General features: G+C 66.7%; 51 protein-coding genes and 1 pseudogene (1 of these 52 cut by a window edge). 31 read left to right on the plus strand and 21 right to left on the minus strand.

Features of this window, described 5'->3' with window-relative positions; all coding sequences use genetic code 11:
• The first annotated feature begins 482 nt into the window (after window positions 1-482).
• A complete protein-coding gene (locus V9K91_RS18075) occupies window positions 483-887 on the plus strand; it encodes a transposase (RefSeq protein WP_336443479.1) in 405 nt (134 codons plus the stop codon).
• Between the two features lie 61 nt (window positions 888-948).
• On the opposite strand, the gene V9K91_RS18080 is transcribed toward V9K91_RS18075, so the two are convergent.
• Both V9K91_RS18080 and V9K91_RS18085 read right to left on the minus strand, forming a co-directional pair.
• A complete protein-coding gene (locus V9K91_RS18080; protein ID WP_336443480.1) occupies window positions 949-2,679 on the minus strand; it encodes a M28 family metallopeptidase in 1,731 nt (576 codons plus the stop codon).
• 52 nt (window positions 2,680-2,731) lie between these two features.
• A complete protein-coding gene (locus V9K91_RS18085; protein ID WP_217538208.1) occupies window positions 2,732-3,394 on the minus strand; it encodes a hypothetical protein in 663 nt (220 codons plus the stop codon).
• Window positions 3,395-3,598: 204 nt separating this feature from the next.
• Here V9K91_RS18085 and V9K91_RS18090 point away from each other — a divergent pair, with 204 nt between their 5' ends.
• A complete protein-coding gene (locus tag V9K91_RS18090) occupies window positions 3,599-4,816 on the plus strand; it encodes a peptidoglycan DD-metalloendopeptidase family protein (RefSeq protein ID WP_237334340.1) in 1,218 nt (405 codons plus the stop codon).
• 96 nt (window positions 4,817-4,912) lie between these two features.
• Window positions 4,913-6,319 (plus strand): S41 family peptidase, encoded by a 1,407-nt coding sequence (locus V9K91_RS18095; protein WP_336443481.1) that lies wholly within the window; start codon window positions 4,913-4,915, stop codon window positions 6,317-6,319.
• A 179-nt stretch (window positions 6,320-6,498) separates the two neighbouring features.
• On the opposite strand, the gene V9K91_RS18100 is transcribed toward V9K91_RS18095, so the two are convergent.
• Complete coding sequence (locus V9K91_RS18100) at window positions 6,499-7,191, minus strand: rhomboid family intramembrane serine protease (RefSeq protein ID WP_068848738.1); 693 nt, start codon at window positions 7,189-7,191, stop codon at window positions 6,499-6,501.
• A 230-nt stretch (window positions 7,192-7,421) separates the two neighbouring features.
• Here V9K91_RS18100 and V9K91_RS18105 point away from each other — a divergent pair, with 230 nt between their 5' ends.
• Entirely contained in the window at window positions 7,422-8,765 is a 1,344-nt protein-coding gene (locus V9K91_RS18105) for an outer membrane protein transport protein (protein WP_249833623.1), read from the plus strand.
• A gap of 194 nt (window positions 8,766-8,959) precedes the next feature.
• Here V9K91_RS18105 and V9K91_RS18110 read toward each other — a convergent pair whose 3' ends face one another.
• Complete coding sequence (locus V9K91_RS18110) at window positions 8,960-9,691, minus strand: ThuA domain-containing protein (protein ID WP_307107586.1); 732 nt, start codon at window positions 9,689-9,691, stop codon at window positions 8,960-8,962.
• Window positions 9,692-9,795: 104 nt separating this feature from the next.
• On the opposite strand from V9K91_RS18110, the gene V9K91_RS18115 reads away from it, so the two are divergent.
• Window positions 9,796-10,443, plus strand: coding sequence for a hypothetical protein (locus tag V9K91_RS18115; protein WP_336443482.1), 648 nt, complete (start codon window positions 9,796-9,798; stop codon window positions 10,441-10,443).
• A 69-nt stretch (window positions 10,444-10,512) separates the two neighbouring features.
• On the opposite strand, the gene putA is transcribed toward V9K91_RS18115, so the two are convergent.
• A complete protein-coding gene (gene putA / locus V9K91_RS18120) occupies window positions 10,513-13,737 on the minus strand; it encodes a bifunctional proline dehydrogenase/L-glutamate gamma-semialdehyde dehydrogenase PutA (RefSeq protein WP_336443483.1) in 3,225 nt (1,074 codons plus the stop codon).
• Window positions 13,738-14,179: 442 nt separating this feature from the next.
• Between putA and coxB the strand changes: the two genes are divergently transcribed.
• The 5 genes from coxB to V9K91_RS18145 are packed head-to-tail and all read left to right on the plus strand — an operon-like array spanning window position 14,180 to window position 18,405.
• On the plus strand, window positions 14,180-15,121 hold the full coding sequence (coxB, locus tag V9K91_RS18125) for a cytochrome c oxidase subunit II (protein WP_217538214.1): 942 nt from the start codon (window positions 14,180-14,182) through the stop codon (window positions 15,119-15,121).
• A 59-nt stretch (window positions 15,122-15,180) separates the two neighbouring features.
• Window positions 15,181-16,791 (plus strand): cytochrome c oxidase subunit I, encoded by a 1,611-nt coding sequence (gene ctaD, locus V9K91_RS18130; protein WP_068848748.1) that lies wholly within the window; start codon window positions 15,181-15,183, stop codon window positions 16,789-16,791.
• Window positions 16,792-16,799: 8 nt separating this feature from the next.
• Window positions 16,800-16,928 carry a hypothetical protein gene (locus V9K91_RS18135; RefSeq protein ID WP_256947664.1) on the plus strand — a complete coding sequence of 43 codons (129 nt, stop codon included), beginning with the start codon at window positions 16,800-16,802 and terminating at the stop codon, window positions 16,926-16,928.
• Window positions 16,925-17,506 carry a cytochrome c oxidase assembly protein gene (locus V9K91_RS18140; RefSeq protein ID WP_068848749.1) on the plus strand — a complete coding sequence of 194 codons (582 nt, stop codon included), beginning with the start codon at window positions 16,925-16,927 and terminating at the stop codon, window positions 17,504-17,506. The genes V9K91_RS18135 and V9K91_RS18140 overlap by 4 nt, the downstream gene beginning before the upstream one ends.
• 20 nt (window positions 17,507-17,526) lie before the next feature.
• Window positions 17,527-18,405 (plus strand): cytochrome c oxidase subunit 3, encoded by an 879-nt coding sequence (locus V9K91_RS18145; protein WP_068848751.1) that lies wholly within the window; start codon window positions 17,527-17,529, stop codon window positions 18,403-18,405.
• A gap of 12 nt (window positions 18,406-18,417) precedes the next feature.
• Here V9K91_RS18145 and V9K91_RS18150 read toward each other — a convergent pair whose 3' ends face one another.
• Window positions 18,418-18,636, minus strand: coding sequence for a twin transmembrane helix small protein (locus tag V9K91_RS18150; protein ID WP_068848753.1), 219 nt, complete (start codon window positions 18,634-18,636; stop codon window positions 18,418-18,420).
• A gap of 57 nt (window positions 18,637-18,693) precedes the next feature.
• Between V9K91_RS18150 and V9K91_RS18155 the strand changes: the two genes are divergently transcribed.
• From V9K91_RS18155 to V9K91_RS18175, 5 genes are all read left to right on the plus strand, one after another.
• Window positions 18,694-19,425 (plus strand): SURF1 family protein, encoded by a 732-nt coding sequence (locus V9K91_RS18155; RefSeq protein ID WP_336443484.1) that lies wholly within the window; start codon window positions 18,694-18,696, stop codon window positions 19,423-19,425.
• A 13-nt stretch (window positions 19,426-19,438) separates the two neighbouring features.
• The gene (locus tag V9K91_RS18160) at window positions 19,439-20,014 is read left to right on the plus strand and encodes a hypothetical protein (protein WP_093532971.1); all 576 of its coding nucleotides are present in this window, start codon (window positions 19,439-19,441) and stop codon (window positions 20,012-20,014) included.
• A gap of 10 nt (window positions 20,015-20,024) precedes the next feature.
• On the plus strand, window positions 20,025-21,221 hold the full coding sequence (locus V9K91_RS18165; protein ID WP_093532972.1) for a COX15/CtaA family protein: 1,197 nt from the start codon (window positions 20,025-20,027) through the stop codon (window positions 21,219-21,221).
• A complete protein-coding gene (gene cyoE / locus V9K91_RS18170) occupies window positions 21,218-22,105 on the plus strand; it encodes a heme o synthase (RefSeq protein ID WP_210132159.1) in 888 nt (295 codons plus the stop codon). The genes V9K91_RS18165 and cyoE overlap by 4 nt, the downstream gene beginning before the upstream one ends.
• 72 nt (window positions 22,106-22,177) lie before the next feature.
• Window positions 22,178-23,002 (plus strand): calcium-binding protein, encoded by an 825-nt coding sequence (locus V9K91_RS18175; protein WP_336443485.1) that lies wholly within the window; start codon window positions 22,178-22,180, stop codon window positions 23,000-23,002.
• Between the two features lie 227 nt (window positions 23,003-23,229).
• On the opposite strand, the gene V9K91_RS18180 is transcribed toward V9K91_RS18175, so the two are convergent.
• The 6 genes from V9K91_RS18180 to rpsU form a co-directional block, all read right to left on the minus strand.
• Window positions 23,230-24,222, minus strand: coding sequence for a bile acid:sodium symporter family protein (locus V9K91_RS18180; RefSeq protein WP_249833633.1), 993 nt, complete (start codon window positions 24,220-24,222; stop codon window positions 23,230-23,232).
• Window positions 24,223-24,274: 52 nt separating this feature from the next.
• Entirely contained in the window at window positions 24,275-24,862 is a 588-nt protein-coding gene (locus tag V9K91_RS18185) for a sulfur transferase domain-containing protein (RefSeq protein WP_336443486.1), read from the minus strand.
• Between the two features lie 24 nt (window positions 24,863-24,886).
• Window positions 24,887-26,611, minus strand: a complete 1,725-nt coding sequence (gene dnaG / locus V9K91_RS18190; protein ID WP_336443487.1) for a DNA primase — start codon at window positions 26,609-26,611, stop codon at window positions 24,887-24,889.
• Between the two features lie 64 nt (window positions 26,612-26,675).
• A complete protein-coding gene (locus tag V9K91_RS18195; RefSeq protein ID WP_336443488.1) occupies window positions 26,676-27,626 on the minus strand; it encodes a YihY/virulence factor BrkB family protein in 951 nt (316 codons plus the stop codon).
• Between the two features lie 179 nt (window positions 27,627-27,805).
• Window positions 27,806-28,252 (minus strand): GatB/YqeY domain-containing protein, encoded by a 447-nt coding sequence (locus V9K91_RS18200; RefSeq protein WP_093532977.1) that lies wholly within the window; start codon window positions 28,250-28,252, stop codon window positions 27,806-27,808.
• 115 nt (window positions 28,253-28,367) lie between these two features.
• Entirely contained in the window at window positions 28,368-28,583 is a 216-nt protein-coding gene (rpsU, locus tag V9K91_RS18205; protein ID WP_002808376.1) for a 30S ribosomal protein S21, read from the minus strand.
• Window positions 28,584-28,750: 167 nt separating this feature from the next.
• Here rpsU and tsaD point away from each other — a divergent pair, with 167 nt between their 5' ends.
• Window positions 28,751-29,776: a tRNA (adenosine(37)-N6)-threonylcarbamoyltransferase complex transferase subunit TsaD gene (gene tsaD / locus V9K91_RS18210; protein ID WP_249833636.1), complete on the plus strand. Its 1,026-nt coding sequence runs from the start codon at window positions 28,751-28,753 to the stop codon at window positions 29,774-29,776.
• Here tsaD and V9K91_RS18215 read toward each other — a convergent pair.
• A pseudogene (locus V9K91_RS18215) lies at window positions 29,772-29,993 on the minus strand (hypothetical protein); the annotation flags it as partial. The gene tsaD and the pseudogene V9K91_RS18215 overlap by 5 nt on opposite strands.
• Window positions 29,994-30,398: 405 nt before the next feature.
• On the opposite strand from V9K91_RS18215, the gene folB reads away from it, so the two are divergent.
• From folB to V9K91_RS18235, 4 genes are all read left to right on the plus strand, one after another.
• Entirely contained in the window at window positions 30,399-30,752 is a 354-nt protein-coding gene (gene folB, locus V9K91_RS18220; RefSeq protein ID WP_093532979.1) for a dihydroneopterin aldolase, read from the plus strand.
• A 133-nt stretch (window positions 30,753-30,885) separates the two neighbouring features.
• Window positions 30,886-32,160, plus strand: a complete 1,275-nt coding sequence (locus V9K91_RS18225; RefSeq protein ID WP_336443489.1) for a mechanosensitive ion channel domain-containing protein — start codon at window positions 30,886-30,888, stop codon at window positions 32,158-32,160.
• A gap of 82 nt (window positions 32,161-32,242) precedes the next feature.
• A complete protein-coding gene (bglX, locus tag V9K91_RS18230) occupies window positions 32,243-34,417 on the plus strand; it encodes a beta-glucosidase BglX (protein ID WP_095364460.1) in 2,175 nt (724 codons plus the stop codon).
• A 128-nt stretch (window positions 34,418-34,545) separates the two neighbouring features.
• Window positions 34,546-35,169 carry a hypothetical protein gene (locus V9K91_RS18235; protein ID WP_095364459.1) on the plus strand — a complete coding sequence of 208 codons (624 nt, stop codon included), beginning with the start codon at window positions 34,546-34,548 and terminating at the stop codon, window positions 35,167-35,169.
• 226 nt (window positions 35,170-35,395) lie between these two features.
• Here the strand turns inward: V9K91_RS18235 and V9K91_RS18240 are convergent, their stop codons facing one another.
• Entirely contained in the window at window positions 35,396-36,559 is a 1,164-nt protein-coding gene (locus tag V9K91_RS18240) for a PQQ-dependent sugar dehydrogenase (RefSeq protein WP_095364458.1), read from the minus strand.
• Window positions 36,560-36,701: 142 nt separating this feature from the next.
• Here V9K91_RS18240 and yiaA point away from each other — a divergent pair, with 142 nt between their 5' ends.
• Window positions 36,702-37,133, plus strand: a complete 432-nt coding sequence (yiaA, locus tag V9K91_RS18245; RefSeq protein ID WP_068848781.1) for an inner membrane protein YiaA — start codon at window positions 36,702-36,704, stop codon at window positions 37,131-37,133.
• A 23-nt stretch (window positions 37,134-37,156) separates the two neighbouring features.
• On the opposite strand, the gene V9K91_RS18250 is transcribed toward yiaA, so the two are convergent.
• The 6 genes from V9K91_RS18250 to V9K91_RS18275 form a co-directional block, all read right to left on the minus strand.
• Window positions 37,157-37,519: a hypothetical protein gene (locus V9K91_RS18250; RefSeq protein WP_068848783.1), complete on the minus strand. Its 363-nt coding sequence runs from the start codon at window positions 37,517-37,519 to the stop codon at window positions 37,157-37,159.
• Window positions 37,520-37,614: 95 nt separating this feature from the next.
• Entirely contained in the window at window positions 37,615-38,910 is a 1,296-nt protein-coding gene (locus tag V9K91_RS18255) for an amino acid permease (protein WP_068848785.1), read from the minus strand.
• Window positions 38,907-39,701 (minus strand): L,D-transpeptidase family protein, encoded by a 795-nt coding sequence (locus tag V9K91_RS18260; RefSeq protein WP_068848787.1) that lies wholly within the window; start codon window positions 39,699-39,701, stop codon window positions 38,907-38,909. The genes V9K91_RS18255 and V9K91_RS18260 overlap by 4 nt, the downstream gene beginning before the upstream one ends.
• A 17-nt stretch (window positions 39,702-39,718) precedes the next feature.
• Window positions 39,719-40,567, minus strand: a complete 849-nt coding sequence (locus V9K91_RS18265) for a MurR/RpiR family transcriptional regulator (protein WP_068848789.1) — start codon at window positions 40,565-40,567, stop codon at window positions 39,719-39,721.
• Between the two features lie 28 nt (window positions 40,568-40,595).
• The gene (locus V9K91_RS18270) at window positions 40,596-41,702 is read right to left on the minus strand and encodes a dipeptide epimerase (RefSeq protein ID WP_068848791.1); all 1,107 of its coding nucleotides are present in this window, start codon (window positions 41,700-41,702) and stop codon (window positions 40,596-40,598) included.
• Window positions 41,702-43,144, minus strand: coding sequence for an SH3 domain-containing protein (locus V9K91_RS18275; RefSeq protein WP_336443490.1), 1,443 nt, complete (start codon window positions 43,142-43,144; stop codon window positions 41,702-41,704). The genes V9K91_RS18270 and V9K91_RS18275 overlap by 1 nt, the downstream gene beginning before the upstream one ends.
• Before the next feature lie 201 nt (window positions 43,145-43,345).
• Between V9K91_RS18275 and V9K91_RS18280 the strand changes: the two genes are divergently transcribed.
• The 9 genes from V9K91_RS18280 to V9K91_RS18320 all read left to right on the plus strand — a co-directional run bounded on the left by V9K91_RS18280 (window position 43,346) and on the right by V9K91_RS18320 (window position 54,010).
• Window positions 43,346-44,761: a transglutaminase domain-containing protein gene (locus V9K91_RS18280; protein ID WP_336443580.1), complete on the plus strand. Its 1,416-nt coding sequence runs from the start codon at window positions 43,346-43,348 to the stop codon at window positions 44,759-44,761.
• 61 nt (window positions 44,762-44,822) lie between these two features.
• Window positions 44,823-47,822, plus strand: coding sequence for a TonB-dependent receptor (locus V9K91_RS18285; protein WP_336443491.1), 3,000 nt, complete (start codon window positions 44,823-44,825; stop codon window positions 47,820-47,822).
• 4 nt (window positions 47,823-47,826) lie between these two features.
• Window positions 47,827-49,377 (plus strand): serine hydrolase domain-containing protein, encoded by a 1,551-nt coding sequence (locus V9K91_RS18290; RefSeq protein WP_336443492.1) that lies wholly within the window; start codon window positions 47,827-47,829, stop codon window positions 49,375-49,377.
• Complete coding sequence (locus V9K91_RS18295; RefSeq protein ID WP_336443493.1) at window positions 49,331-50,062, plus strand: M15 family metallopeptidase; 732 nt, start codon at window positions 49,331-49,333, stop codon at window positions 50,060-50,062. Before V9K91_RS18290 ends, V9K91_RS18295 begins: the two co-directional genes overlap by 47 nt.
• Window positions 50,063-50,121: 59 nt before the next feature.
• Window positions 50,122-50,499: a hypothetical protein gene (locus V9K91_RS18300; protein ID WP_336443494.1), complete on the plus strand. Its 378-nt coding sequence runs from the start codon at window positions 50,122-50,124 to the stop codon at window positions 50,497-50,499.
• Between the two features lie 219 nt (window positions 50,500-50,718).
• Window positions 50,719-51,135 (plus strand): calcium-binding protein, encoded by a 417-nt coding sequence (locus V9K91_RS18305; protein ID WP_095364451.1) that lies wholly within the window; start codon window positions 50,719-50,721, stop codon window positions 51,133-51,135.
• Between the two features lie 95 nt (window positions 51,136-51,230).
• Complete coding sequence (locus V9K91_RS18310) at window positions 51,231-51,980, plus strand: HAD family hydrolase (RefSeq protein WP_093532992.1); 750 nt, start codon at window positions 51,231-51,233, stop codon at window positions 51,978-51,980.
• A gap of 4 nt (window positions 51,981-51,984) precedes the next feature.
• Window positions 51,985-52,539, plus strand: a complete 555-nt coding sequence (locus V9K91_RS18315; protein ID WP_336443495.1) for a hypothetical protein — start codon at window positions 51,985-51,987, stop codon at window positions 52,537-52,539.
• Window positions 52,540-52,645: 106 nt separating this feature from the next.
• Entirely contained in the window at window positions 52,646-54,010 is a 1,365-nt protein-coding gene (locus V9K91_RS18320) for a VOC family protein (protein WP_336443496.1), read from the plus strand.
• 219 nt (window positions 54,011-54,229) lie between these two features.
• Here V9K91_RS18320 and V9K91_RS18325 read toward each other — a convergent pair whose 3' ends face one another.
• On the minus strand, window positions 54,230-55,744 hold the full coding sequence (locus V9K91_RS18325; RefSeq protein WP_336443497.1) for an acetyl-CoA hydrolase/transferase family protein: 1,515 nt from the start codon (window positions 55,742-55,744) through the stop codon (window positions 54,230-54,232).
• A gap of 560 nt (window positions 55,745-56,304) precedes the next feature.
• Between V9K91_RS18325 and glnE the strand changes: the two genes are divergently transcribed.
• On the plus strand, window positions 56,305-56,707 hold the beginning of the coding sequence (gene glnE / locus V9K91_RS18330; RefSeq protein WP_336443498.1) for a bifunctional [glutamate--ammonia ligase]-adenylyl-L-tyrosine phosphorylase/[glutamate--ammonia-ligase] adenylyltransferase. 2,432 nt of this gene lie beyond the right edge of the window; only the first 403 of its 2,835 coding nucleotides appear in the window; its start codon is at window positions 56,305-56,307; its stop codon lies beyond the right edge, outside the window.

Consider the following 56,707-nt stretch of genomic DNA (forward strand, 5'->3'; position numbering starts at 1 on the left):
GGAAGTGAAACGCAGCTGCGCCGATGGTAGTGTGGCTCAAGCCATGCGAGAGTAGGTCATCGCCAGGGTTTACACCCAAAAACCCCGCTGCTCACGCAGCGGGGTTTTTTCTTTGCGTCAAAGCGTGCCGACCAACGGTTGGCACCTACCGTGTTGGGATGATCGATGTGTGCCGACCAACGGTCGGCACCCACCGCGACGGGCCGGGCGGCGGTAGGGTCGATTCCCAACCGACTGCCGATAACGGTGATCGGCACGGTGACGCATGGACCCGAATCGAAACGCGTTGCCTGCGTTCATGGTCATGCCCCAATGCGGTAATCACCACCTCGGCGGTCGATTGGGATGCGACCCTACCGGGGTCTCCTGACGACTTGATTGCGACTTCCCGGATACCACCGGCCATGGGGAAATACCACTCTTTGGCCATGCCCAGTCCACGCCTCCTCATCGGCCGCCGCTCCCTTCAGGGCGCGTACTACATGCTCACCACCGTAGTGGCCGGCCGCGAATCGATCTTTGTCGATGACGCCACCGTCGAATGCGTGGTCGAGGCACTTCGCTGCTCCGATCGCGAGCATCGCTCACGTACGCTTGCCTGGGTGGTCATGCCCGACCATGTTCATTGGTTGATGCAGCTCGGCAACGGGAACATCAGCCGCTGCGTGCAGGCCTTCAAATCCCGCTCCTCTCGTGCAGTCAATCTGCATCGAGGCAGCGAGGGCTCGTTGTGGCAACGGGGCTTCTACGATCACTGCATCCGCTCAGACGAATCTTTACTCACACAGGCCAACTACCTGATCGAGAACCCGGTTCGTTCGGGACTCGCTACAAAGGCAGGCGAGTACCCGCATTGCTGGACGCGGTGGCCCTCCGCTACCGAGTGACCCCAAAAAAGAAGCGGCGCCAAAGGCGCCGCTTCCTTTCAACCAGCGATGTGGGCCAGGCTTACTTCGCAGCCGGAGCCGCCGCAGCCGCCTCGGTCTTGCCCTTCATCATCTCGTCGCGGGCTGCCTTGAACGGGTTGCCCTCGTACCAGTTCGGCCACTGGCCGCCCACTGCGATGGCCTTGCCCACGCCGTGCAGCAGCTCCAGGTCTTCCACGGTGCCGTCCAGCTTCCAGGTACTGGCGTCGTACTCGTCCTTGGGGCCGTGGTACCGGTCGCGGCCATACGCCTCAGCCGCCTTGCGGCCTGCGTCCACGCCGCCGTCAAGCAGGTCTTCGCCCCCGTCGGCATACAGCGCCGGCACGCCGGCCTTGGCGAAGTTGAAGTGGTCCGAACGGAAGTAGAAGCCGCTCTGCACCGAGGTTTCGCCGTGCAGCGTGCGACCCTTCTCCGCCGCCAGCGGCTTGAGGATGTCCTCCAGCTGCGAGCTGCCGAAGCCGGTCACGGTCAGGTCCTTGGCCTTGCCGGCCACCGACATTGCGTCGATGTTGATCACGCCGGCAATCTTGTCCAGCGGGAAGGTCGGGTGGTTCACGTAGTACTTCGACCCCAACAGACCCGATTCTTCCAGCGTCACCGCCAGGAACACCACCGAACGCTCCGGCGCGGGCTGCTCATGCGCCATCGCGTCCGCGATCTCCAGGATGCCCGCTACGCCCGTGGCGTTGTCGATGGCACCGTTGTAGATGTTGTCGCCCTGCTCGCCTTCATGCTTGCCCAGGTGGTCCCAGTGCGCCATGTACAGCACGGCCTCGTCGGCATGCTTGGTGCCCGGCAGCACGCCGACCACGTTGCGCGACTTCTTTTCAGCGATGGTGCTCTTCAGGTCCAGCGAGATCTTCGCCTTCAGCGGCACCGGCTTGAAGCCGCGCTTGTTGGCATCCTTGTAGGCCTGGTCCAGGTCCAGCCCGGCATCGGCGAACAGCTGGCGCGCCGCTTCGGCACTCAGCCAGCCCTGCGCCGGCAGGCGGGGTTCGGGATCATCCTTGGCCGGCAGGTCGTACTGTGGGCCGGCCCACGAGTTCTTGACCACGTCCCAACCGTACGAAGCACCGGCGGTGTCATGCACGATCAGCGCCGCGGCAGCGCCCTTGCGGGCGGCTTCTTCGAACTTGTAGGTCCAGCGCCCGTAGTAGGTCATGCGCTTGCCATCGAACAGCTTCTCGTCATTGACGTGGAAGCCCGGGTCGTTGACGAACATCACTACCGTCTTGCCCTTCCAGTCCTGGCCGGCGTAGTCGTTCCACTTCTGCTCCGGCGCATCCACGCCGTAGCCGACGAAGACCAGGTCGCTGCCGTCGATCTTCACTTCCTTCTGGCCACTGCGGGTGCCGATCACCATGTCGGTGCCGAACTTCAGGTCGCGCTGCTTGCCGGCCTGGTCCAGCTTCAGCGCGGTGCTCTCATCGGCGGTGGTTTCGGTCATCGCCACCTCCTGGAACCAGCTGTCGCCGTTGCCCGGCTGCAGGCCGATGCGCTGCATCTGGTCGCGGATGTACTCCACCGTGCGGTCTTCGCCGGTGCTGCCCGGCGCGCGGCCTTCGAACTCGTCCGACGACAGGGTCTTGACCAGCTCGCCGAAGTCGCCGGCGTTGATCTCGGCCGAGAAGGCGTGGCCGGCGGCGGCCGGAGCGGTATCAGCAGCCGGCGCGGCCGCCGGTGCAGTGGTCTCGCCCTTGCACGCGGTCAGCGCGGCGGTGGCGGCCAGGCACAACAGAAGTTTGCGGGACATCATCGATTCCTGGAGACAAAGGGCCGGTGCGCGGGCACCGGATGGAAGAGTATCAATCGTTCGGCGCGGCGTCGGTGTCGAACGGCACGGGCTGGGCGCCCTCGACCGGACCGATGTGCGCGCTGCGATGCACGTACAGGGTGACCTCGCGCTCGAAGTGCAGCGGGCCGTTGACCGCCGCATTCGGGCCGATGATCACGCGCGGCTTGCGTCCGGCGCGCAGCGACAGGCTGAAGCTGGGCTTGTTGACGTGGATGCCGCCCTCGACCACCGAACCGATGCCGACGGTGATGTCGCCGTTGACCGTCTCGATGCCCTGGGACAGCCGCGTCTCCACCAGACCGATGCCGCCGTTGACGGTTTCCACGCCACCGTCGATGCGGGTGCCACGGTCGACAAAGATGCTGCCGTTGACGGTTTCGACATCGCCATCGACCACGACGCGCTGCCCGATCTTGATGCCGCCGTTGACTGTCGAGATGCCACGGGTGCGGGCGCGATCATCCACCTGGATGCCGCCGTTGACGGTCTGGATGTCGCCGGCCTCGGCGCCGCCCTCGACGGTGATTCCACCATTGACGGTGTCCAGGTCGCCGTAGGTCTGGCCGGCGCTGGCGGTGATGCTGCCATTGACCTTGCTGATGCCATCGCTGGCGAAGGCGGGCGCGCAGGGCAGCACCAGGGCAATCAGCAGCGGTAGCGGGAAACGTTTCATGGGTGCCTCGTCCGGGTATGCGGCTGGCAGGCCGCCTTCAGGAATGTCACCATGCAGCGCTGCAATCCGCATCTGCCTGAAGTCACTGGAAAGCCCTTGCGCCCCAACGTCTTTTCCTCACGCGGGAATAACAATCCGACCGCTGGGCACGGCCGTAGCTCGCGTTGGCCGGTGGCGCTGTCGGCGCTGGCATTGATCCTGGCGATGATCGGCGCTGCACCGCTGGCCGCGCAGAACCCGAAGGACGCCGAGCGCAAGCTGCAGAAGCTGCGCACCGAGCTGAAGGGTGTCGCCCAGGAACGACGCACGCTGGAAGGCCAGCGCGGGCAGGCCTCGCGCCAGTTGCGCGAGGCCGACGAGAAGGTCGCCCGCACCGGCCGCGTGCTGGCCGAGACTGAAACCGCGCTGCAGCGCGAAACTCGCGCCCTGCAGGAGGCGCAGCAGCGCCGCAGCGAACTGCAGGCGGGCCTGCAGCAGCAGCGCCAGGAGCTGGCCTCGCTGCTGCGCGCCGCCTACCGTATTGGCAACAACGCACCGTTGAAGCTGCTGCTGTCGCAGGACCGGGTGGCCGATGCCAACCGCACGCTGGCCTACCACCGTTACCTGCAGCGCGAACGCGCGCGGCGCATCGGCGCGCTGACCGCCGACCTGACCGAACTGGAATCGCTGGAGGCGCAGATCGCCGAACGCCGCCAGGCGCTGGAAGGCACCCGCCAGCAGCAGAAACAACAGGCCGCCAGCCTGGCTGCGGACCGCCGCACGCGCGCCGAGACGGTGGCCAGCCTGGACGAACGCTACAAGGACCGCAGCGAACGCGAAAAAGCGCTGGGCCAGGATGCCAAGGCGCTGGAAACCCTGCTGGCCAACCTGCGCGCCGCCGCCGCGCGCGCCGAAGCCGAGCGGCGTGCCGCGGCGCGCCGCGCTGCCGCCGAGAAGGCAGCTGCTGAAAAAGCCGAACGCGCTGCCGCCGCCAGTGGCACCAAGCCGCCGCCGCGCCCGGGCAAGACCCCGCCAGCCGTCGCCTCGGCGCCGGCGCCCAAGGTGGGCGGGCTGGGCTGGCCGCTGTCGGGCAACCTGCTGGCGCGTTACGGCGGCAAGCTGCCGGACGGGCGCACCAGCAGTGGTGTGCTGATCAGCGCGCCTGCCGGCAGCACCGTTACCGCCGTCGCCGATGGCACCGTGGTGTTCTCCGACTGGATGACCGGCTACGGCATGATCCTGATCGTGGATCACGGCAATGGCTACATGAGCCTCTACGCGCACAACGACACGCTGCTGCGCGATGCCGGCGGCACGGTGAAGAAGGGCGATGCCGTGGCCAAGGTCGGCAACTCGGGCGGGCAGGGCGTTACCGCGCTGTATTTTGAATTGCGGCGTAACGGGCAGCCGGTGGATCCGTCGTCGTGGCTGCAGCGCCGGTAGCCCCGTTCAACGGGAATTTACCGTGCCTTCGCGCATAATCGGGCCACGCATCATCGGTGCGTGTGGTCCCGTCCCCCGCTCAACCTGGAGTGCTTCATGCGCGTAGCCCGTTCCGCCACCCTGCTGCTGGCCCTGGTGCCGGCGCTGTCATGGGCGCAGCAGACCGCCCAGGTTCCGGAACGCGGCGGCGATGCAGCCTCCACCGAAGAGGCGGTGACCTCGCGCGTGCCGCTGGATGAAATCCGCCGTTACGTCGCCGTCTACAACGCGGTACGTGCCGCGTATGTCGAGCCGGTGGACGACAAGAAGCTGATGCAGTCCGCCATCCGCGGCCTGCTGCTGGACCTGGACCCGCACAGCACCTACTTCGACAAGGAAGATGCCGAAGCCTTCGACGAACAGGCCGAAGGTGCCTATGAAGGCATCGGCGTGGAGCTGCAGCAGCAGCCCGACAACAGCAGCCTCAAAGTCATCTCGCCGATCGACGACACCCCGGCGGCCAAGGCCGGCATCCTGGCCGGCGACCTGATCATCGCCATCGACGGCAAGCCGATCAGCGCGATCGAAGCCACCGAGCCGCTGCGTGGCAAGGCCGGCAGCAAGGTGATCCTCACCATCCTGCGCGAGGGCAAAGCCAAGCCGTTCGACGTGCCGATCACCCGCGAAACCATCCGCGTCACCAGCGTGCGCAGCCGCATGCTGGAACCCGGCTATGGCTACGTGCGCCTGAGCACCTTCCAGGCCGATACCGGTGCCGATTTCCAGAAGCACGTGGGCCAGCTGCAGCAGCAGGCCGGCGGCAAGCTCAAGGGGCTGGTGCTGGACCTGCGCAGCAACCCCGGTGGCCTGCTCACTGCGGCAGTGCAGGTCGCCGACGACCTGCTGGAAAAGGGCAACATCGTCAGCACCCGTGGCCGCATCGCGATCAGCGACGCGCGCTTCGATGCCACGCCCGGCGACCTGCTCAAGGGTGCGCCGGTGGTGGTGTTGGCCGATGCCGGTTCGGCCAGCGCCTCGGAAGTGCTGGCCGGCGCACTGCGCGACAACGGCCGTGCCCGCGTGATCGGCAGCCGCACCTTCGGCAAGGGCTCGGTGCAGACCGTGCTGCCGCTGGACAACGGCGATTCGGTCAAGCTGACCACCGCGCGCTATTACACCCCAAGCGGCAAATCGATCCAGGCCACCGGTATCGTGCCCGACGTGGTGCTGGTGCCGGAGAAGAAGCCAGGCGAAGACGACGACCTGCCGGCCAGCCTGTCCGATTACAGCGAAGCGACGTTGCCGGGCCACCTGCGCGGTGACGAAGAAGGCGGCGAAGGCTACCAGGCCGGCGACGTACTGCCCGGCGACGGCCCGATCAACGACGCACTGGCCGAGCTGAAGCAGCCCGGTTCGGTGGCTGCAAAGCAGAAGGCCGACGCGGCGAAGAAGCCGGCGCCCAAGCTGGAAGCAAAGCCGAAGCCGGAAGCAAAGCCGAAGCCGGAACCTGCACCCACGCCGTGACGGGTGCACCCGCTGGTAGAGTCGGTTCCCAAACGACTGCCGATAACGGTGCAACGCCCGGTAACGCATTGCGTTGAACGGCGTAACAGCCGGATCCGCCGATGTTCATGCCGACATCGAACGCGGCGGGTACCACGGCGGTCGATTGGGATGCGACCCTACCAGCCTGCGGCGCACGCTTAAAACCCGTGCCGCTTCCGCAACCGCCGCGCGATCGCCGCGCGCACGTACACCCCATACACCAGCCCGAACACGAACCCGGCAATGTGTGCCCACCAGGCCACCATGCCGAAGGTCGGGCCGATGTAAGCGAACACCACCTGCAGCCCCGCCCACACCCCGATCAGCAGGTAGGCCGGCGCCCGCACGAATTCCAGGAACAGCCCCAGCGGGATCACCACCCCCAGCCGCGCGCCCGGGAACAGGGCCAGGTACGCCCCGATCAGCGCCGACACCGCGCCACTGGCGCCGATGATGATCTGGTCCGGGCTGCCCATCGTGTAGATCGCGGTGAGGTTGGAGATCGCCCCGCCCACCAGGAACAGCAGGATCAGCCGCCACGGCCCCAGCACCCGTTCGGCGGGCAGCCCGAAGATCAGCAGGAACACCAGGTTGCCCAGCAGGTGCGACCAGTCCGCGTGCAGGAACAGCGCGGTGAACAGCCGCAGCACGCTGCCGTCCTCGAAGGTCGCCCACCAGTCCAGCGGCCGGGTCAGCCCGGTGGACAGCGCGCCCCAGTCCATCCACAGGCTGCGCCGGGCATCGCCCGGCCGCGAGATCGACCACAAGAATGCGGCCCACAGCGTCGCGAACAGCAGGGGCGTCGCCCAGCGGACGGCGGACTTCTTGCGGGAGGGGAGCGAGACGAACATGCGTGGGCGCTAGCCTAGCGCGGCGACGCGCCTGAAGGAGCGAAGACGCGTTCAGCCTGAATAGCCGGAAAGGGTGATCGCGTTATTGTTTCATTAACTGGTCTGGGTATACTCGCATACGGCGTCGTATGTCGGGAGGGGAATCCGGCGCGTTGTGTCAAGTCCTTCGGGGCCTGGGACAGCGCAGGCGCGCGTTGCCAAACCACACGCATTTCCGGAGAGAACAAAAGATGCATACCGCTTCCACCCTCGCTCGCGTCACCGCCCTCGCTGTCGGCATCGCCGGTGTCCTGGCCGTTGGCCACGTCAACGCCGCCGCCTTCCAGCTGAAGGAAAACAGCGCCAAGGGCCTCGGCCGCGCCTTCGCTGGTTCGGGCAGCGCCCAGGGCGACGCCTCGATCATCGCCGTCAACCCGGCCGGCATGCGCCAGCTGGAAGGCATGCAGATCCAGGGCGACCTGAGCGCCATCAGCTTCAAGGCCGAATACGAAGGCACCGGCCGCAAGCCGACCGGCCAGCCGCAGACCGGCGGTGACGGCGGCGACGCCGGCATGATCGCGCCGGTTCCGGCCGCGTACTTCCACATGCCGATCGGCGAACAGGCCCACTTCGGCGTGTCGCTGACCGCTCCGTTCGGCTTCAAGACCGACTACGACAACGGCTGGGTGGGTCGCTACAGCGGCCTGAAGACCGACCTGAAGGCGATCGACCTCGGCTTTGCCGCCTCGTACGACGTCAACCCGTACGTGTCCTTCGGCGCGTCGGTGTTCGTTGAGCACCTGACCATCGAACTGAGCAACAACATCGACTTCGGCACCGCGCTGGCCCAGTCCCGCGTGCCGGGCTTCGCCCCGGGCAGCGCCGATGGCAAGCTGACCGTCGAAGGCGACAACAACGCCGTGGGTTGGACCATCGGCGGTCTGTTCAGCCCGGACGAGAACACCCACATCGGCATCAGCTACCGTTCCAAGGTCGAGCACAAGATCACCGGCGGTGATGCCACCTTCGACGTGCCGGCCAACGCTGCTGCCGTGCTGGCCGTGGCCCAGCCGGGCCGCTTCGTGAGCACCTCGGGCAAGGCCACCCTGACCCTGCCGGCGTCGGCCACCCTGAGCGTGACCCACAACGTCAACGACCGCTGGACCGTGATGGGTGATGTCACCCGCACTGCCTGGTCGACCGCGTTCGACCAGGTCACCATCGACTACGCTTCGGCGCAGCCGGACTCGGTGCTGGAATTCGGCTACCGCGACACGACCTTCGTCTCGCTGGGTACCGACTTCAAGCTGAGCGACACCGTCACCCTGCGTGGCGGCGTGGCGTACGACCAGACCCCGACCACCGACGCGCACCGCGACGTCCGCGTGCCGGACACCAGCCGCAAGTGGCTGTCGCTGGGCGTGGGCTGGACCCCGTCGGCGAACACCGAATACAACTTCGGTTACACCCACCTGTTCACCAGCGACCCGAACCTGATCGTGCCGGCCACCACCAACAACCAGGGCAACTCGCTGACCGGCAAGTACAAGGTCCGCGGCGACGTGCTGGCTGCATCGTTCAACTACAAGTTCTGATCCACGGCGTTCGCGCCGCGTAACAGACGGAAGGCCCCGCGCAAGCGGGGCCTTCTGCGTTGTGGGTCGGCAACCGGATGCGAAACCGGATGCGGACGCGGATGCGAAACCACACCGGTAGAGCCGACTGTTAGTCGGCTGCTCTACGCGCGGTCTACGGCGTCATGCGAACGGCAGCCGACTGACAGTCGGCTCTACCCGCACGCGGGCGAACGCCCTGCGGCGTACAACAGGCCCTGCCGCAGGTGCGCCAGGAAATCGCGGTTGCGGTACAGGCCGGTGTCATGCCCCAGGCCGGTGTACCAGCTGCGCCCGCCATCGAACCGGTGGCACCACGCAATGGGGTGGTCGGCACCCATCGTGCCGCCCTGGTACATGCGCTCGTCCACCGTGGCGGTCACCTGCACGGCCCCACGCGGGTTGCTGCGGAAGTTGTACAGCTCGTCGCGTACCGGCCACGAGGTGCCCTGCGGCTTGCCCTCGCGCTCCGGCTGCACGCGGCTGAACTGCAGGCCTTCGGGGTGGTTCTTGAAGTACGCGCCCACCAGCTGCCCATACCAGGGCCAGTCGTACTCGGTGTCGGCGGCCGAATGCACGCCCATGAACCCGCCACCCGCGCGGATGAAGGTCTCCATCGCCTGCTGCTGGGTGGCATCGAGCACATCGCCGGTGGTGTTGGCGAACACCACCACCCGGTAGCGGGCCAGGTTGGCGTCGTTGAAATCGGCCGCGTTTTCGCTCTGGTCCACTGCCATCCGCTCGCGCTCGGCCAGCAGGCGCAGCGTGCTCACGGCAGTGGGAATGGAATCGTGGCGGAACTTGGCGGTACTGGTGAACACCAGCACGCGCTCGTTGGCCGCCGCCATGGCCGCCGGAACGGTGGACAGGAACATCGCCAACAGCAACGGCAGGACATTTGGGCGCATGGCCGGATCATGCCACAGCCCCGTACAATCCCGGTCCGCGTGCAGCCGGCCGGATGCCGCCTGCGGCGCAGGAACCGCTTCACGATCCATGACAAGGAAACCATATGTCGCCCGTTCTGCTTCGTTCCACCCTGGCCTTCGCCCTCTCCGCGCTGGCCGCGCCGGCTTTCGCCGCCGCCGATTTCGCCACCTGCTTCACCCTCACCCCGGGCCTGCGCTTCTCCACCGGCGATGAAACCCTGACCATCGAGAAGGCGGAGTTCGCCGGCCAGCAGGCCATCCGCGTGCAGAGCGCCGGTGGTGGCGTCGGTACGGCCGCCTATTACGATGCCAGCGGCCGCCAGCTGCTGGGCCAGGACCGCTACGGCATCTCCGCCTGGGGTGGCGACGCCTCCCGGCCGGTGATGACCGATACCTTCAAGCCCGCGCCGACCTTCCCGCAGACCGCCAGGCCGGGCGAGCGCTTCGTGGTCAACGGCAGCGGCGAACGCACCCACCACGTGGAAGAAACGGTGGAGCCGGTGGAGTACGACGGCTTCAACGACTACACCTTCGTCGGCTTCGAAGACGTGGAGGCCACGGTCGACGACCAGCCGCGCACCTTCAAGGACACCTGCCACGTCAGCGCGACCTTTGAAGACAACCGCATGGAAGCCTGGTACGCACCGGGGTTCGGCCGCATCAAATTCGAGCGCTACATGGGCGAAGAACTGCTCATGCGCGATGAAATCGAGGCCATCCACGCCGAGTGACGGCGTCGGCATCACCCACAAAAAACCCCGCTTTCGCGGGGTTTTTCGTTCAAACCATCACCACGTCGATCAATCGCCCAACGTCAGCAGCGACGCATTGCCACCGGCCGCGGTGGTGTTCACGGTGACGGTCTTCTCGGTGGCAAAACGCAGCAGGTAGTGCGGGCCGCCGGCCTTCGGGCCGGTGCCCGACAGGCCCTGGCCGCCGAACGGCTGCACGCCCACCACCGCACCGATCTGGTTGCGGTTGACGTACACGTTGCCCACGTTCACCCGCGAGGAAATGCGGTCCACGGTTTCGTCGATGCGCGAATGCACGCCCAGGGTGAGGCCGTAGCCGGTGGCGTTGATCTGGTCGATCACCGCATCGAGCTGGTCGCCCTTCCAGCGGATCACGTGCAGCACCGGCCCGAAGATTTCCTTGTGCAGCTGGTCCAGGTTCTTCAGCTCATACGCACGCGGCGCGAAGAAGGTGCCGTGCGCGGCCGCTTCGCTGAGCTCGGCAGCGGCGATCAGGCGCGCTTCCTTCTCCATGCGCACCGCATGTTCCTGCAGGATCTGCAGCGCATCGGCATCGATCACCGGGCCGACGTCGGTCGACAGCAGGCCCGGGTCGCCGATCTTCAGCTCGGCCATCGCACCGGCCAGCATGGTCATCACCTTGTCGGCGATGTCGTCCTGCACGAACAGCACGCGCGCAGCCGAGCAGCGCTGGCCGGCCGAGGTGAACGCCGAACCGATCGCATCCTTGACCAGCTGTTCCGGCAGCGCCGAGGAGTCGGCGATGAAGGCGTTCTGGCCGCCGGTTTCGGCGATCAGCACGCCGATTGCAGCATCACGGGCCGCCATCGCACGGTTGATCGCGCGCGCGGTATCGGTCGAACCGGTGAAGGCCACGCCGGCCACGCGCGGGTCGGCGGTGAGCGCGGCACCCACGGTGGCGCCGTCGCCGGGCAGGAACTGCACCACGCCTTCGGGCACGCCGGCGTCCAGCAGCAGCTTCACCGCGTAGTAGCCGATCAGGTTGGTCTGTTCGGCCGGCTTGGCGATCACGCTGTTGCCGGCGGCCAGCGCGGCGCTGACCTGGCCCAGGAAGATCGCCAGCGGGAAGTTCCACGGGCTGATGCACACGAACACGCCGCGGCCATGCAGCTGCAGTTCGTTGGATTCACCGGTCGGGCTGGGCAGCTTCTCGGCATGGCCGAACTGCTCGCGCGCCTGCTTGGCGTAGTAACGCAGGAAGTCCACCGCTTCGCGCACTTCGGCGATGCCGTCGGGCAGGCTCTTGCCGGCTTCCTTGACGCACAGCGCCATGAATTCCGGCAGGCGGGCTTCCAGCTGGTCGGCAGCGTGCTCGAGGATCGCGGCGCGGCTGGCGGCCGGGGTGCGGTTCCACTGCGGCTGGGCGGCCACGGCGTTGGCCAGGGCCTTTTCCACGGTGGCGCTGTCGGCCGGCTGCCACTGGCCCACCACCTGGCGCGTATCGGCCGGGTTGACCACGTTCAACAGCGCGCCGGTGGGCTGTGCACCCGGGACCAGCGGAGCGGCCTGCCACGGCTTCACCGCAGCGTTGAGCTGCTCGGCCAGGGCGCGCAGATCGTTGTCGTTGGCGAGATTGACGCCCATGGAGTTCTTCCTGTCGTGGTTCTGGCTGCGCAGCAGGTCAACCGGCAGCGGGATTTTCGGGTGCGGAATGGAATCGAACGAGGCCACGGCTTCGACCGGATCGCGGATCAGGTCGTCGATGGCCACCGCGTCGTCGGTGATGCGGTTGACGAAGCTGGAGTTGGCGCCGTTCTCGAGCAGGCGGCGCACCAGGTACGGCAGCAGGTCTTCGTGCGAACCCACCGGGGCGTACACGCGGCACGGCACGTTCAGGCGGTTGGCCGGCACCACTTCGGCGTACAGGTCATCACCCATGCCGTGCAGCTTCTGGTGTTCGTACTGGCCACCCTGCGCGATCGCCTGCACCGCCGCGATGGTGTGCGCGTTGTGCGTGGCGAACATCGGGTAGATCGCATCGGCATGGGTGAACAGACGCTTGGCACAGGCCAGGTAGGACACGTCGGTGTTCTGCTTGCGGGTGAACACCGGGTAGGCCGGCAGGCCGTCGATCTGGGCGCGCTTGATTTCCGCATCCCAGTACGCGCCCTTGACCAGGCGCACCTGCAGGCGACGGCCGATGCGGCGGGCCAGGTCGGCCAGGTAATCGATCGTGTACGGGGTGCGCTTCTGGTACGCCTGCACCACCACGCCGAAGCCTTCCCAGCCGGCCAGCGAGGCATCGCTCACCACCGCTTCGATGATGTCCAGCGACAGTTCCAGGCGGTCGGTTTCCTCGGCATCCACCGTGCAGCCGATGCCGTACGACTTGGCCAGTCGTGCCAGTTCCAGCACGCCCGGGACCAGGTCGGCCATCACGCGCGCACGCTTGGCGTGTTCGTAGCGCGGGTACAGCGCCGACAGCTTGATGGAAATGCCCGGGGCCGAATTGACGTCGCCATCCGGGCGGCCACCACGGGCCTTGTGGTCGCCACCGATGGAGTGGATCGCGCGGCGGTAGTCTTCCAGGTAACGCTTGGCGTCCTTCATGGTCAGCGCGCCTTCGCCAAGCATGTCGAACGAATAGCGGTAGCTGGCGTTGTCGCCCTTGTGCGAGCGAGACAGCGCTTCGTCGATGGTGCGGCCCATGACGAACTGGTGGCCCATGATCTTCATCGCCTGGCGCACGGCCAGGCGGATCACCGGCTCACCCACGCGGCCCATCAGGCGCGCGAACGCGCCCGGTACGTCGGCGCGGGTGGAGTCGTTGATCTGCACGATGTGGCCGGTGAGCATCAGGCCCCAGGTGGAGGCGTTGACCAGCACCGAATCGCTGCCGCCCAGGTGCTTCTTCCAGTCCGCTTCGCCGAGCTTGTCGCGGATCAGCTTGTCGGCGGTCTCCTGGTCCGGAATGCGCAGCAGCGCTTCGGCCACGCACATCAGCAGCACGCCTTCCTCGCTGCCCAGGTCGTACTGGCGCATGAAGGCTTCGATCGCGCCCTGGTCCTTGGCACGCACGCGAACGCGCTTGACCAGATCGGCGGCGGTGGCCTGCACCTTCGCCTGCTCGTCGGCGGGCAGCCGCGCCTGCGCCAGCAGCTCGCGCACGTGGCTGGCCTCGTCCTTCATCCAGGCATCGGTGATGGCCTGGCGGAACGCATTGGGAACAACCGGCAGCTCGGGGGACAGCAGCGGCGGGCGGGAGGCGCCGGACGGGGCCGGGGCAGGGGGAAGCGCGGAAGGTGCGGTCATGCCGGTTGGCTCGTGGAAAACTTGACCATTTTAATCGATTTTTCATCCGTGAAAGCAATCGGAGATGCGTCGCCGATTACGGTCATAGCCTTTCATACAGGGGGATTCGGCGGATCCAGCGGTGTCGTTAAAAACTGTGCCGATTTCGTCAAAACAGCTGCCGATGCTTATGCTGTATTGCACCATTGTCAAAACTGTGAATGGACCCTTGCCGGTCGCGCGAGATCAGGGCTACCATCGAGACGTTTCCTGCGGCAGGAACACGCGTCCCCCACGGGCGCTCGAATGAACGGTGTTTGCGGAGATGAATCCGCACCCGGTCGATCGCCGGTGTTCAGTGCATACCCCCATGGGGTGGGGGCTGATCGTCGGCGGGAAGAGAACCAGAAGGCTTGCTAGTGGCCAGCGATGGCTGCAACCGACGACGCTAAGGGTCTAGGCAATGAAGCAACGCAGAAAGTGGGGCACGCAGTTCGCAAAGGCAGTGGGGTGTGGGGCAGCGCTGATGGCGCCGGCACTGGCGTGGGCTCAATCGGCCGACCCGGTTCCGTGGCAGCTGAACATGGGCAAGGGGGTCACCCAGAGCTCGCGGCTGGCCTGGGAATCCAACATGTTCTCCCTGTGGGTGTGTACGGTCATCGGCGTGCTGGTATTCGGCGCGATGTTCTATGCCATCTTCAAGTTCCGCAAATCCAAGGGGGCGGTCGCCGCCACCTTCAGCCACAACACCAGGGCCGAGATCGTCTGGACGGTCATTCCAGTGATCATCCTGGTGGTGATGGCGTGGCCGGCCACGGCCAACCTGATCAAGTTCTACGACACCCGCGATGCTGAAATGACCGTCAAGGTCACTGGCTACCAGTGGATGTGGAAGTACGAATACCTGGGTGAAGACGTCACCTTCACCAGCCGCCTGGACCGCGAATCCGACCGGGTCCGGCAGAGCGGCAAGGTACCCGACCGCGAAAGCCACCCGCATTACCTGCTCGACGTGGACAACCGCCTGGTGCTGCCGGTCGACACCAAGGTGCGTTTCGTCATCACTTCCGATGACGTGATCCACGCGTGGTGGGTGCCCGCGCTGGGCTGGAAGCAGGACGCCATTCCCGGTTTCGTCAACGAAGCCTGGACCAATATCGAGAAGGTCGGCGTGTACCGCGGCCAGTGTGCCGAACTGTGCGGCAAGGACCATGGCTTCATGCCCATCGTGGTGGAAGCGGTGTCCAAGGAAGATTTCCAGAAGTGGCTGGCCGGAAAGCGGCCCAAGGCGCCCGATCCGGCGCCGGCACCGGCCGCACCGGAAGCCGCCCCTGCGCCCGCAGACCCGGCGGCGCCCGCACCCGAGGCTGCACCCGCAGCTGCACCGGCGCCTGAAAACGCCTGATACGAACCGCGCGCGCCGCATGGCGCGCGCTGATACCGAACCAACGAGGTGGTGTGGCGATGGCGCATTCCGCAGTTGATCACGACGGGCATCACGGGCATCAGCAGTCGTTCTTCGAACGTTGGTTCTTCTCGACCAACCACAAGGACATCGGCACGCTCTACCTGCTTTTCAGCTTCATCATGTTCATCATCGGCGCGGCGATGAGCGTGATCATCCGCGCCGAGCTGATGCAGCCTGGCCTGCAGTTCGTGAAGCCGGAAACCTTCAACCAGCTCACCACCGTGCATGCGCTGGTGATGATCTTCGGCGGCGTCATGCCCGCCTTCGTCGGCCTGGCCAACTGGATGATCCCGCTGCAGGTGGGCGCGCCGGACATGGCGCTGCCGCGCATGAACAACTGGTCGTTCTGGCTGCTGCCGGTGGCCTTCAGCCTGCTGCTGCTCACCTTCCTGCTGCCCGGCGGCGCGCCGGCCGGCGGCTGGACCCTGTACCCGCCGCTGTCGCTGCAGGGCGGCTACAACGTGGCGTTCACCGTGTTCGCCATCCACGTGGCCGGCATCAGTTCGATCATGGGCGCGATCAACATCATTGCCACCGTGCTCAACATGCGCGCGCCGGGCATCGACCTGCTGAAGATGCCGATCTTCTGCTGGTCCTGGCTGATCACCGCCTTCCTGCTGATCGCGGTGATGCCGGTGCTGGCCGGTGCGGTGACCATGCTGCTCACCGACAAGTTCTTCGGTACCAGCTTCTTCAACGCGGCCGGCGGCGGCGACCCGGTGATGTTCCAGCACATCTTCTGGTTCTTCGGCCACCCGGAGGTGTACATCATGATCCTGCCGGCGTTCGGCGTGGTCAGTGAAATCATCCCCACCTTCAGCCGCAAGCCGCTGTTCGGTTACCAGGCCATGGTCTACGCGATCGCCGCGATCGCCTTCCTGTCCTTCATCGTCTGGGCCCACCACATGTTCACCGTGGGCATGCCGCTGGGCGGCGAAATCTACTTCATGTTCGCCACCATGCTGATCTCCATCCCCACCGGGGTGAAGGTGTTCAACTGGGTGAGCACCATGTGGCGCGGTTCACTCACCTTCGAAGCGCCCATGCTGTGGGCGGTCGCCTTCGTGATCCTGTTCACCATCGGCGGCTTCTCCGGCCTGATGCTGGCCATCGTGGTGGCCGACTTCCAGTACCACGACACCTACTTCGTGGTGGCGCACTTCCACTACGTGCTGGTCACCGGCGCGGTGTTCGCGCTGATCGGCGCGGTGTACTACTGGTGGCCGAAGTGGACCGGGCGCATGTACAGCGAGTTCTGGGCCAAGGTGCACTTCTGGTGGTCCATCATTTTCGTGAACCTGCTGTTCTTCCCGCAGCACTTCCTGGGCCTGGCCGGCATGCCGCGCCGCATTCCCGATTACAGCGTGGCGTTTGCCGACTGGAACCTGATCAGCTCCATTGGCGCGTTCGGCATGTTCGTGACCCCGTTCATGATGGCTGCGATCCTGATCGCCTCGCTGCGCAACGGCGAAAAGGCCGCTGACCGCGCCTGGGAAGGTGCACGCGGGCTGGAATGGACGGTTCCGTCACCGGCACCGGCGCATACCTTCACCGTACCGCCGACCATCCGCCCGGGCGATCTGGCCCACGACGACATCACCCATTGAGGTCCGCCATGCATGATGTCCATCAACAGGATCTGGCTGCCCGCCGCCAACGCGCACGGCGCACCGCGCTGTGGGTCGGTGCGGTCGCGATCCTGGTCTATGTCGGCTTCATCCTGAGCGGGGTGCTGGGCCGATGAGCGAGACCCGCCCCGCACCGCATGCCGGGCTGCCGCGCCTGATCGCGGTGGCGGTGGCGGTGTTCGTGCTCACCTTTTCGCTGGTGCCGCTGTATCGCATCGCCTGCGAAAAGGTATTCGGGGTGCGGCTGGAGCGTGGCCCCGGTGCGGCGGCGGTGGGTGCGCCCGGCGCAGCCAAGCGCACCGTGCGCGTCCAGTTCGATGGCGGCGTGAACTCCAAACTGCCGTGGGCCTTCCACCCCGAACAGCTGACCATGGACGTGGTGCCCGGCGAACTCAACGAAGCGCTGTACTACGCGCGCAATGACAGCGACCACGCGCTGGTGGGCAGCGCGGTGCCGTCGGTGGCCCCGGCCAAGGCCTCGGGTTACTTCAGCAAGACCGAATGCTTCTGCTTCACCGCGCAGACCCTGGTGGCCGGCGAGAAACGCGACATGCCGGTGCGTTTCATCGTCGACCCGGACCTGCCAGCCAACATCAAGACCATCACCCTGTCCTACACGTTCTACAAGAACGACGCGCTGTCGGCGCAGCTGGCCACGGCGACCCCGCCGGCCACCGCGCGCTCGGCACCCTGATACGTACCCGGATACCGATCATGGCCACCCAGCACAGCCCAGACGCCAACGTGTACTTCGTGCCCACCCACAGCAAGTGGCCCTTCATCGGCTCCATCGCGATGATGGTCACCATGGTGGGCGTGGCCAGCTGGCTCAATGATGCCGGCTGGGGCAAGTGGACCTTCTACGCCGGCATCGCCATGCTGGTGCTGACCCTGTTCTGGTGGTTCAGCGACGTCGTGCGCGAATCGCAGGCCGGCAACTACAACCACCAGGTCGACGGCTCGTTCCGGATGGGCATGGTGTGGTTCATCTTCTCCGAAGTGATGTTCTTCGGTGCCTTCTTCGGCGCGCTGTTCTACACCCGCAACCTGGGCCTGCCGTGGCTGGGCGGCGAGGGCGACGGGGTGATGACCAACGAACTGCTCTGGGATGGCTACTCGGCCGCCTGGCCGACCAACGGCCCGGGCGCCATCGGCGGCCACTTCCAGACCATTCCGGCCTGGGGCCTGCCGCTGATCAACACGCTTATCCTGCTTACCTCAGGCGTCACCCTCACCATCGCCCACCACGCGCTCAAGGCCGGCCACCGCCGCCAGCTGCTGGTGTGGCTGGGCATCACCGTGCTGCTGGGCGCGTTCTTCCTCACCCTGCAGGCCGAGGAATACATCCACGCCTACAAGGAGCTCAACCTCACCCTGGGCTCGGGCATCTACGGCTCCACGTTCTTCATGCTCACCGGCTTCCACGGTGCGCACGTGCTGCTGGGCACGATCATGCTGATCGTGATGTGGCTGCGCTCGGCCAAGGGCCACTTCACCCGCGACAACCACTTCGGTTTCGAGGCCGCCGCGTGGTACTGGCACTTCGTCGACGTGGTGTGGCTGATGCTGTTCCTGTTCGTCTACGTGCTGTAGCGTCGGGCGGTATCAGCCGCCCACGCCGTGGGGTTTGATCCAGCCGCTGTAGATGCCGATGGCCACCAGCACGATCAGCGCTACCGATACCGCGATGCGGCGGGTGAGCGCATTGACCGTGCGTTTGGTCTGGCCACGGTCGACCAGCAGGTAATACAGCCCCGCGCCCAGATTCCAGACGATGACGATCAGAAACGCGATTACCAGCAGGGTCTTCAACGAATCATTCATGCGCAGCTCGAGGGCAGGGCGGGTATGCCTATCTGACCGCGTTTTGCCGGCGTTGTCATGATGCGCAAGCACACGCGCCTGATCGGCTGGGTCGTCGCCGTGCTGGTGATCCTGGCGTTCTGCCAGCTGGGCCGCTGGCAGCTGCAGCGGATGCATGAAAAACAGGCGCTGCTGGACCAGCAGCTGCCGGCCCGTGCGCAGACCCTCAGCCTGGCCCAGGCGCAGGCTGCACCGGTGCAGCTGCGCTGGGTGGAAGACCACGGCCACTTCCTCCCCGGCACCGTGCTGCTGGACAACCAGACCCGCGAAGGCCGCGCCGGCATCAAGGTGTACCAGCCGTTCCGCAGCGATGGCGGCGCGGTGGTGCTGGTGGACCTGGGCTGGCTGCCGATGCCGGGCGACCGCACCCTGCCGGCCATCGTGCCGCGCGACGGCCCCGCCCAGGTGGCCGGCCTGCTGGCGCCGCCGCCGGCCAGCGGGATCGTGCTGGGCCCGGCAGTCACCGCGACCCCGCAACCGGGTGTGTGGCTGGCCAACCGCATGCCGCCCGATGACGTCGCCTCCACGCTGGCACTGCCCGCGGGCAGCCTGAAGGGCCCGGTACTGCGCCTGGATCCCGCGCTGCCCGGCGGCTATGCCCGCGACCTGGAGCTGCTGCCCAACACCCTGCCGCCCAGCCGCCACCTCGGCTACGCCGTGCAGTGGTTCGGCCTGGCCCTGACCGTGCTGATCGTCGCCCTCGTCCTCGAATGGCGCCGGCGGCGCCCGGCACGCCCCCTTCTTCCATGAGAAAATCCCACGCATGAATGCCATCACCCCGGAACAGCTCAAGGCCCGCAACCGTGGCCGCTGGACCCTGGTAGCCCTGTTCGGCCTGTTCTTCGGGGCCATGGCGCTGGCCGGCGTGCTGCGCTTCGCCGGCTGGCAGCCGGCCGCCCACCGCAACACCGGCGAAGTGTTCACCCCGGCGGTGGACGCGCGCGCGCTGCCGCCCACCCTGGCCAACGGCCAACCGTACCCGTGGAACCCTGATGCCCATGTCTGGCGCATCCTGGTGGCGCCGGCCCCGGGCTGCGCGGCCGAGTGCGTCACTTTGTCGCAGGGATTGGACAAGGTGTGGCAGCTGTTCGGCCATAGGGCCGATAATGTCGAGATCCTGTGGCTGGGTACGCCGCCGGCCGAGGTCCAGGGCTTTCCCGCCCTGCGCGTGCTGGCCCCCCAGCCGAACCTGCGTGCCGTGTTGCCCGCCGTGGATGACGCCGCCGGCACGCCTGTGTATGTCATCGACCCGAACGGGTTCGTGATCATGCGGTATGCGCCGGGATTCGAATTGGCCGGTCTGCGCAAGGACATGGCCACGCTGTTGAAACTGAAGTGAGTTCCGTTTGATGAACCCCACCGCGCGCCCGGCGCTGCATCGCAATTTCCACCGTCTGGCGTGGTTCGCCCTGATCATGACGGCCAGCACGATCATGTTTGGTTCGTTCGTGCGCCTGTCCGATGCCGGCCTGAGCTGCCCGGACTGGCCGACCTGCTATGGCCGCGTGACCTGGCCGCAGCATGCGCAGGAAGTGATCGGCCACGAAGCGGCCAAGATCCGCCCGCTGGAAACCCACAAGGCGTGGCGCGAGCAGGTGCACCGTTTCCTGGCAGGCGCGCTGGGCATTGAAATCCTCACCCTGGCCCTGCTGGCCACGCGCCGCCGGCGTTGGGGCACCACCGCCGTGGTTACCGCGTGCGTGCTGGTGGCCACCGGCATCCCGTTGTACATGATGGGCATGCATGTCCTGGCCAGCATCCTGGCCATCACCGGCGAAGTGATCCTGCTGATCGCCGCGTTGCGCTGGAACAACATCGACCTCTCACGCGCGGCCTTGCTGACGCTGGCGGTGGTGATCTTCCAGGCGCTGCTGGGCATGTGGACGGTGACCCTGCTGCTCAAGCCCATCGTGGTGATGGGCCACCTGCTCGGTGGCATGCTGATGTTCGGGCTGCTGGTGTGGATGGCCTGGCGCGCCACGCACATGCCGATCACCCTGGTGCAGGCGCCGAAGCTGAAGTGGCTGCTGCGCATCGGCGTGGCCGTGCTGGTCATGCAGATCGCATTGGGTGGCTGGGTGAGCGCCAACTACGCCGCGCTGGCCTGCGGTGGCGGCAGTGCCTCGCTGGATAACTTCCCGCGCTGCGTCAGCCAGTGGTGGCCGCAGCACGACTTCAAGGAAGGCTTCACGCTGTGGCGTGGCATCGGCGTGGATTACGAAGGGGGCGTGCTCGATGGCGCTTCGCGCATCGCGATCCAGATGGCGCACCGCATGTTCGCGATCGTGGTGGCGGTGTACCTGCTGTGGCTGGCGGTGCGCCTGTACCGGCTGCCGAGCATGCGCGGCTGGGCCAGTGCGCTGGGGCTGCTGGTGGTGGCGCAGATCACCCTGGGCATTCTCAACGTGAAGCTGGCGGTGCCGCTGGAAGTGGCGGTGGCGCACAGCGGCGGCGCGGTCGCCCTGCTGTTCGTGCTGGTCACGCTGATGGCGCGCCTGCGCGCGCCTTCCGACGTGGTGGATGAAGCCGCTGGGGCGACACCATGAGCGTGCGGCAGTACTGGGACCTGACCAAGCCGAAGGTCGTGGCGTTGATCGTGTTCACCGCGCTGGTGGGCATGTTCCTGGCCATCCCCGCGTTGCCCACCGCCGAGCAGGCCGTGCGCGGCGCGCTGGGTTTCCTCGGCATCTGGCTGGCGGCCTCGGCCGCGGCGGCCATCAACCAGCTGCTGGACGCGCAGATCGACGCGCAGATGGCGCGCACCTCGTGGCGGCCACTGGTGGTGGGCAAGGTCAAGCCGTGGCAGGTGCTGGTGTTTGCCGGCGCGCTCATCGTGCTGTCGATGACCATCCTGGTGCTCTGGGTGAACGTCATCACCGCCGTGCTGACCTTCGCCTCGCTGATCGGCTACGCGGTGATCTACACCGTGTACCTCAAGCGCGCCACCTCGCAGAACATCGTCATCGGCGGTCTCGCCGGCGCCACCCCGCCGCTGCTGGGCTGGGCGGCCATCACCGGCATGCAGGGCCCGTGGGACTGGGCGTATGCATCGTTGCTGGTGCTGATCATCTTCATCTGGACCCCGCCGCATTTCTGGGCGCTGGCAATCTTCCGCCGCGAAGACTACGCCAAGGCCAAGATCCCGATGTTGCCGGTCACCCATGGCGTGGCGTACACCCGCAAGTCGATCATGGCGTATTCCATCGTGCTGGCCATCGTCAGCATCCTGCCCACGGTGGTGGGCATGAGCGGGCTGTTCTACCTGGGCGGCGCGATAGTGCTCAACGCCGTATTCCTCTGGTACGCCTGGCGCATGCTCAACCCGCCGGATGAGCTGTTCTCGATGAAGATGTTCGGCTACTCCATCGTCTACCTGATGGCGCTGTTCGCGTTCCTGATGGTGGACCACTGGATGCTGCCGTTCCTGTGAGCTTCCTGCGCCGGCCTTGAAACAGGCCATTGCGTCGCCATTGCTTTCATGACCCCAACAGGACGTGACGGCATGAAGCGATGGCTCTGGATGGCTGTGACGGTGGCTTCGATGGTGTGCGGCACAGCCGCCGCCGTGCCGGCAGGCGGTGTCGGTGACACCGCAACACAGATCGTGACCTTGGCGGGCGACCACCGGCTGGTGGTGCTCGGCGAATACCACGGAACCGCCGAAACGCCGCTGCTGGTGGCTGACCTGATGGAACGCTACAGCCGCGACAACGCGTCCGTGCGGCTGGGGTTGGAGCTGCCGATGAGCGAGAACGCCGCGCTGGCGCGGTACCTGCGCTCCAACGGCGATGCGGATGCGCGCGAAGCACTGCGCACCTCGCCGTTCTGGCGGGTGAAAGATGGCCAGCATGACGGGCGCCGTAGTCGCGACATGCTGGCGCTGATCGAAGCCCTGCGCGTGCTGCGGGCGCAGGGTCGCGATATCGCTGTAGCGGGCTACGATATTGAGATCAGCGCGTACGACAGCGACGTGGATCGCGACGCGGAGATGGCCACCCATGTGCGGCAGCAGTTCAACGCGCTGCCCAGCGCGGCGCGGATGTTGGTACTGACAGGCAACGTGCATGCGATGCGCCACCCGTTCGAAGATGCGCCCCCGGAAATGCAGCATCGCACCATGGCGGCGTTCCTTCTGGACCTGCCGCTGTACAGCGTGCGCGTGGAGGCACTGCGTGGCCACACCTGGCATTGCATTAGCCCCTGCCGCGCGATGCCGCTGCTCGAGCGGCCGGCGCGCGATCCGGTCGCCGAAACGGACCCGGATCGCTCGTATGACGTATGGGTGTACCTGCCAGAGCTGAGCGTAGGCACGTTGACCGACCGCTGACGCTAGGCGGCGCGGAACCCGGCGGGCTGGGAACGGCTTTGGTAGGGTCGCTTCCCAAACGACCGCCGGTAGCAATGATCAGCGCGATGGCGGCATGACCCTGGCCGACGCCACGTCGCAAAGCGCAGTTCCGATGATTGTCATGCCCACCATCGGCTGATCACCGTTATCGGCGGTCGTTTGGGAAGCGACCCTACCAACATCGCCGCGTACCGCGTGCTGCGCCGTCAGTCCAATGGCGCGGGGTTCACCACGGGGTCGCGTGCGTAGCGCTGCGCGATCACCGCGCAGACGATCAGCTGGATCTGGTGGTAGATCATGATCGGCAGCACGATGGCGCCCAGGCTGCCGCCGGCGAACAGGATCTTGGCCATCGGCACGCCGGTGGCCAGGCTCTTCTTGGAACCGCAGAACAGGATGGTGATGCGGTCTTCGCGGTTGAAGCCCAGCCGCCGTGACAGGAAGGCAATCGTCGGCATGGCGATACCCAGCAGCACCGCCGCCACCACCGCCACGGTGAGCAGCGACAGCAGCGGGGTCTTGCTCCACAGCCCTTCGTTCACCGCTTCACCGAAGGCCGAATACACCACCAGCAGGATCGTGCCCTGGTCGGTGTAGCGCAGCAGCGCACGCTGCCGTTCCACCCAGCGGGCGATCCACGGGCGCAGCAGGTGGCCGGCCACGAACGGCAGCAGCAGCTGCAGCATGATGCTCAGGATGGCCTGGCCGGGGTTGTGCATGCCGCCTGCGGTGCCGGCCAGCAGGGCCAGCAGCAGTGGGGTCAGGAATACGCCGAGGATGCTGGACAGCGAAGCGCTGACCACCGCTGCGGGCACGTTGCCCCGCGCCAGCGAGGTGAACGCGATCGATGACTGCACCGTGGACGGCAACGCGCACAGGAACAGCACGCCGATGTACAGCTCGGGGGTGAGCAGCCAGCCATCCAGCGGCTTGAACGCCAGCCCGAACAGCGGGAACAGCACGAACGTGCAGGCCAGGATGGTCAGGTGCAGGCGCCAGTGCAGCAGCCCGGCCATTATCGATTCGCGCGGCAGGCGCGCCCCGTGCAGGAAGAACAGCGCAGCGATGGCCACGTCGGTGACATCGTCCAGCACCATGGCCGCAGGACCGTGCATCGGCAGGAACGACGCGAGCAGCACGGTGCCGAGCAGGGCGAGAGTGAAGTTGTCCGGTCGCAGGCGCGACCACCAGCGGGTCATGGTGGGCAGGCTCCTGTAGAGCAGGGGGAAAGGGGGTGAAGCGGCAGCAGGATCAACGCGCGGTGTCCTGCTCGAGCAGGGTGCGGGTCTGGGCCTCCAGCGAGGTCATGCCGGCCTCGCGGCCGAACTGCAGGGCCTGTTCGGTAGATGCGCCCTGTTGCGCTTTCATCAGGGCCAGCAGCGCGCCGACGCGGTTGCCGGAGGCACAGTGCAGCAGTACCGGGCCATTGGCTTTGGCCAGTGCGGCCTGCAGGGCCTGCACCTTGGCGGGGGTCAGGCCGGCAGCACCGGCGACCGGGATGCGTACGTAGTGCAGGCCGAGCGATGCGGCCGTGGCGGTTTCGTCGAAGCCGCGGTCTTCGGTGGGTTGGCGCAGGTCGATCACGGTGGTGATGCCTGCCGTGGCGGCCTGCTGGAGTTGTTCTGCAGTCGGTTGCCCGCCGGTGTAGAGGTCTTTGGCGGGATTCCTGAAGGTTCGGGCGAGGTCGGCTTCGGCCAGCGAGGCAGGGCCGCGCTCTACCAGCCGAGCATCCAACCCGTCCTGCGTAGAGCGGGGCCCTGCCTCGCTGCTGGCCGGAGCAAGCAACACCAGGCACATCACACAGGCACTGAAGAAGGCGGGGCGGTTCCAACGTCGCATCACTTCACCTTCCTCCCTCATCGGTCAACGCAGCGTGGCGCGCGCCTTCAACAGCTCGCGCAGTTCGTACTTGTCAGTATCGTCCAGACCCTGCTGCCGCTGCTTTGCCTGAAGCTCCTCAAGACGTTGCAGCAACAGCTGTTTTTCCAGCTGCGCCACCGCATCGTGCAGTTCCTGGTTCCACATCGCCTCATCGCCGGGCAGGGTCTGCGCGGCCAGCTTGTGCAGCGATTCCTGCTCTTCGCGGCCTTCGAAATGCTCCAGCAGTGCGCCGGTGCTGATGTCCGGGCGCTGTTCCACCAGCGTGAGCAGCTCGATCAGCAGCTCCACCCCGGGCAGGCGCAGGCCGCTGAAGTGGTGGCCTTCCAGCGTCATCGCCAGCGACGGCTGCTGCAGCAGGATGGCAATGGCCGCGCGTACCAGGCTGCGCCGCTGCGCGGGTGCCACGGCGCGTGACGGCGGGCGCGATGCCGGCGCGGCGGCCGGTTTGGCGCCCAGCCCGGTCAACGTGGCCAGCTGCTGCTTCATCAGGTCGCCGAAGGCGCCATCGGGAATCTGCGCCAGCATCGGCCGCGCGCGTTCGGCCAGCCGTGCCTTGCCATCCAGCGTGGCCATGTTCACTTCGCGGGTGAGCTCATCGAAGAAGAACTGCGACAACGGCGTGGCCTGCTTCAGGCGCTCGTCGAAGCCGTCCTTCCCTTCCTTGCGCACGATGGTGTCGGGGTCTTCGCCATCGGGCAGGAACAGGAAGAACGCCTGGCGGCCATCCTTCATGCGCGGCAGCACCGATTCCAGCGCGCGCCAGCCGGCGCGGCGGCCGGCGGCGTCGCCGTCGAAGCAGAAGAACACATCCGGCGCGTTGCGGAACAGAAGTTCGGCGTGGTCCGGCGTGGTCGCCGTGCCCAGCGTGGCCACCGCCTGGGTGACCCCGAACTGGAACAGCGAGACCACGTCCATGTAGCCTTCGACCACGATCAGCCGCTCGATCTTCTGGTTGGCCTGGCGCACCTGCCACAGGCCGTACAGCTCGCGGCCCTTGTGGAACAGCGCGGTCTCGGGCGAGTTGAGGTACTTGGGGCCGTCGTCCTTCTCGAGCACCCGGCCGCCATAGGCGATCACGCGCCCGCGCCGGTCGAAGATCGGGAACATCACCCGGTCGCGGAACTTGTCGTAGACATGGCCGCGGTCGTTCTTGGAAAACAGCCCGGCGCGGTCAAGCAGCTTCATGCGCCGCTCGTCCTTGCCCAATGCATCCTTCAGCGCGCTGTAGCCATCGGGCGCGTAGCCGATCGCAAAGCGCGTGCGGTTTTCCTCGTCCACGCCGCGCTGGTCCAGGTAGGCACGGGCGGTGTCGCTGCCCTCCAGCGACTTCTGGAAGAAGCGCGTGGCCGCATCGAGCGCGGCGTACAGCTCGCGGCTGTCGTCCTGCTGCTGGGCGGTGCGCGGCTGCGTATCGCGCGGTACTTCCATGCCCACGCGCTTGGCCAGCTCATCGACCGCGTCGAGGAACTCCAGGCGGTCGTAGTTCATCAGGAAGCTGATCGCGGTGCCGTGCGCGCCGCAGCCGAAGCAGTGGTAGAACTGCTTGGTGGGCGAGACCGTGAACGAGGCCGAGCGCTCGTCATGGAACGGGCAGCGCGCCGAGTATTCCTTGCCCTGGCGCTTCAACGGCACGCGGCTGCCCACCACTTCGACGATGTCGGAGCGGGCCAGCAGGTCGTCGATGAATGCGTCGGGGATACGGGCCATGGGCAGCAGCAGGGGGCACGGCCGGCAACGGCCACGCACGGAAGCGGGGGACCCCGCTAGTCTACTAGCTGGCGGTGCCTTCGCCCGGTTTCGGCGGCACGATGCCGGCCTCGGCCAGGTGCACGCGGGCACGCAGGCGCTCGTCGATCACCGCCGTCATCAGCGCGCCCACGAAGAACACCACCGTGGCGTAGTAGATCCACACCAGCGAGATCACCAGCGCGCCCATCGAGCCGTAGGCGCTGCCCGGCGCCACCGTGGCGATGTACAGCCCGATGGCATAGCGGCCCAGCGCGAACAGCGCCGAGGTGATCACCCCGCCAATGAACGCCTGCCGCCAGGCCACGCGGCGGTCGGGCAGGTAGTGGTAGAGGAACGCGAAGCCCACCGTGTACAGCAGCAGGCTGGTCAGGTAACCCACCGCCGGCAGCACCGAGGGCAGCTGCGCGAACGCCACCTGCAGCATGGTGGTGGCGGTCATCGACAGGATCAGCAGGAAGCCCAGCGCCAGCACCACGCCGAAGGAAAACACGCGCTTGCGCAGCCACGCCACGATGCCGTCCAGGCGTTCGCCGCTGGTGTTGAAGATCAGGTTGAGTGCGTTCTGCAGCTGGGCAAACACCGCCGTGGCGCCGATGAACAGCAGCAGCGTGCTCCACATCCCGGCCAGCGAGCCCATCGAGGGCTGGTTGTCGGCGTTCTTGAGCACGGTATCGGCCACCGTGGCCGCGCTGCTGCCGGCCACATCGTTGATCTGGCCGATCAGCGCCTGCTGTGCGGGCGGGTACAGCGAAGCGGTAAGCCACAGCAGCAGCACCAGCAACGGCGCCATCGACAGCAGGGCATAGAAGGACACCGATGCGGCTTGGGTCAGCACGTCCACATCGACGAAGCGTTTGCCCACGGCAACCGGGAAGCTGCGTTCAAGCCGGTCCACGTACTTGCGCAGGCGGGGCGGAACGCGGGAAGGGCCGTGCGCGGGCTCGGGCGCGGGAGAGGGCGGCAGCGAAGACATGCCTGGATTTCTAGCAGGCCCGGTTCGAAGACCGGGTGAAACGCGGACCCATCAGCGGTGGGCGCCTACCGGTAGGACACGCAAGGTGCGGCGAAAGCCGCACCTAACGTCGTTTACGACGGCCCGAAGGGTGCCCGCGCGCAGCGTGGGCATACCGTTGGTCGTGTCCCCCCGCTCACTCAACCGGCGAAGTGCGCCTTCACCAGCTTGGAGACCAGGCCCATGTCGGCCTGGCCGGCCAGCTTCGGCTTCAGCGCGCCCATCAGCTTGCCCATGTCGGCGGCGCTGGCGGCGCCCGTTTCGGCAACGGCGGCCTGGATCGCAGCCACGATCTCGGCTTCGCCCATCTTGGCCGGCAGGTAGGTGTCGATCACCACCAGTTCGTCGCGCTCGATCTGCGCCAGGTCTTCACGCTGGGCCGCTTCGTACTGGCTGATCGAGTCCTTGCGCTGCTTGACCATCTTGTCGAGCACGGCGATCACAGCGGTGTCGTCCAGCTCGACGCGCTCATCCACTTCGCGGCGCTGGATTTCCGCCTTGATCAGGCGGATCACGGACAGCTTGTGCTTGTCGCCCGCCTTCATGGCGGCCTTCATGTCTTCGGTGAGCTGCAGCTTCAGGCTCATGGAACACCTCGTATCGATGAAAAGGGTGGAAACGCAAAAAGCCGGTAACGCTCGCGCGTTCCGGCTTCGGCTCCGCCGCGACAGGACAAGCCTGCCGCATCGAAGTTGCGTCCGATCAGTACAGGCGCTGACGCTTGGTGACGTCGCGCGACGAGCGGCGCAGCTGACGCTTCACAGCAGCGGCAGCCTTACGCTTGCGCTCCTGGGTCGGCTTTTCGTAGAACTCGCGCTTGCGGGTTTCGGCCAGCACGCCGGCCTTTTCGCAGGTGCGCTTGAAGCGACGGAGCGCAAACTCGAAGGGCTCGTTCTCGCGGACTTTAACGCTGGGCATGGAATCTCCGGGACACAGTAGAACCGGGTCACGCCCGGTGAGAGCCGCACATTATAGCGGCGAGAAAAGAAGTTGCAACCCACCCCGGCAAAGATCCTGGCCTGGGGTAGTGAAGGGCACGTCGGCGGTACGTCTGCCAAGGCCTCAAGAGGTCCATAATACCCGTTATGCGAGTCCTTGGTATCGAATCTTCCTGCGATGAGACCGGTGTGGCGGTGTATGACACCGCCGTGGCCGGCCCGGACGCCCTGCGCGCCCATGCCGTGTACAGCCAGATCGCCCTTCACGCCGAATACGGCGGGGTGGTGCCTGAACTGGCCAGCCGTGACCACGTGCGCAAGCTGCTCCCCCTGATCCGCCAGACCCTGGCCGAGGCGGGGCTGGGCGTGGGCGACATCGACGGGGTGGCCTACACGGCCGGCCCGGGGCTGGTCGGCGCCCTGCTGGTGGGCGCGGGCGTGGCCCGTTCGCTCGCCTGGGCGCTCGACGTGCCTGCGGTGGGCGTCCACCATATGGAAGGCCATCTGCTGGCCCCCCTGATGGAAGACGACCCGCCGGAGCCGCCGTTCGTGGCCCTGCTGGTGTCCGGCGGGCATACCCAGCTGGTGGCGGTAGACCGGATCGGTCAGTACCGCCTGCTCGGCGAGACCCTGGACGATGCCGCCGGCGAAGCCTTCGACAAGACCGCCAAGCTGATGGGCCTGCCGTACCCGGGCGGCCCGCAACTGGCAGCCCTGGCCGAACAGGGCACCCCGGGCAGGTTCAAGTTCACCCGCCCGATGACCGACCGGCCCGGGCTGGATTTCAGCTTCTCCGGCCTGAAAACCCAGGTGCTGCTGGCCTGGCGCGACAGCGACCAGAGCGAGCAGACCCGCGCCGACATCGCGCGCGGCTTTGAAGATGCCGTGGTTGAAACGCTGGCCATCAAATGCGAGCGCGCGCTGGATGCGGCCGGTACCGACGTGATCGTGGTGGCCGGTGGCGTGGGCGCCAACAAGCGCCTGCGGGCCAAGCTGCAGCAGATGGCCGAACGCCGTGGCGGCCGGGCGTGTTTCCCGCGCCCTTCGCTGTGCACCGACAACGGCGCCATGATCGCCTTCGCTGGCGCGCTGCGCCTGGAGGCCGGCCAGCACAACCCGCCGCAGGTGCAGGTCACCCCGCGCTGGGACATGGCGACGCTGCCGGCGGTGTAGCAGATGGCCACCGCGGCCCATGGATTCGGGTAAGCGCATCGGATACGGCGTTGCGGGTCACCACCTCGCCAATGTGCAGCGGCACCAGAAACGCGGCGGAGATGCGTGCATTCCAGAGGTAAAGTTCGAGTGGTGTGCACTGTGTGCTGCAGGTGACTGCACAATCGAATGTGCGCAGCCGTTCTTCCGACAAAGCACGTCTTACTGCGTCTTCCATATGCACACTGCTGGCCCCTCATGTCCGATGGGTGGAGGATGGAGTGGCAGGCGGCGCTGTGAACATCAGGGATCAGTAGGCTGTTGCGAGGTTGTCTCAATCGATCTGCGGAGCCTGATTGACTGTCTCTATTGAATCGACCGCAAGAGCGAAACTCGTCCCAATTCCAGTCAACACTGGTTGACGGCGTAGCGCCGCCCACGTAATTTCTGCCTCACGCGCCACCGGGACTCGCGGATGGGTATCCCATCTCCACCCGGGGACAAGAGGTAAAGCAAAGGGCCCCGCGCGGGGCCCTTTGTCTTTTTCGGCCCGCATTTCACATCGGGCGCCGCCAGGCACCGGTTCGAGGCACGTTCGGGGCCGTCCCGTTACCATGGTCGCCATCTTCTACGTGGCACTCCTATGGACAAGGTATTCATCGAAGGGCTCGAGATCGATGCCCTGATCGGGATCTACGACTGGGAACGGCGCATCCGCCAGACCCTGCGCTTCGATCTGGAAATGGGCTTTGACAACCGCAGGCCGGCGGCCAGCGACGACATCGCCGACACCCTGAACTACAAGGCCGTGAGCAAGCGCATCGAGCAGTTCGTGCGCGAATCCGACTTCGGCCTGGTTGAAACCCTGGCCGAGCGCATCGCCGAGATCGTGCTGCGCGAATTCAACGTGCAGTGGCTGCGCCTGAAGCTCAGCAAGCCCGGCGCGGTGCGCGGCGCCAAGGCGGTAGGCGTGATCATCGAGCGTAGCGCCGCCTGAGGCACCGCTGCCCGGCACTGACCGCGCAGCTGTCGCACGGGCCGCGCCCCGGTCGCGCAGCTGTCGCAGGGGCCGCGCCCCGGTAGCGCCGACTGTCAGTCGGCCCTCGCAATACCAAGAGAACCCGTAAACGATGGTAGACGCCGTAATCGCAGTACAACTCCTGGAAAACCTGCAGGACACCCTTGAACCCTGGCCTTGGGCCTATACCACCATCGTGCTGTGCGCATTGGCGCTGGCCGCCTGGCTGGCCAACTTCGTCACCAAGCGCATCCTGCTGCGCGGCCTGCGCCGGCTGGTGCGGCGCCTGCCGGGCCACGGCGCTGGCAATGAAGGTGGCAGCAACCTGCGGGTGATCTCGCGGCTGTCCAACGTGGTGCCCAGCATGGTCATCGCCGCCGGCATCCGGATCGTCCCGGATCTGCCGCCACAGCTGGTGGAATTCATCATCGGCGCCTGCCGGGCCTGGGCGGTCCTGACCGTCGCGCTGGCGGTCTCGCACGCGCTGGATGCGGCCAACGAGCTCTACGAGCGCCGCCCCGATGCCCGCAACAAGCCCATCAAGGGCTATCTGCAGGTCGTGAAGATCGTGGTCTTCGCAGCCGCAGGCCTGGTCATTGTTGCTGAACTGCTGGGCCTGAAGCTGGGCCCGATGGTGGCCGGCCTGGGCGCCGCCACCGCCGTGCTGATGCTGGTCTTCCAGGACACCATCCTGTCGCTGGTGGCCAGCGTGCAGATCAGCGGCGATGGCCGCGTGCGGCTGGGCGACTGGATCGAAATGCCCAGCCAGAACGCCGATGGCGATGTGATCGATATCGCCCTGCACACCATCACCGTGCAGAACTTCGACAAGACCATCACCACCATCCCGACCAAGAAGCTGGTCACCGAGTCGTTCAAGAACTGGCGCGGCATGCAGGAAGCCGGCGGCCGCCGGATCAAGCGCGCGCTGTATCTGGACCAGCACAGCGTGGGCTTCCTCGACGCGGCGGCATTGCAGCGGCTGGAGCAGTTCGCGGTGCTGGGCGACTACCTGCGTGAGAAGCAGGCCGAGCTCACCCAGTGGAACACCCAGCTGCAGGCCCAGGGCGTGGCGGCGGTGAACGCGCGCCGGGTCACCAACCTGGGCACCTTCCGTGCCTACGTGGAGCGCTACCTGCGCCGGCACCCCGGCATCCATACGGATATGACGTTGCTGGTACGGCAGCTGCAGCCCACCACCGAAGGCCTGCCGTTGGAGGTGTACTGTTTCACCCGCACCACCGCCTGGGCGGGCTACGAAGGCATTCAATCAGACGTGTTTGACCACCTGCTGGCGATCCTGCCGGCGTTCGGGCTGCGCGTGTTCCAGGCCTCCAGCGATGCCATGTTGATGACCGCACAGCAGCAGCGGGCCGCCGCAGAGTAAGCTCCTGTGCCCCGCGCTTTGCTTTGCTGGCGGCGGGAACGCTAGAATCTCGGCCTTGTAAACGTTTTCATAAGGATAGCCGGTGGCCTCCGATCGCATCGAAACCCTCATTGCCCAGATGACCGTCGAAGAAAAAGTCGGCCAGCTGGGTGTGTTCGCGGACATGGTCCGGCCGTTCGCGCCGGACGTGAACCCCGAAGCCAATGTCAGCAACGCCGACCAGGTGCTGCAGCAGGTGCGCGAAGGCAAGGTGGGCTCGCTGTTCAACGGCGTGGGCGTCGAGGCCGGCCGCCGCATCCAGCAGGTCGCCCTGGAAGAAAGCCGCCTGGGCATTCCGGTGATCCTGGCCGCCGATGTCATCCACGGCATGCGCACCGTGTTCCCGATCCCGCTGGGCGAAGCGGCCAGCTTCGAACCGGACCTGGCCCAGCGCACCGCGCGCGCCACCGCCGTCGAAGCCACCGCGGCCGGCCTGCACTGGACCTACGCACCGGCGGTGGACATCGCCCGCGACCAGCGCTGGGGCCGCGGTGCCGAAGGCGCCGGTGAAGACGTGGTGCTGGGCTGTGCGTTCGCTGCCGCCCGCGTGCGCGGCTTCCAGGGCCCGGACCTGCGCGCCGCCGACGCGCTGCTGTCCACCCCGAAGCACTTCGCCGCCTACGGCGCGGTGATGGCCGGCATGGAATACAACATGGTGGACATCTCGCCGCAGACCCTGCGCGACGTGCACCTGCCGCCGTTCAAGGCCGCGTTCGAGGCCGGTGCGATCACCGTGATGTCCTCCTTCAACGACATCAACGGCGTGCCCGCCAGCGCCAACGCCGAACTGCTCACCGACATCCTGCGCGGCGAGTGGCAGTTCCCGGGCGTGGTGATCTCCGATTACACCGCCGACATGGAACTGGTCGCGCACGGTTATGCCGCCGACGACCGCGACGCCACCGCCAAGGCCTTCACCGCCGGCCTGGACCTGAGCATGCAGAGCGGCTTCTACGCCGAACACCTGCCAGGCCTGATCGACAGCGGCGAGGTGCCGATGGCCACGCTGGACGAATCGGTGCGCCGCATCCTCAACCTGAAGGAAGCGATCGGCCTGTTCGACGATCCCTACCGTTCGCTGGATCCGGTGCGCGAAGCCGATACCTCCTACATCGCCGCGCATGACGAACTGTCGCGCGATGCCGCGCGCCGTTCCATCGTGCTGCTCAAGAACGAAGGCAACGTGCTGCCGCTACGCAAGGCGGGGCAGAAGATCGCCCTGATCGGCCCGTTCGTGCAGGACCGCGACAACATCGAAGGCTGCTGGACGCTGTTCGGCGACAAGTCGCGCTACGTCACCCTGGAAGCCGGCGTGCGCGCGGCGATCCGCGATGAAAGCCTGCTGGAGATCGTGCCCGGCTGCGACCTGGAAGCGGCCGTGCAGGACGGCATCGAACAGGCCGTCGCCGCCGCACTGCGTGCAGACGTGGTGGTGCTGGCGCTGGGCGAACCGCAGCGGTACAGCGGTGAGGCGCAGTCGCGGGTGGAAATTACCCTGCCGGCAGCGCAGCAGGCGCTGGCCGAGGCCGTGGCGATGACCGGCAAGCCGCTGGTGGTGCTGCTGCGCAATGGGCGCGCGCTGGCCCTGCAGGGTGCGGTGCGCAATGCGCAGGCCGTGGCCATCACCTGGTACCTGGGCACGCAGACCGGCCCGGCCGTGGCCGATGTGCTGTTCGGCGATTACAACCCGTCCGGCCGCCTGCCGGTGAGCTTCCCGCAGGTATCGGGGCAGCAGCCGTTCTTCTACAACCACCCGCGCACCGGCCGCCCGGAACTGCCGACCATGTCGGAGTTCAAGGCACGCTGGCGCGAGATCCCGAACGCGGCGCTGTACCCGTTCGGGCACGGCCTCGGCTACACCACCTTCGCTTACGGCGTGCCGCAGTTGAACAGCGCCCAGCTGGGCTGGGATGACACGCTGGAGATCACCACCACCCTCACCAACACCGGTGCGGTGGCGGGTGAGGAAGTGGTGCAGCTGTACATCCACGACCGCGTGGCCAGCCGCGTGCGGCCGGTGCGCGAGCTCAAGGATTTCCGCAAGGTGGCATTGCAGCCGGGCGAGAGCACGGAAGTGCGCTTCACGCTGGATCGTCATGCGCTGGGCTTCACCGGCCGTGATGGCGTGTTCCGTGCGGAGCCGGGCCAGTTCGATGTGTGGGTGTGTGCGTCGTCTGCCGCCGGTGAGCCGGTGATCTTCGAGCTGCTGGCCAAGTGATCTGGCGCCGGGCTATGCCCGGCGATCCCTCACCGCGCGCTTGCCAGGCAGGGCCTGGCGCTACCGTCATGGGTGCTGCACGCCATACGGGCTACGCTGGCATCTTCGAGATATCGACGGAGCCGTGCATGCGCCTGATCAAGATCCTGCTTCCCACGTTGATGCTGGCTGCATGCAGCCAGCCCACGCCGCCGGCCAACGAAGCGGCGGCGCCCTCGACATCGCCGCCGGCCACTGCGCCCACGGCCGCCGAGGATGCGCCGCAGGCCGGGTTGTCACCCGATGCGGTGGAGCCCACCACGGCGGCCACGCCGGATACGGCTCCCCCGGTAGCGGGGACCGATTCGGCGGCGACGCCTGCGGATGCATCTGCCGACGCCGAGGGGGGCGCACGCGAGCGCATTACCAAGCTGCTGGGGGATGCCGCCCCGTACGAAAGTGTGTTCAACGAACTGCAGCGTAGTGTTGCAGCAGGTGACCGTGCCGCGGTGGCCGGGCTGATGCGGTACCCGGTTCGGGTCACCATCGCCGGCAAGAACCAGAAGGTGGCTGATGCCGCTGCTTTCCAGCGCGACTACGACAGGATCGTAACCCCGGCGTTGGCGAAGCTGATTGCCGAGCAGAAGTTCGACACCCTGTTCGTCAACTGGCAGGGCGTGATGCTGGGCCAGGGCGAGGTGTGGATCAACGGCACCTGCCTGGACAAGGAATGCACGAAGAGCGACGTCAAGGTCAACAATATCGGGCAATGACGCATGGCTTCGTTGGAGGTCATGCGTTACCGGATGTTGATGGCGCAGCGGCAGTCGTTTGGGAACCGACCCTACCCCCAGCACCGCCGACCGGGCCGGTTGGGCCGGACGGGACTGCGCGCTGGTAGGGTCGCATCCCGATCGACCGCCGTGGCATTGCCCGCGTTCGGTAATGGCATGAACGTCGGCGGGGAAGGCCGGGCATCGCCCGGCGCTCCCACCTGCATCACCCCTTCGGAGTGAGCTTCAACAGCTTGCCCTTGCTGCCATCTTCCAGCAGCCAGATCGCGCCATCCGGTCCCTGTTCCACTTCGCGGATGCGTTCACCCATCAGGAAGCGCTCGGCTTCGCGCGCGTTGTCGCCGTCGAAGGCCACCCGCACCAGCGAGGTGGACGACAACCCGCCGATGAAGCCGCTGCCGGTCCACTGCGGGAACAGCGTGCCGCTGTAGATGATGAAACCGGCCGGCGAAATCACCGGGGTCCAGGTCACCTTCGGCGCGGCGAATTCCGGGCGCGTGCTGTGGTCGGGAATGTCGCGGCCGTCGTAATGGTTGCCGTTGGACACGATCGGGTAACCGTAATTGGCCCCGCGCGTGATCAGGTTCAACTCATCGCCACCGGCCGGTCCCATCTCGTGCACCCACAGCTTGCCGCGCGCATCGAAGGCGATGCCCAGCGCATTGCGATGGCCCAATGACCACACCTGCGTGGCCACGCCCCCCTGGGAGGCGAACGGATTGTCGGCCGGCACGCTGCCGTCGTCGTTGAGGCGGATGATCTTGCCCAGGTTGCCGGACATGTCCTGCGCCGGATCGAACTTCTGCCGCTCGCTGGAGGTGATCCACAGCTTGCCGTCCGGACCGAAGGCCAGGCGGTGGCCGTAATGGCCCTTGCCTTCCACCTTCGGGGTCTGGCGCCAGATCACCTTGAAGTCTTCCAGCGTGCCGCTGCCATCGGCGGCCAGCACCAGCTTGGCGCGGCCCACGGCGGCACCGCGCGTGTCGTTGTCGCCTTCCTCGGCGTAGCTCAGGTACACAAAGCCGTTCTTTGCGAAGTCCGGGTGCGGCAGCACATCCCCGAACCCGCCCTGGCCGCCGTAGGCCACCTTCGGCACGCCGGTGATCTCCGCGCTCTTTCGGGTGGTCAGGTTGAAGTGCTTCAACCGGCCTTCCTTCTCAGTCACCAGCAGGCTGCCATCGGGCAGGAAGCTCATCGCCCAGGGCTGGTCGAAGGTGGCAAATTCGGTGGCGGTGAACGGCCACTGCGCCTTTTCCAGCGCGGGCGCGGGCGCGGAGGCCGCCCCGGGCGTATCGGCGGCCACGCAGGCGGTGGTGAACAGGGCGGGGGTGGCGGCGAGGGCAAGGCTGAGCAGCAGGTGGCGGGTCATGGGAAATCTCCGGAAGGGGACGCGAATGGCCAGCCGTTGTTGTACACCATGGCCATCAAGGGGGCGTGGACCATACGTCACCCCCGTAGGCGGGTGCGGGGGAATCGGCTACCGTAGGCGCCATCAAAAGGGAGTTTGAACAATGAAGCCTCAGGTCACCAAACCGTCTCCGGCGTTCATCGCCGCCTCGTGGACCGCACTGCTGCTGGGCGCCGTGGCGTACCTGGTCGGCCTGTTCAACGCCGAAATGGCACTGAACGAAAAGGGCTACTACCTCACCCTGCTGCTGTTCGGCCTGTTCGCCGCCGTGTCACTGCAGAAGAGCGTGCGCGACCGGGTGGAAGGTATTCCGGTGAGCAGCCTGTACTACTCGCTGTGCTGGTTCGCGCTGCTGGTGTCGCTCTTGCTGCTGCTGGTGGGCCTGTGGAACGCCACCCTGCTGCTCAGCGAAAAGGGCTTCTACGGCATGGCCTTCGCGCTGAGCCTGTTTGGCGCCGTGGCCGTACAGAAGAACACCCGCGACCTGATGGCCGCGGGTGATCGCGAGATTCCGCCGATTCCGCGCGCGGAGTAATCCATCGCCCGGCTGCGCGATACTCAGGTACCGCGCGGGACACCCTTGTCCAGGTGTGACTGGTGCAGGGCGGTGGATTCGTCCCAGCCACGGCGTACTGCGTTGCGGGCCTGCGCCCAGGTCAACTTGCTGGTGGCCTGTTCCCGTGCCCAGCGCGATTCGAGTTCGGCTTCCACCTGCTCGTAGGCGTCGATCATTTCATCGGCGCGGGTGCGGGCGTGGCGGGAGCTGTAGCCGAGGTAGTAGGCCGGCTCGTAATCCTCGAACGCCAGGTCACTGTCGTAGTACGGCTCGGCGCTGAAGCGCTCGCGCCAGTAATCCGAGACCGCTTCACGCGGCACGCCGTCTTCCGGCACCCGGCCGGGAATCTGGTAGTCAGGGCTCATGTGGGGCTCCGGTTGGGTGAGTCTTCAACCTACCCAAGGACCGGTTAACGCGGCGGGCGCGTGGGGTGAATGTTGGATCAAGGAACAGCCGCCCGTCACCCTTCCTGCTTGCGCGGCAACAAATAGATCACCCCGCCCACCGCAAACGCGATAAGCGCGGCGGCGATGTTCTGCCAACTTGCGCTGGCAAACAGCGCCAGGCACAGCACCAGCGCCAGGATCGGAATCAGCGGGCCGCCGGGCAGCTTCAATGCGCCAGGGCGATCGCGGAAGCGGCGGGCCAGGACGATCACGGCTGCCGCCGTGCCGATGTACGCAAACAGGCGCGTGGTCATCGACAGCAGCGCCAGCTGCACGAACGAGCCGGACAACGCGAGCACCAGCGCGATCAGGCCCTGGGTGATGATCGCCGCCGCCGGGGTGCGGAAGCGCGGGTGCACCTGCGCCAGCAGCTTCGGCCCGTAGCCATCGCGCGCCAGGGCGAACAGGAAGCGCGGGCCCATCATCATCGTGTTGCTGTTGGTGCCCAGGATGGAGATCGTCGCGCCCACCGTGAGGATCAGGGCCAGCGCCTCGCCGCCAAAGCCGGCAGCAGCATCGGCCAGCGGCGTGGCCGAATCGGCCAGGCCCGGCAGCGTGCCCTGCGCGATGAACTGCACCGCGCCGTAGATCACCGTCACCGTGATGATCATGGTGATCAGCGCGAACGGAATATCGCGGCGCGGATTGCGGTACTCACCGGCCGCGGCCGGGATGTTCTCGAAGCCTGCATACGCATACAGCAGCAACAACGCCGCCTCGCCCATGCGCTGCAGGTCGTGCGGGTCCGGGCGGGTGCCGGAGAAGGCCAGGTCGGTATCCACGTAGAACGCGCCGATCGCCACGAACAGCAGCAGCGGCAGCATCTTGCCGATCACCAGCACGATCCCGGTCCGCGCCGCCGAGCGCACACCGGCGACGTTCACCGCAGTCAGGAACCCCAGCGAGGCCACGATCACCAGCACCCGGCCCACGTCGTGCCCGGCCCAGGGCCAGAACCGTGCCACCGCATCGGCCAGCGCGTTGCTCAACGCGGCCGCCGAACTGATCCGGGTCAGCCAGATCATCCAGCCGATCTCGAACCCGGCAAAGCGCCCGAACGCCTCGCGCGCATACAGGTAGCTGCCGCCGGGTTCATCGAAGTAACTGGCCGCCTGCGCGTAGCACAGCACCAGCAGTGCCACCACGATGCCCGCTGCCACCACGCCCCACAGGCTGAACGGCCCCAGCAACAGCACCGTCGCGGCCGGGAGCAGGTAGATGCCGCTGCCGATCACATCGTTGATCGACAACCCCACGATCTGCCAGCGGCTGACCGCGCGTTCCAGTTGCGGTTCGGGCGCGGCGCTCATCGTGCGGCCTTGGGCAGGGCCGGCAGCTGCCAGTCCTGCTGCAGCCGCTGGTACTGCGCGCGCGGCAGCAGCACGAACACCGGGCGCTGGGCCGGGTCCAGCCAGGCCAGCAGGCCGCGCATGTGTTCGGGCTGCATCGCCGTGCAACCGGCGGTGGCCTCACCCGGCGTGCGCCACAGGTGCGCGAAGATGCAGCTGCCCCGGCGCGGTTCCGCGTTCGGGTTGTGCTCGATCACGAAGCCCTCGCGGTAGCGCACGTCGCCCTTGTTGTGCAGGTCCAGCCGCATCGGTTCGGTGGAGCCTTCCACCGCATCGGCACCCACGACGTCGGCATCCACAATGCGGTTGTAGTACTTCGAATCCGGTACATCCATGCAGTAGCTGCTCTCCAGCATCGGCTGGTAGGGCATCGCGCTGGCCACCTTCGGCGCATAGCCGAACGCCGGGCCGATCCTGAACATCCCGGCCGGGCTGCGGCCGTCGCCTTCCTGCTTCACCGGCTCGCCCGGCTGCTGCGGCCCACTGCCGTCCGGCGCGGGCGCTACGCCCACGCCCCAGGCGCTGCCGTTGCGGCCCACCGCCACATCGAAGGCGGCGCCGTGCGGCTGCCAGCCCTGCGCGGTGCGTGCATAGGCCTGCAGGCGGCCCTGGGTGGCATCCCAGCCGTCGGTGGTGACCACGATCATCTGGCCGTTGTCCAGCAGCGGTGTGGCCACGGGGGTGAGTGCCGACGCGGGCAGGGCGCTGGCAACCAGCACGGTGGCAAAGGCGGTACGCAGCAGCGACAGCATCGGGTGCACTCCGGGAATCAGGTGTCGATCAGGTGTTCGATCCGTTCCAGGTTCACCCCGAGCTGGCGGTGGCGGTCCGGGTTGGCGTGGCAGAGCAGCACGAACACGAAGTCCAGCAGCGACTGCAAGGCAGAACGGTACAACAGTTGCGCCACGTGCGGCGCCGGATCGTGCGCGCACACCACCAGCGCGCCATCGGCGTGCGCGCGCAGCGGGTTGGCGCTGTGCCGGGTGATCGACACCACCTTGCCGCCCACGTCCTGGAACTGGCGCGAGAGCTGGAACAGCTGCGGCAGCTTGCCGAATTCGGAAAACACCAGCAGCACATCGCCCGGCCGCGCCGCCGAGAGGTTGGCCATCATCAGGATCGGGTCGGCGTGGTGCACCGTAAGCATGCCCAGCAGCGACAGCCGCATCGCGAACTCGCGCGCGTACAGGCCATCGTCGCCCAGCCCGTACACGAACAGCTTGGGCGCGCCGTCGATCAGCTGCACGATCGCTTCCACGTCCGCCTGCGGGTTGGCCAGCCGGGTTTCCTCGTCGGCCGCGGTACGGCTCAGGCGCAGGCGCTCGGCCAGCTGGTCGTAATCGTTGCCCGGCGCGGCGGCCGGCGGGCCGGCGGCCGGATCGTTGCCGGCGCGGGCCACGGCCTGGCCGATGGAATACTTCAGGTCCGGGTAGCCCTTGAAGCCCAGCTTCTGGCTGAACTTGACCACGCTGGACTGGCTGATGCCCAGCGCGCTGGCCAGCTGCTGCGACGAGTAATCGCGCAGCAGGTGGGCATTGTCGAGGATGAAATCGGCGATGCGGCGTTCGATCGCCGACATGTGGTCACGCTCGGAGCGGATTTTCACCAGAGGCGGCATGGGGTCATCAAAAAGGGGACGGGGGACGTTACCAGCGCGGCGGCTTGATCATCTCCAACCCGCGCACCTCGGTGATGCCCAGGCCGGGCGCATCGCTGATGGTGATCTCCGACTCGTTGAAATGTACCCCGCCGGTGACCGGATTGAACTGCCCCAGCGACGGGCCGTCCAGGTCCACCTTGGTGATGATCTCGCTCTTGGCCACCGCCAGGTGCACGGCCGCGGCCACGCTGATACTCGATTCGATCATGCAGCCGATCATGCACGGCACCCCGTAGATGGCGGCGATGTCGGCAATCCGGATCGCGTTGGACAGCCCGCCGGTCTTCATCAGCTTGATGTTGATGATGTCGGCCGCGCGCTGCTGGATCAGGTCGAACACCTGGCCCGGGTTGAACACGCTCTCATCGGCCATCACCGGCGTGTTGACCCGGTCGGTCACGTACTTCAGCCCGCTGATGTCGGCCGCCTTCACCGGCTGCTCGAGCAGCTCCAGCACCACCCCGGCCTCTTCCAGCGTGCGCATGGCGTGCACCGCCTGCTTGGCCGTCCAGCCCTGGTTGGCATCCAGCCGCAGCAGGGCGCGGCCCTGCACGGCGGCGTGGATCGCCTTCACCCGCTCGATATCCAGCCCGATGTCCTTGCCGACCTTGATCTTCAGCGACTCGAAGCCACGGTCGATCGCCGACAGCGAATCGGCCACCATCTTGTCGATGTAATCCACGCTGATGGTGATGTCGGTGGTGATCACCGGGTCGCCACCGCCCAGCATCTGGTACAGCGGCGCCTTGTGCAGCTGCGCCCACAGGTCGTACACCGCGATTTCCACCGCCGCCTTGGCGCTGGTGTTGCGCTCCATCGACGACTGGATCAGCGCGCAGTTGCGGTTGAGTTCGGCCACGTCTTGGCCGACCAGGCGCGGCTTGATGAAGGTGTTGATCGCCTCGATGATCGAACCGTGGGTGTCGCCGGTGATCACCGCCGTGGCCGGCGCCTCGCCATAGCCGGTGTGGCCGGTGTCGGTGCGCACCAGCACCACGACGTCTTCCACCGTATCCACGGTGCGCAGTGCGGTCTTGAACGGGGTTTTCAGCGGCACGCGCAGCATGCCAAGTTCAATGTCGGTGATTTTCATCAAGGAGTCTGGGGCCGGATGCGCTGGATGTTGGTGATGCGATCGATGTAGCTCACGGTGTCGCTGGCCATCATCGGCTGCAGCGGAGTCACCGAAACGCCGTTGAGGTGGGCCTGCACGCGATTGCCGTCGTGGCCGAACCAGCTGCCGCCGGCGGTGTCGTGGATCATCCACGTCTGCCCGTCGAGCTGGCCGATGGTGACCATCACGTGGCCGGGAATGTAGACCAGGTCGCCCACCTGCAGCTGCTGCACGGCCGCGTTGCGCCTGGCCTTGCCGTCCTTGTCGCTGAAGGCGATGCGGTCCAGCGCCGGGCTGACTGCCTGCGCGCTGGTATTGCGCGGCACCAGCACGCCGAAGCTGCGGTAGATCTCGGACACGAAGCCGCTGCAATCACGGGTGTCGTACGAATGGCCCCAGCCGTAGCGCTCGCCCAGGAACTTGAACGCCTGGGTGAGCACGTTGCGTGGGGTCAGGGGCAGGTAGTCGCTGGCGGTGTCCTGCGAACGCGGCAGCAGCGCCGGCACCAGCGCCAGCGTGCCATCGGCATTGCGCACCGGCAGCTGCACCACGTGCGCGGCGTGCGCCTGCTGGCCGTTCACGGTCTGGTTGAGCGGCCAGTCGGCCAGCACCGGCACGCGCACGCCCATCTCCAGCTGCAGCCGCGACACGCGCGGCTCTTCCGGGGTGAATGCGGTGAAGGCGGTGGCGCCGGTCACTACCCGGTAAGGACCCTGCTGGCCGTAGCCGAACACGGTGTCCGCGCTGCCAATGCCAACGTAGCGCTTCTCAATCCACGCCGAATAGCGCTCGCTGGTGACGAACAGCCACTGGCCGTCGGCGCTTTCATGCAGCACCGCCACCGCGTCGCCGGGGAACAGCGCCGATTCCTGGAAGCGGTCGATATCAGTGTCGCCCTGCGCGGTGAACACCCGCAGCGCGGTCGGGAACGCACGCAGCGCCGCGCGGTGGGTCACCAGCCCGTACTGCAGCGGGCGCTCGGCGGGAATGGCCGCCAGGGCCAGGTTCGCCTCGATGGCGGTACGTGCGCTGGCGGGAATCGGCTGCTCGTCTTCGCCGAACAACGGCTTCGTCGGCCAGCGCGACAGCGCCTGGATGTCGGCCAGCACCCGCGCACGCGAAAGCCGGGCCGGGAGCGCGCGCAGGTCATGGATGGAGTCGTCTTCAGCGCGCATCCGCGTGTTCTGCGCGGCAATGCCGGCGCGATCCAGGCTCACCCGGTCGGCATCGGGCAACCGGGCCGCCCAGAACGCCGGGTCGAGGTAGGCCTCACGCAACCCGGTCACGCCGCCGAATGCCGCCGGCGGCGCAAAGGGCGCGTCGGCCCAGGTCGCGCTGGCGGGCAGCAGCGTCAGCGCCACCAGCAGGGCGCGCGCCAGCCACGCAGGCCGCACGGGGCGGCGGGGGGAAGCCTGGATCATGGAGCGGTCACCCTCCTCGAAAGCGTCAGGAATATTTATTCCTTTTTCCGGCGAAAGCAAGAATAAATTATTGACCACCTGTCAGGCCCGTGTTACACAGCGATTACCACCTGCACCTTGGGAAGTGTCGCCGTGGATCTGCCCGTACGCAAACCGCGTTCTCCTGCCTCGACCTTCGCCCGGCGTGCCGCGACGGCATGCCTGCTGCTGGGCATCGCCTCGGCCGGGGCGCAGGGTCCGGCGCTGGATGCGGTGGTGGCGCAGATCGACCACGGCGATTTTGCCGCTGCCGATGCCCGCATCGCTGTGGCCATCAACGACCCCGCGCTCAGCGCAGACGCACGTGCCGCCTATGCGTTCCAGCGTGAGCGGATGCGCCGCATGCGGCTGGACTTCACCCTGGACGAGGCCGCCGCCAAGGCCCTGGTGCGCAAGCAGATCCCCGACCTGCGCTATGACGAGTTCGCGCGCTGGGATGCCGCCGGCCTGATCGAACACCTGGATATCGACGGTGAACGCCGCTACTTCAAGCGCGCGCCGGCCAACCTGTTCCGGGTCAGCGCCGAAGCCAAGGCACGCCGCGCGCCCAACGTCCCACTGCCGGTGGATGGCCCGTACGAGAATCTCGCCCCGCACCATGAAGAAGTGATCGCGGCGGCCAAGGCCAGCGGCACCCGCAGCGTGGTGCCGCGCCGTGTGGAAGTCACCCAGTCGATCACCGTCAAACCCGATGCCGTGCCCGCCGGCGAACTGCTGCAGGCATGGATTCCATACCCGCGCGCCATTCCCGGCCAGCAGGAAGACATCAGCTGGATCGGCCCCAAAAGTGGCGCAGTGATCGCGCCCGAAGCAGCCCAGCAGCGCACCGTCCACCTGCAGCAGAAGGCCGTGGCCGGCAAGCCGACCCGCTTCGAGATCCGCTACGCCGTCACCGTCTACGCCCGCCACATCGAGATCGATCCGGCCAAGGTGCTGCCCACGCCGGCCGATCCCGCATTGCAGCCCTACCTGGCCGAACAGCCACCGCACGTGGTGTTCACCCCGGCGTTGCGCGCGTTCTCGCAGCGCGTGGTCGGCAATGAAACCAACCCATACCGCATCGCCCAGAAGCTGTTCGACGCGGTGGACCAGATCCCGTGGGCCGGCGCCCGCGAATACTCCACCATCTCCAACATCAGCGATTACGCCCTGCACGCCGGCCACGCCGACTGCGGCCAGCAGACGCTGCTGCTGATCGCGCTGCTGCGCCTCAACGGCATCCCCGCGCGCTGGCAGTCCGGCATGGTCTATTCGGACGACGCGGTGGGCTACAACAACCTGCACGACTGGGGCGCGTTGTACATGGCCCCGTATGGCTGGGTGCCGATGGATGTCACCACCGGCCGCCTGCAAAGCGCCGCCCCGGCGCTGCGCGACTTCTACTTCGGGGGGCTCGATGCCTACCGCATCGCCTTCAACGACGATTTCCAGCAGCCGTTCCAGCCGGCCAAGCAGCACCCGCGCTCGGACACCGTGGATTCGCAGCGCGGCGAAGTCGAATGGTCCGGCGGCAACCTGTACTTCGATCAATGGAATTACGACTTCCAGTCGCACGTGGTGCCTGCCACACCGCGGTAGCACCCCACCGTTGGTGGGGTGATCAACATTAATTTTTCACCCTTGAAGGAGAGAGCAGGGAATGAAAGCGAACGGATTGAAGCGGGCGGCGCTATGCGTCGCATTGGGTGCGTGCCTGGGTGTCGTTGCACCGGCAGCGATGGCGCAGGACGGTTCGGTGGCCGGCAGGCTGTTGAGCGAACCGGGCCAGCAACTGGAAGGTGCCACCGTCACGGTGCGCAATCCTGCCACCGGCTTCGTGCGCTCGGTGCGCGCCGATGCCAACGGCAGCTACCGCATTCCCCTGCTGCCGGTGGGCACCTATGACCTGGAAGTGGCTGTGGCCGGCGGCGCCCCGGCTCGCGTGGGCCAGGTCAATGTGACCCTGGGCAACGCCACCACGGTGAACGTGCCGGTCAGCGGCGTGAGTACCCTGGGCGCGGTGCAGGTGCGCGCCCCGCAGGTGGTGAACATGGTGGACGTGCGCTCCACCGAATCGGCCACCAACATCACCCGCGAAGAACTGCTCCGGCTGCCGGTGGACCGTGACATCACCGCCGTGGCGCTGCTTGCCCCGGGCGCGGTGAAAGGCAAGGGCTCGCTGGGCGGGCAGGGCATTTCCTTCGGCGGCTCGTCGGTCGCGGAAAACACCGTCTACGTCAACGGCCTGAACGTCACCGACTTCTACAACCGGGTCGGTTTCTCATCGGTGCCGTTCGGCTTCTACCAGGAATTCCAGGTCAAGACCGGCGGCTACTCGGTGGAGTTCGGGCGCAGCACCGGCGGCGTCATCAACGCCGTGACCCGCTCGGGCACCAATGAGTTCCAGACCGGCGCCCAGCTGGTGGTGGAACCACGTGCCTGGCAGTCGCAGGCACGCGACCGCTACGACAGCAACGGCAGCCGCTACATCACCGCCAGCCAGGATGACTACTCGCGCAGCGCCCTGAACGTGTTCGCCTCCGGCGCGCTGGTGCAGGACAAGCTGTTCTTCTTCGGCATGTACGAGGCGCGCGACTACGAGCCCAACTCCACCAACGACGCCGGCACCGTATTCAACCGCGGAAAGGCTGACGACCCGTTCTGGGGCGGCAAGCTGGACTGGCAGATCACCGACAACCAGATGCTGTCGCTGTTCGGCTTCTCCGACAAGAGCGACACCATCACCGACGTCTACAAGTACGAATACGCCACTGGGGACATCGTCGGCGACCGCACCAACCAGATCTACAACACCGTAGGCGGCAAGAACTGGTCCGGCACCTACAGCTGGCAGGTCAACAACGACCTGACCATGAAGCTCATGTATGGCGAGAACAAGCGCAACCGCTCGCAGAGCAGCCTGATGGACCAGAACTGCAACCGCGTGTTCGATAATCGCACCGCCAGCCAAGGCGTTCCCACCGACCTTCAAGGCGACCGCAGCTGCACCAGCAGCTCGCAGGTGGAAGCGGCACTGGATACCCGCAAGGCGGCCCGCGCCGACTTCGAGTGGGCCCTGGGTGACCACCTGCTGCGCTTCGGCCTTGATCGCGAAGAGAACACCTCCGATTACGAGCGCTCGTACCCGGGTCCGGGTGGGTTGCGCTACGACATCTACTACCGTACTCCCGGCAGCTCGCTCAATGGCGGTACCGTGCCGGCCAGCGGTCTGGTCGCGCGCACCCGCCGCTATGAAGTGGCCGGCTCGTTCGAAACCATCAACTCGGCGTACTACCTCGAAGACAACTGGCAGGTCACGCCCAACCTGCTGCTGAACATCGGCGCGCGCGTGGAAGGTTTCGACAACAAGGGCGGCGACGGCGACAGCTACATCAAGATCGACAACATGTTCGCCCCGCGCCTCGGCTTCTCCTGGGACGTCAAGGGCGATGGCACCACCAAGGTGTTCGGCAACCTGGGCCGCTACTTCCTGCCGGTGGCCAACGTCATCAACATCAAGCAGGCGGGCGGCTTCCTGGACGAGCGTACCTGGTACGAGTTCCTCGGCTACTCCGGTGGCGAAAACAACATCCCGGTGCTGGGCGGCCAGATCGGCCCGGTGGACAACTCGCAGGGCGATGGCAGCGTGCCGGACCTGCGCGCCGAGGTGAACCGCGAAATGGACCCGGTGTACCAGGATGAAGCGATCCTGGGCTTCCAGCACATGCTCAGCGAATCGTGGTCGGTCGGCGCCAGCGTCACCTATCGCCGCCTGAACAACGCGATTGACGACATGAACATCACCGCCACCGGCCAGTGCGGTGCGGTCGACAGCGTGTGGATCATGGGCAACCCGGGCCGCACCAACACCGTGTGGGGCGACACCGATTGCGATGGCAGCAATGACGGCTGGATCAACATCGACACTTCCCGTGAGGGCTGGGCGCTGTATGACGATGATGGCAACTATGTTGGCCAGCGCGGCTGGGTCAAGCCGAAGCGCGATTACAAGGCGCTGGAACTGCAGGTCGACCGCGCGTGGGATGGCAAGTGGGGCTTCAACGCGTCCTACACCCTGGCCTACGGCAAGGGCAACGCCGAAGGCCCGGTCAATTCCGATACCGACTTCGCCGATTCGGGCCGTACCGAAAACTTCGACAATCCGTGGGTGAACTACCGTGGCTACGGCTACCTCGCCAACGATCGCCGCCACCAGTTCAAGTTCCGTGGCAGCTACGCGGTGACCGAAAACCTGACCGTGGCCGCCACGCTGGGCATCCAGTCCGGCAGCCCGATCACCCGCTTTGGCGCCGGCAACCCGTATGACGCCACCGACTTCCACAGCTACTTCGTGTGCGTGTCCAACTGCCAGTCCAGCGTACCGTCCGAACGTGTGTTCGTGCATTCGCCGCGTGCCGGCGATGGCCGTACGCCGTGGACCTACGACCTGGACATGAGCATCGCCTACAAGGTGCCGGTGCCTCTGGACATCAGCCTGAAGCTGGCCGTGTACAACGTGCTCAACCAGCAGCGCATCGTGTCGGTGGACCAGGACTACGAGCCGCAGGACAGCATCGGCACGCCGAACCCGCTGTACGGCTACGGCACCGGGTTCCAGTCGCCGCGCTATGCCCAGCTCACGGTGACGTGGAACTATTGAGGGCATGAACGCCTTGAAACGGTGGGTGGTATGTGCGACGGCGGGGCTGGTCTTTTCGGCCAGCGCCGCAACCGCCGAGCCAGGCTTCCAGGCGATGTTCGACCAGGCCCGGCAGCACTACGCGCTGCCGGGCCTGGCCATGGCTGTAGTGGACGACGGCCGCGTGGTCTACATCCACACGGCCGGCGAACGCCGCGCCGGCAGCGGCGAGCCCATCGACGCCGATACCCTGTTCAAGATCGCCTCCAACAGCAAGGCGATGACCGCCGCAGTACTGGCGCGGCTGGTCGACCGTGGCCTGCTCGCCTGGGACGACCCGGTGACGAAATACCTGCCGCAGTTCCGCATGCACGACCCGTGGGTCACCCAACACATGCAGGTCCGCGACCTGCTCATCCACAACAGCGGGCTCGGCCTGGGCGCGGGCGACCTGATGCTGTGGCCCGAACCCAATGCGTTCACCCGCGCCGACATCATTGCCGGCCTGGAGCATCTCAAGCCGGTCACCAGCTTCCGCAGCGGCTACGCCTACGACAACCTGATGTACGTGGTGGCCGGTGAAGTAGCGGCCGCCGCCGGGGGCAAACCCTATGACCAGCTGCTGCGCGAGGAAGTGTTCATCCCGCTCGGAATGACCCGCTGCCAGGCCGGCACGTGGTCGGTGGCGAAGGTGGGCAACGTCGCGCAACCGCATGCCCGGCGCGAGAGTGGCAACGTGGTCGTCAACGCCGACACCGACATCGCGCCGGACCTGACCTCCATGGCGGCAGGCGGCATCCGCTGCAGCCTGCGCGACATGACCCGCTGGATGCAGGTCCTGCTGGATCCCACGCGGGTGCCTGGCTGGCTTAGTGAAACCCAGCGCCGCGCGCTGTGGACCGCGCACATGCCCATGGCGCTCGGCGAACGCCAGCGCCGCTGGGACAACGCGCATTTCTCCGCCTATGGCTACGGCTGGCGCCTGTCGGACATGGACGGGCAGTGGAAGGTCGCCCACACCGGCACGCTGTCGGGCATGTATTCCTCGCTCGCGCTGCTGCCGGACCGCAAGGTGGGCGTGGTGATCCTGATAAATGGCGAAGGCGAGGATGCGCGCACCGTGCTGATGCAGGCCGCGCTGAAGCACTACACCGCCCCGGCGCAACGACAGACCGTTGCCGGTTACACCGAACAGCTGCAGGCCGAACGAACCCAGCGGCGCAACACCACCCACGCGCTGCCAGACACAACCGCCCGCAAACCCGCCGGCGTCGCCGCCACCGCGCAATGGCAAGGCCTCTATCGCGACCCTTGGCTGGGCCAGGCCCGCCTGTGCCCTGAAAACAACACCCTGCGCTTCAGCGTGGACAAATCGCCCACACTGCGCGGATCCGTGATGCAGCTCGATTCCCGCTGGCTGGTGCAGTGGGATACCCTCGGGGCGGATGCAGAACCCTGGCTGCAGGTGGAGCCGGGTACCCCGCCGACGCTCCGCCTGAGCGCGATCGATCCGGATATCGACTTCAGCTATGACTACCAGGACCTGCACTTCACCCGCATCGGCGATTGCCCTTAGCCTGCTGCTCGCCCTGGCCGCGCCCGCGGTGGTGTCGGCCCAGCCGGTCCACATCGCCCTGGTGCGCACCGCCGAACAGGCCGGCCTGGTCGACATCACCACGCTGGCGCCGGATATCAAACTCGACATGCGCTACGCCGGCGCCAACAACTTCACCGGCCGCCCGGTGCCCGGCTACGAAGCACCGAAGTGTTTCCTGCTGCGCCCGGCAGCGAAGGCGCTGGCCGAGGTGGAAGCCGGCCTGCGCGCCAATGGCTACGGCCTGCAGCTGTTCGACTGCTACCGCCCCGCACAATCTGTGCGGGCGTTCGTGGACTGGGCCAACGACCCGCTGGAGCAGTCGCGCAAGGCGCAGCAGTACCCCAGCCTCGACAAACCCGCGCTGCTGGGCGGCTATATCGCCGAAACCTCCGGCCACAGCCGTGGCGCCACCGTCGACCTGGGCCTGCTCGACTGCCGCAGCGACCCCTGCAGCGTGGTCGACATGGGTACCGATTTCGACTTCTTCGGCCCACGCGCGCATACCAACGCGCCCGACATCACCCCCATCCAGTACCGCAACCGCCAGACCCTGCTGCAGGCCATGCAGCGCCAGGGCTTTGCCAACTATCCGCAGGAATGGTGGCATTTCACCCTCACCCCCGAGCCCAGCCCCACCACGGCCTACGACGTGCCGGTGCGCTGAGCCCCTGCGTCCGGTCGGCGCGCCGCTACAATGCGCGCTCACCGAACCCACGGATCACGATGAACCTGCCGCTGCACTTTGGATTGCTGGGCACGCTGGAAGCCGGGCTCATCGCCCTGCTGGTCGGCCTGCTGGTGTACGCACTGTGGCACCGGGTGTGCCGTTGGGCGGGCTGGTCCGACGGGCATGCCATTGGCTGGGCCTGCGTGATGTCCGTGGTCGCATCCGCCGGCATCGATGCCTGGAACCTGTTCTACATGGGCATGATGCGGCTGGAGTCGCCGCTGTACGCGCGCCTGTTCCTGGCCACCATCCACGATCCGAACGAACTGGGCTCGCGCGTGGTGATTGAAGTGGCCGGTGCGCTGGGCGGTGTTGCACTGGGCTGGCTGATATTCAGTTCCCGCTCAGGCGAAAAAAATGCCAGAAACCCCTGAGTTTTCGTTCGCATCCGGTTAAATCCGGGCCCATTGAATGATCGTCTTACCAACCGCTCACCTGCGCGTAACCGCAGGGGTAACGGAGCGCTGCGCGCGTGTGGTTAAGACGGCGTGCGCAGGCCGGTTGCAGGGCAAGGTCGATTCACAAACAGGGTGTCAGTGTGGGGCCGTGCGGAAAACAACGAGCCGCGCAACATCCCACAAGGAGACCACCCGATGACTATTCGCAACCGCAAGCCCCTGATCGCCCTGATCGTCGCCGCCGGCAGTGTTCTGGCCATTCCGGCGATGGCACAGACCGCACAGCAGAGTGCCGCGCAGGCCCAGACCCAGGCCGCGCAGGCCCAGCAGTCGGCGGCACAGGCAGACCAGGCGGCAGATGCGGCCACCGGCGCGGCCGCCCAGGCCTCGGCGCAGGCCGGCGGCGGTGGCGGCCAGACCTGGGCCAGCGTCGATACCGACGGTGACGGCGCTATCAGCAAGACCGAGGCCCAGGTGAACGCAGGCCTTGCCCAGGTATTCGACCAGGCCGACACCAACAAAGACGGCAAGCTCACCCCGGACGAGTACAAAGCCTACGTCGCCGCCCAGCAGGGCGCCGCAGCCGGCGGCAACGCCGCCCCGGGCCGCTGACCACGCAACTGCCTGAAACCGCTGGACAACGGTGAATGGCCTGGAAGGGCGGCTTGGGCCGCCCTTCCTTCTTTTGCGCTTGGTATCCTTGCCCGATGATGACCTCCATGCCCGCGCCCACCGGCGCCATCGGTCTGGTCGGTTTTGACGGTGACGACACGCTGTGGAAGAGCGAGGACTATTACCGCAAGGCCGAGCAGGATTACCTCGACATCCTGTCGCGCTACATCGACGTGCACGACACCGCCACCGCGCGCCACCTGCTCGAAGTGCAGCAGCGCAACCTCGGCGTGTTCGGCTACGGCGTCAAGGGCATGACCCTGTCGATGCTGGAAGCGGCCATCGAGATCACTGAAAAGACCATTGCCGCACGCGACCTGCAGCTGATCCTCGACATCGGCCATGACACCCTGCGCCACCCGGTGGAGTTGATTGATGGCGTGCGCGAGTCCGTCGCCGAAATCGCCCGCGACTATCCAGTGGTACTGATCACCAAGGGCGACCTGTTCCACCAGGAAGCCAAGATCAAGGTGGCCAACCTGCGTGACCTGTTCCCGCGCATCGAGATCGTGTCCGAGAAGGATCCGGAAACCTACGCGCGCGTGCTCGAAGAGTTCGACCTGCCGATGGAGCGTTTCGTCATGGTCGGCAACTCGCTGCGCTCGGATATCGAACCGGTGGTCACCCTGGGCGGCTGGGGCATCCACACCCCGTATGCGGTGACCTGGGCGCATGAAACCCAGCATGGCGTGGCCGCCGATGAGCCGCGCATGGTCGAAGCGGCCACCGCGTTCGACTGGCCTCAGGCCCTGCGCGCCATTGAAGCCAAAGCGGCGGGCGGCTGAGCCGGTGAAGCGCCTGCGCCTGCTGCTGGTTGCCCTGCTGCTGTGGCTGCCGTTGCTGGCGGCCGCGCAGCAGACCCCGGAAAAATCCCAGGCTTACCAGGTCCACACCGGTGACGCCTGGGTTGATGACCAGCTGCAGGACATCAACCACTACGCCGAGCGCTACCCGGAGAGCTTCCTCGACGAGGTAGCGCGCTACGCCAGTGTCCCGCGCGATTACATCGCCGCGCTGTTCTACACCCATGGCTGGCAGGCGGGTGACATCTACTTCGCCTGCTTCTGGGCCAAGGCCACCGAGCGCTCCTGCCGGGACGCCGTGCAGGCCTGGTCGCGCTTCGTGCCCGACGAAGGCGATGACAAGCGCTGGGCCGACGTGGTGACCAACATGCCGGTCACCCCCAGCAACACGCATTGGCGCACCCTGCGCCACGCCATCGTGGCCAGCCACGACCACTGGGACCGCCCGGTCACCCTCGACGCCACCCTCAAGCGCCAGCTCGGCGACCGCGCCCAGCGCGACAAAGCCGCTGCTGACGCCGAAACCAAACGCGCCCGCTGACCCTCCAGGTCCCATCTGCGAATGCTGCTGTGCACCTCGCCCGGTACGGCCCACCTCGGCGACAATGGGTACCTGCTGTTCCCCGTGATCCGTTGCCGAGTACGTAATGAGCGCCGACCGTTTCGTTTCACCCGACGATATCCGCAGCCTGTTCGCCCAGGCCATGTCCACCATGTACCGCACCGAAGTGCCGCTGTACGGCACCCTGGTCGACCTGGTGGCCGAGATCAACGATGCCGTGCTCACCGACAACCCGGCACTGGCCGAGCAGCTCGAGCGCAATGACGAACGCGGCCGCCTGGCGCAGGAGCGCCACGGCGCCATCCGCGTCGGCACTGCCGAGGAGCTGGCCACCCTGGGCCGCCTGTTCGCCGTCATGGGCATGTACCCCATCGGCTACTACGACCTCTCCGTGGCCGGCGTTCCGGTGCATTCCACCGCCTTCCGCCCGCGCACCGCTGCCGCGCTGGCCGCCAACCCGTTCCGCGTGTTCACCTCGCTGCTGCGCCTGGAACTGATCGAAGACGAAGCCCTGCGCGACGAATCCGCGCGCATCCTCGCGCGCCGCCGCATCTTCACCGATGACGCGCTGGCGCTGATCGAGCAGGCAGAACGCGAAGGCGGGCTGGACCAGTACGATGCCCGCCGCTTCGTGCTGGCCGCACTGGAAACCTTCCGCTGGCACAGCGATGCCACCGTCTCGCTGGCCACTTACGAGGCATTGAGCAACGCCCACCGCCTGGTGGCCGACGTGGTCAGCTTCCGTGGTCCGCACATCAACCACCTCACCCCACGCACGCTGGACATCGACGCCGCGCAGGCCGGCATGCTCGCCCGTGGCATCGATGCCAAGGCCGTGGTCGAAGGCCCGCCGCCGCGCCGCTGCCCGATCCTGCTGCGCCAGACCAGCTTCAAGGCGCTGGAGGAAACGGTGAACTTCCCCGATGGCGAAGGCGCCGATGCCGGCACCCACACTGCACGGTTCGGCGAGATCGAACAGCGCGGCCTGGCCCTCACGCCCATGGGCCGCGCGCTGTACGACCAGCTGCTGGCCCAGGCCCGCGATGCCGGCGGCGCCGGCAGCACCGGGCAGGATTACCCCACGCGCCTGGCCGCAGCGTTCACCGCCTTCCCGGACGACCACGACACCCTGCGCCGCGAAGGGTTGGGCTACTACCGCTACGCCCTCACGGACGCCGGCCGCGCCAACCCGGCCGCCGTGGGCGACCTGCCGGCCGAAGCGTTGGTGGCGGCAGGGCTGGCCAGTGCCGACCCGATCGTCTACGAAGATTTCCTGCCGGTCAGTGCCGCAGGTATTTTCCAGTCCAACCTCGGCGGCGAAGAACAGCGCGCGTACGCTGCTCACGCCAACCGCGATGCGTTCGAGCAGGCATTGGGCATGAAGGTCGAGGATGAGTTCGTGATCTACGAGCGCCTGCAGAAAGAGTCGCTCGACAGTCTCCGAATCTAAATGGCAATGGGATGCGCCGGTAGGGTCGCATCCCTATCGACCGCCGTTACGTTGCCCGCGTTCGGTTGCGGCATGAACATTGGCGGGGACGGCGTTTGTTTTTGCCCGGGGTCATGCGTTACCGGACGTTGCACCGTTATCGGCGGTCGTTCGGGAACCGACCCTACCATCGCGAACAAAAAACGCCGGGAAATCCCGGCGTTTTTTTGTTGCAACCACTCAGGCCTTCATCGTCCCCGTATCCAACCACCGCTGGTGCCACGACAACGCTTCCGGCAACAGGTGCGGAGTGTGCTTGCCGTAACTGTCGCGGCTGGCCCGCTCGAAATAATCATTGAGCTGGTCGCGGAAATCCGGATGCGCGCAATTATCGATCACCACCCGCGCACGCTTGCGCGGCGGCAACCCACGCAGATCCGCCAACCCCTGCTCGGTCACGATCACCGACACATCGTGCTCGGTGTGGTCCACATGGCTCACCATCGGCACGATTGCCGAAATGGTGCCGTTCTTGGCCGTGGACGGGCTCAGGAACGCCGACAGGAACCCGTTGCGCGCAAAATCACCCGAACCGCCAATGCCGTTCATGATCCGCGTGCCCATCACATGCGTGGAATTGACGTTGCCGTACAGATCCACCTCGATCATGCCGTTCATGCCGATGCAGCCCAGGCGGCGCACCAGTTCCGGGTGGTTAGAAATCTCCTGCGTGCGCATGATGATGCGCTCGCGGTAGAAATCGATGTTTTCCTTGAACGTCTCATTGGCCTGCGGGCTCAGCGCGAACCCGGTGCACGAGGCGTAGCTCAGCACGCCATCGCGCAGCAGGTCCAGCATGCCGTCCTGGATCACCTCGGTGAACGCGCTGAGGTCGCGGAAGCCGCTCTTGCCCAACCCTGCCAACACCGCATTGGGAATATTGCCCACGCCGCTCTGCAGCGGCAGCAGGTTGGCCGGCAGGCGGCCGCGCGCCACCTCGTGCTGCAGGAACTCGATCAGGTACGCCGCGATCTGCTCGCTGGTCGCATCGATCGGGCTGAACGGGCTGTTGCGGTCCGGGCCGTTGGTGCGCACCACCGCTACGATCTTGTCCGGGTCGCAGCGCAGCGCCGTTTCACCGATGCGGTCGTTGCCGTGCACCAGCGGAATCGGCTTGCGGTGCGGCGGCAGCGCCGTGCCGTAGTAGATGTCGTGCATGCCGTCCACGCCGGCCGGCTGCCATTCGTTGACCTCGACGATCACCTTTTTGGCCAGGTCCAGCCAGGTCTTGTTGTTGCCCACCGAGGTGGAGGGCACCAGCGAACCGTCTTCGCGGATCGCGGAAACCTCGATCACCGCCGTATCGATCTCGCCATAGAACCCGAACCACACATGCTGGGCCACGTGGCTGAGGTGGATGTCGATGTAGTCCAGCAGGCCCGCATTGATGCGGTTGCGCGCGTCCGGGTCGCTCTGGAACGGCATGCGCATGGCGATGCCGTCGGCCTTGGCCAGCGCACCGTCCAGTTCCGGCGCGGTGGACGCGCCGGTCATCAGGCTGATCTGGAAGGGCAGGTTGTCGGCGTGGAAGGCCTCGATGCGCTGGGCCAGCGCCACCGGCACCGCCTTGGGGTAGCCCGAGCCGGTGAAACCACTCATGGCCACCGTTTCGCCCGGCTGGATCAGCGCGGCGGCGGCTTCGGCAGATACAACGCGAGCGCGCAGGCGCGCGTCGGCAATGCGATCAACGGACATGACGACTACGTTTGTGGGGGATATTCATTATCCGCCATCGCACCACCGTCCCGGGTGCGACCAAGGTGGAATGGTGTTCTCCCGGTATATGAGGTCCTATTCAGTTAAATGAGGGCATCTGTACCCGCCAGTATTGTTTTGCAGTGCAGCGTGCAACTTGTTCGCGGAGCCTAGAAGATCGCCCTGCATCCCGACGTGGGGGAGGGAGCAGAGCCCGCTGGCAGTTCGCTGCAAGCGGGCTTTTTTATGCCCAAAATTCGGCGGGTGCCCTATTCATTCACGGAGACACCACGGTGTGGCCGCCCTGCGGTTGGGTCGCATCCCAATCGACTGCCGTGGCACCGCCCGCGTTCGATGGGGCATGACCTCCGGCGGGGAAGGCGTTTACGTTGTCCAACGGTAATGCGTTACCGGGCGTGGACCCGTTATCGGCGGTCGTTTGGGAACCGACCCTACGCCCGCGCCGCAGCCGCCACCCACGCGCAACGCGCCGCATACACGGACCCCCACACGCACCCTGCCATTCGGGTGCCGCGTGCGGCCCCATGCATAATCGCCTCATGCCGATTTCCGCCGATGCCGTTCCCGCCGCCCTTGTCCCGCTCGTCGACCGCGCGCTTGCGCGTCTTGCGCTCAGCCTGAACGACTCAGGCAACTGGCCGCCGCCGGAACCGGTCCTCGCCAAGCTCCGCCTGCTCGCCATCACCAGCGACTTCGCCCTCGACACCCTGTGCCGGCAGCCCGCGCTTCTGTCGCAATTGACCCAAACCGACTGCCCGCCGCTGCCGCTTCCGGAACTGGATCCCCAGCAGCCGGCCGACTGGCCGGCGCGCCTGCGCCGCTACCGCACCGCCTGCTCCACCCGCCTGATCTGGCGCGACCTCGAAGGCCTCGACGACGTACCCGCCACCCTGGCCGGCGCCACCCGCCTGGCCGAGGAATGCCTGGCGCTGGCCCTGGCCG

It is taken from the genome of Stenotrophomonas sp. CCNWLW57, from assembly GCF_037203925.1.
Classification (GTDB): domain Bacteria; phylum Pseudomonadota; class Gammaproteobacteria; order Xanthomonadales; family Xanthomonadaceae; genus Stenotrophomonas; species Stenotrophomonas rhizophila_A.

Bases quoted from the DNA above. Each gene is read 5' to 3' on its own strand.
- cyoE (WP_210132159.1), top strand. From the start codon at position 21,218: ATGAGCGTGCGGCAGTACTGGGACCTGACCAAGCCGAAGGTCGTGGCG.
- V9K91_RS18240 (WP_095364458.1), bottom strand. From the start codon at position 36,559: ATGACCCGCCACCTGCTGCTCAGCCTTGCCCTCGCCGCCACCCCCGCC.
- V9K91_RS18295 (WP_336443493.1), top strand. From the start codon at position 49,331: ATGACTACCAGGACCTGCACTTCACCCGCATCGGCGATTGCCCTTAGC.
- V9K91_RS18255 (WP_068848785.1), bottom strand. From the start codon at position 38,910: ATGAGCGCCGCGCCCGAACCGCAACTGGAACGCGCGGTCAGCCGCTGG.
- V9K91_RS18300 (WP_336443494.1), top strand. From the start codon at position 50,122: ATGAACCTGCCGCTGCACTTTGGATTGCTGGGCACGCTGGAAGCCGGG.
- V9K91_RS18270 (WP_068848791.1), bottom strand. From the start codon at position 41,702: ATGAAAATCACCGACATTGAACTTGGCATGCTGCGCGTGCCGCTGAAA.
- V9K91_RS18320 (WP_336443496.1), top strand. From the start codon at position 52,646: ATGAGCGCCGACCGTTTCGTTTCACCCGACGATATCCGCAGCCTGTTC.
- V9K91_RS18325 (WP_336443497.1), bottom strand. From the start codon at position 55,744: ATGTCCGTTGATCGCATTGCCGACGCGCGCCTGCGCGCTCGCGTTGTA.
- V9K91_RS18090 (WP_237334340.1), top strand. From the start codon at position 3,599: ATGATCGGCGCTGCACCGCTGGCCGCGCAGAACCCGAAGGACGCCGAG.
- V9K91_RS18165 (WP_093532972.1), top strand. From the start codon at position 20,025: ATGAACCCCACCGCGCGCCCGGCGCTGCATCGCAATTTCCACCGTCTG.
- V9K91_RS18180 (WP_249833633.1), bottom strand. From the start codon at position 24,222: ATGACCCGCTGGTGGTCGCGCCTGCGACCGGACAACTTCACTCTCGCC.
- V9K91_RS18115 (WP_336443482.1), top strand. From the start codon at position 9,796: ATGTCGCCCGTTCTGCTTCGTTCCACCCTGGCCTTCGCCCTCTCCGCG.
- dnaG (WP_336443487.1), bottom strand. From the start codon at position 26,611: ATGGCCCGTATCCCCGACGCATTCATCGACGACCTGCTGGCCCGCTCC.
- V9K91_RS18150 (WP_068848753.1), bottom strand. From the start codon at position 18,636: ATGAATGATTCGTTGAAGACCCTGCTGGTAATCGCGTTTCTGATCGTC.
- V9K91_RS18095 (WP_336443481.1), top strand. From the start codon at position 4,913: ATGCGCGTAGCCCGTTCCGCCACCCTGCTGCTGGCCCTGGTGCCGGCG.
- V9K91_RS18080 (WP_336443480.1), bottom strand. From the start codon at position 2,679: ATGTCCCGCAAACTTCTGTTGTGCCTGGCCGCCACCGCCGCGCTGACC.
- V9K91_RS18305 (WP_095364451.1), top strand. From the start codon at position 50,719: ATGACTATTCGCAACCGCAAGCCCCTGATCGCCCTGATCGTCGCCGCC.
- V9K91_RS18085 (WP_217538208.1), bottom strand. From the start codon at position 3,394: ATGAAACGTTTCCCGCTACCGCTGCTGATTGCCCTGGTGCTGCCCTGC.
- V9K91_RS18290 (WP_336443492.1), top strand. From the start codon at position 47,827: ATGAACGCCTTGAAACGGTGGGTGGTATGTGCGACGGCGGGGCTGGTC.
- V9K91_RS18110 (WP_307107586.1), bottom strand. From the start codon at position 9,691: ATGCGCCCAAATGTCCTGCCGTTGCTGTTGGCGATGTTCCTGTCCACC.
- V9K91_RS18160 (WP_093532971.1), top strand. From the start codon at position 19,439: ATGAATGCCATCACCCCGGAACAGCTCAAGGCCCGCAACCGTGGCCGC.
- V9K91_RS18175 (WP_336443485.1), top strand. From the start codon at position 22,178: ATGAAGCGATGGCTCTGGATGGCTGTGACGGTGGCTTCGATGGTGTGC.
- V9K91_RS18260 (WP_068848787.1), bottom strand. From the start codon at position 39,701: ATGCTGTCGCTGCTGCGTACCGCCTTTGCCACCGTGCTGGTTGCCAGC.
- V9K91_RS18285 (WP_336443491.1), top strand. From the start codon at position 44,823: ATGAAAGCGAACGGATTGAAGCGGGCGGCGCTATGCGTCGCATTGGGT.
- V9K91_RS18100 (WP_068848738.1), bottom strand. From the start codon at position 7,191: ATGTTCGTCTCGCTCCCCTCCCGCAAGAAGTCCGCCGTCCGCTGGGCG.
- V9K91_RS18250 (WP_068848783.1), bottom strand. From the start codon at position 37,519: ATGAGCCCTGACTACCAGATTCCCGGCCGGGTGCCGGAAGACGGCGTG.
- folB (WP_093532979.1), top strand. From the start codon at position 30,399: ATGGACAAGGTATTCATCGAAGGGCTCGAGATCGATGCCCTGATCGGG.
- V9K91_RS18265 (WP_068848789.1), bottom strand. From the start codon at position 40,567: ATGCCGCCTCTGGTGAAAATCCGCTCCGAGCGTGACCACATGTCGGCG.
- ctaD (WP_068848748.1), top strand. From the start codon at position 15,181: ATGGCGCATTCCGCAGTTGATCACGACGGGCATCACGGGCATCAGCAG.
- rpsU (WP_002808376.1), bottom strand. From the start codon at position 28,583: ATGCCCAGCGTTAAAGTCCGCGAGAACGAGCCCTTCGAGTTTGCGCTC.
- yiaA (WP_068848781.1), top strand. From the start codon at position 36,702: ATGAAGCCTCAGGTCACCAAACCGTCTCCGGCGTTCATCGCCGCCTCG.
- V9K91_RS18195 (WP_336443488.1), bottom strand. From the start codon at position 27,626: ATGTCTTCGCTGCCGCCCTCTCCCGCGCCCGAGCCCGCGCACGGCCCT.
- tsaD (WP_249833636.1), top strand. From the start codon at position 28,751: ATGCGAGTCCTTGGTATCGAATCTTCCTGCGATGAGACCGGTGTGGCG.
- coxB (WP_217538214.1), top strand. From the start codon at position 14,180: ATGAAGCAACGCAGAAAGTGGGGCACGCAGTTCGCAAAGGCAGTGGGG.
- V9K91_RS18185 (WP_336443486.1), bottom strand. From the start codon at position 24,862: ATGCGACGTTGGAACCGCCCCGCCTTCTTCAGTGCCTGTGTGATGTGC.
- V9K91_RS18135 (WP_256947664.1), top strand. From the start codon at position 16,800: ATGCATGATGTCCATCAACAGGATCTGGCTGCCCGCCGCCAACGCGCA.
- V9K91_RS18155 (WP_336443484.1), top strand. From the start codon at position 18,694: ATGATGCGCAAGCACACGCGCCTGATCGGCTGGGTCGTCGCCGTGCTG.
- putA (WP_336443483.1), bottom strand. From the start codon at position 13,737: ATGACCGCACCTTCCGCGCTTCCCCCTGCCCCGGCCCCGTCCGGCGCC.
- V9K91_RS18225 (WP_336443489.1), top strand. From the start codon at position 30,886: ATGGTAGACGCCGTAATCGCAGTACAACTCCTGGAAAACCTGCAGGAC.
- V9K91_RS18140 (WP_068848749.1), top strand. From the start codon at position 16,925: ATGAGCGAGACCCGCCCCGCACCGCATGCCGGGCTGCCGCGCCTGATC.
- V9K91_RS18310 (WP_093532992.1), top strand. From the start codon at position 51,231: ATGATGACCTCCATGCCCGCGCCCACCGGCGCCATCGGTCTGGTCGGT.
- V9K91_RS18200 (WP_093532977.1), bottom strand. From the start codon at position 28,252: ATGAGCCTGAAGCTGCAGCTCACCGAAGACATGAAGGCCGCCATGAAG.
- V9K91_RS18235 (WP_095364459.1), top strand. From the start codon at position 34,546: ATGCGCCTGATCAAGATCCTGCTTCCCACGTTGATGCTGGCTGCATGC.
- V9K91_RS18275 (WP_336443490.1), bottom strand. From the start codon at position 43,144: ATGATCCAGGCTTCCCCCCGCCGCCCCGTGCGGCCTGCGTGGCTGGCG.
- V9K91_RS18145 (WP_068848751.1), top strand. From the start codon at position 17,527: ATGGCCACCCAGCACAGCCCAGACGCCAACGTGTACTTCGTGCCCACC.
- V9K91_RS18105 (WP_249833623.1), top strand. From the start codon at position 7,422: ATGCATACCGCTTCCACCCTCGCTCGCGTCACCGCCCTCGCTGTCGGC.
- V9K91_RS18075 (WP_336443479.1), top strand. From the start codon at position 483: ATGCTCACCACCGTAGTGGCCGGCCGCGAATCGATCTTTGTCGATGAC.